Source organism: Chryseolinea lacunae, assembly GCF_016735595.1.
Classification (GTDB): Bacteria; Bacteroidota; Bacteroidia; order Cytophagales; family Cyclobacteriaceae; genus Chryseolinea; species Chryseolinea lacunae.
The window spans coordinates 115,344-173,014 of record NZ_JAERRB010000008.1; the positions used below are offsets into that span (position 1 = coordinate 115,344).

A 57,671-nucleotide genomic window follows, 5' to 3' on the forward strand; every position below is an offset into this window, starting at 1 on the left:
CGGATGCAGAAAAAGAGATGCAACGCGCCCAGAAAGAAGACGTGACACTGGCATTCTTCACGGATAAAAATTATCCATCACGTCTCAAGCAAATCGCCGATGCTCCTTCCCTGCTCTACTGCAAAGGCAACATCAACTTTGAAACATCCAAAACCATAGGCATCGTGGGCACACGCATGGCCACGCCCTATGGAAAGAAACTGGTGGAAGAACTGATGCTTGACCTGGCACCACACGAACCACTCATTGTGAGCGGCCTCGCCTATGGCATCGACATTGTAGCACACCGGCAGGCGCTGAAAAACAATATGGCTACCGTGGGCGTGATGGGAAGCGGCATTGACGTTATGTATCCTGCCTCGCATACCGAAACGTCAACAAAGATGCTGAAGCACGGCGGGCTCGTCACCGAAAATCCGTTTGGCACAAGGCCCGACGCACACAACTTCCCAGCCCGAAACCGCATCATCGCCGGGCTCTCCGACGCGCTCATCGTTATTGAAGCAGCCGAAAAAGGCGGCGCACTCATCACGGCAGAAATCGCCAACAGCTACAACAAAGATGTGTTCGCGTTTCCCGGCAACATCGGCCAGCGCTTCTCCGAGGGCTGCAACGCCTTGATACGATCGAACAAAGCCAACCTGCTCACGTCGGTGAAAGACCTGGAATACATCATGAACTGGAGTGTGGGCACGCAGCCGGAGAAAAAGAAAATGTTCTTCGATGCAGACGCCTATAGCGCCGACGAACAGGAAGTGATAAAAGTATTATTGGAAAACAACCGGCAACTCGCCATCGACGACATTGGCTGGCGAACCGGCATTGCCATTGGCCGTCTGGCGTCTGTGTTGCTGGGGCTGGAATTTAAAAATGTGCTGGCCCCGTTGCCGGGAAAAGTTTATAAGCTGCTGGAGTGATGCGCAACGCTTATTGTCCCTGATCTTTCTGATTACATTTCTCTTTGATCACCTCATAGGCTTTCAAATCGCCAAGCTCGCCGGCTTTGCTCAGATCGAGGCAACCGTTTTTCATGTCGCCGAATTCGATGCGCAGAATTCCCCTCATATAATACGCATCCACATTCCGGGGATTGATCTGTATGATCTTTGAACAATCATTGATGGCGTCTTCATAGGCCTGCAAAAACTGCTTGGCTTTTCCGCGATTGAAATAGGCTTCAATATAATTTTCGTTGATGCCAATGGCCGACGAGAAATCGGCTATGGCGCCATAATAATCCTGCAGTTTCATCTTCACGTTGCCGCGGGCAAAGAAGGCGTCGGCAAACTTGGGGTTCTTCTCGATGGCCGTGTTATAGTCTTTCATGGCGCCGTGGCGATCATCAAAGTTGTCTTTGATGTTGCCGCGGATAAAATAGGCCGGTGCGTAGTTCGGATCTATCTCCAGCGCTTTGTTCAGGTTCAAGAGCGACTCCATGAATTCGTGTTTCTCATAGAGCTCGCGCCCTTTCTGGGTAAGCTCTTTGGCATTCTGAGCCTGCACGAGAACGGAGAAGAACAGCAAGCCGGGAAGAATAAAACCTAAACGCTTCATAATATCGATTTTAAACAAAGTTAACCGATAAACGCGTGCTCGTCGGGTGGAAGTAATATTTTCAGTGCTTTGGAAATATTTCGTCGGCCAGTTGGAGGGCGGCGTTGAATTCGGATGGGCGGATGCCGGTGTCAACGCCTTTTTCATTCAGAAACGCCAGGATGGATTCGGTGGCCAGGTTGCCCACCAGGGCATCGTCGGCCATAGGGCATCCACCAAAACCTTTGATGGCGCCGTCGAAACGGCGACAGCCAGCGTTGTAGGCCGCTTCAATCTTTTCGCGGGCGGTCTGCGGTGTAGCGTGAAGATGCACACCGATCTCGGCATTGGGATAGCGCGCCGACAATGTGGTGAACAAGTCGCGAATGTTTGCCGGCGTTGACACACCAATGGTGTCTGCCAGGCTCACAATGGCAACCCCCAGGGTCATGAGCTTGTCTACAAACGCTGACACATGCGCGGCGTTATAGGGATCGCCATAGGGATTTCCAAACCCCATGCTGATATAGGTCACCAGCGTTTTGCCCGATTGCTTGCAGATGGCATTGATCTCTTCCACCGTCTGCAAGGCTTCGGCGATCGACTTGTTGGTGTTGCGTTGTTGAAAGGTTTCGGACATGGAGAGGGGAAAGCCCATGTAGGTCACCGACGCAAATGTCGAGGCTTCTTCGGCACCGCGGGTGTTGGCCACGATGGTGAGCAGCTTCGATGTTGTGTTGGACATGTCCAATTGGTTCAACACGTCGGCCGTGTCGCGCAGCTGGGGGATGGCTTTGGGCGATACAAAGCTTCCCGCATCGATTGTGTCGAACCCTGCTTTCAGCAACTGGTTAATATACTTAACTTTCATTGCCGTCGGTATGAACGTAGTAAGGCCTTGCATGGCGTCGCGGGGACATTCGATAATCTTCATGGGGAGATTACGTTTTTTTTGTTAACAACTATTTTTTAAACATACAGATTAAAGAAGGTAAACCCGAAACGACGGGAAAAAATTTGCAGTGGCCGAAGGCTAATGCGCTTCGTCCTCATTTTTGATATTTTTACCTGCGGAAAAAGATTAATCGACCTATAGAAACCACTCTACCACTAACACTATGCCATTACTTCCACTAAACGTTGCGCTGGATGTTAAGCGTGCCGCCCATCTTTTGAGAAGAGCAACGTTCGGGGCGACCAAGGATCAGATCGACGTCTTTGCGCAAAAAACACCGGCCGAAGCGGTCGGCTTGCTTTTCCGGCAAGGACTGCCCGACCCATCCCTACCCATCGACCCGAAAACCGGCCAACCCTGGGTGCTCACGCCCGTCACCGAAGCCAACAGCAAAGGATTTGAACTCGAAGAGTATTTCAAGAAATGGGTCATTGGTCAAATGATGAGCGCCGGTGTGGCCGAAAGCGATTCGCTAGCCTACTCTGCCCGCGAAAAACTTGTGCACTTCCTGCATACCCACTTCACCACGATCACCTCTAAAGTAGGCAACTCACGCTCACTCTACTATCAAAATCAACTGTTCCGTCAATTCGCGCTCGACGGCGTGAGCGACCCCGACGTGAACTTCAAAAACCTTACAGCCAGGATCAGCGTCGACAACGCCATGCTCCGGCTGCTCGACGGCAACCTGAACGTGAAAGGCAGCGAAAACGAAAATTACGCCCGCGAACTTCTGGAACTCTACAGCATTGGCCGCGGCCTCGAAGGAACACAACCACCCACCACCACACCGGGCGACTATGGCGTTTACACGGAAGACGATGTGAAAGCCGCCGCCAAAGTTTTGTCGGGCTGGGATGTGGACGACACCTTTGCCAACATCGACCTCACCACCGACCTTCCCCGGGGCAAAGTGAAAGGCTCTCCCACCAACGCTTCATCGCACGACAACTCGGTGAAACAATTCAGCGCGCATTTTGGCAACGCCACGGTGCAACCCGATCCTGCCCGTCTGAACGGCGGCAATCCAACCGAAGACAGCGCATTCGATGAGATTACTCAATGGATTGATCTCATCTATGCAAATGACGAAACCCCCAAGAACATTTGCCGGAAGATCTATCGCTTCTTTGTCTACGCCATGCACACGCCTGAAGAGGCCATTGCCATAGACGACACCATCATTAAAGAGATGGCACTCACCTTTGTTACTGGCGGATACAAAATACAACCGGTGATTGAAGAGCTGCTTTGCAGCATCCATTTCTACGAAGCCGGCGGCGCCGTGACCGACGACAACTTTGGAGGCATCATTAAATCGCCCATCGATCTCGTGGTGGGCACACTGCGCTTCTTTGGCGTAACCATTCCCGACGTTGCCGCTGACACCACTCGCTTCTATGAAGCCACCGGCGAAATTCTGGGCAACGTTACGCTGCAGGCCATGAGTTTCTATGAACCCTACGATGTGGCCGGGTATGATGCCTATCATCAGTTCCCCATCTATCATCGCTATTGGATAACGCCCAACACATTGGCAAACCGCTACAACTTTATCCGCGACCTCTTCAACAGCATGGCCCAAAATTCCATGTTCGACATTGATCTGTATCAGTGGGTTAAAAATAATATCGAAAATGCCAAGGCCGCCGACGCGGGACTTCTGACGATGGAAATCGCTAAATACGTTCTTCCCGTAACCGACAACCTCACCTTCGATGATGCCACGGACGATACGTCGGGCCTGACGGCAAAACGCCTCAACTATTTCAAGGCACGATTCCTCCAGACGTTTGACGAAGCCTACTGGACACAACGCTGGAATGAAAATGCCGCCGATCTGGACGCACAGTTGGAATACCTTTTCAACACCATGCTGCAATCTCCCGAATATCAACTTGCATAACGACAAAGACATGAACAAATCGAGAAGAGATTTTTTAAAGAAGTTCCCGTTGGCCATGAGTATTCCCTTTGCCATCGGTGGCATTCCGATTCGGGTTTTGGGTGAGTCCACATCGCTGGCTCGCATGGCCGCAGCCAGTGGCAACGACCGCGTGCTCATCATTCTGCAGATGCACGGCGGAAACGATGGATTGAATTGTTTGATCCCGGTTGAAAAATATGACGAGTATCACAGCCGTCGCGCCAACATTGCCATCCCCGCCAAAAACAGTTTACGAAAATATATTCCCCTCGACACCACCCTGCCTGCCGACGTGCAAGTTGGACTCCACCCCGACATGCTGGCCATGAAAGGCATGTATGATCAGGGTCGCGTGGCCTTTGTGCAGGGCGTGTCGTATAAGAACAACAACGGCTCGCACTTCCGCGGCCGCGACATCTGGTTTATGGGGGGCTCCGCCGACGACTACTACCAGTCGGGTTGGGTTGGACGCTACTTGGAGAGTGAGTTCGCTCCCAAAAAATATCCCGAAGATTTCCCCAACCCCGAGATGCCCGATCCCCTGGCCATTGAAATGGGCAGTGATGTGTCGCTCATCTTCCACCAGCAGGGGAACATCCCCACATCGATCTCCATCAACGACCCGGAATCATTTGCCAAACTCGTAGGAGAACTGGAAGGTTTTGTAGACGAAGAGGTGGACCCGCGCGGTCTTCCACCCGACTATCTAAAAGGCTCTCCGTATTATAAAGAACTCGACTGGATCTTGAGTCTCGAAGACAAATCAAAAGACTATGCACAACGTCTTGCCGAAGTCTATAAGAAAGGGGGCGCCACCAGTGTTACCTATCCTGAAAACTATCCCTTCAACGCGCCAAAGGGCAGCTTAAAAAATCCGCTGTCGTCGCAGTTGAAAGTGGTGGCGCAGCTTTTGGCCGGTGGTTGTCAGACCAAAGTGTTCCTGGTGAAAATCGGTGGCTTTGATTCGCATGCCGACCAGGTTGAAAAATACGACACCACCATGGGAGGTCACGCGGCATTGATGTATCACATCTCCACGGCGATGAGTGCGTTCCAGGAAGACCTGCGCACACGCGGTATGGAAGAACGCGTGCTCACCGTAACCACGTCGGAGTTTGGCAGAAGAATTCAATCGAACGGCAGCTTTGGCACCGACCACGGCACGGGCGGCCCCATGTTCATCTTTGGTCGCGGCGTGCAGCCCGGCGTAGTGGGCACTGTGCCCGACCTTTCGAAAGGCAACGTAGAGATGCAATACGACTATCGCCTCATCTATGGCAACATCATGAAAGACTGGATGCTGGTGGACGACACACGTCTCAACGAAATCTTCCCCGGCCTCATGACCTCCACTGGCACCACCGACGGCGTTACGTTCCAGACCTTGCCGCTGGCACAGCAAACCATTACGAGCACCGAAAGTTTCATTGGCGATCGCTTCGCGTTGGGCGAGTGTTATCCCAACCCCGCCAAAGACAAAACATCGCTGTGGTTTAAACTGAACAGCACCTACCAGGTGAACGTGGACCTCATGAACGATCAGGGCAAGGTGGTGAAGACGATGGTGAATGGTGTTTATGAACCGGGCGAGCACAAAGTTGAAATCGAGCTAACCGGATTGCCTGTGGGACATTATATTTATCAATTCAAAACCGGCTTCTATAAGGAATCCAAGAAATTAGTGATCATAAAATAATAAAGAACCCTTTACCCTGTGATGAAACGACTCTACTTCGTGCTGCTGTTTTTTTTGATAGTGGCCACTGCTACCGCCCAGGAAAAAAAACGGTCAGGTTCCGAGCGAAAACGAAAAAACAACGCTGCCTATAACAAGAAGAACAAAGAAGACGACAAGTTTTTGCAGAAGCAATGGTGGCTCGGTTTCAAGGCAGGACCAAACCTTTCGAAGGTGTCGGTAGACAAGACCTACTCCATTGTGGTGCCTACCAACTACGAAGCGAGCACCATCGGCAAGAATTATGAAAGCTACAACCTGATGGGCTCACAAGCCACCCTCGAAGTATCGTTCTATTTTAAAGGCTTCACCATCAGTTTTCAACCCACCTATCAACGCAGCCGGTTTGAATACAGCAACCAGTTCACCTGGAGCGACACCGTGGCCACGCACAACGTGGAGTTGAAATACAACCAGGAGCAGAAGTTGAGCTACGCCGTTCTTCCCTTGCTGGTGAAATACGATTTCCTTACCGGCCGTCTTCGTCCCTATGTGCAGATTGGTGTCTACTCGGCACTCCTGCTGGATGCCACCAAGATTGTTACCGTGAGTGGTGTGGATCAGGCCAGCGGTGGAGCCAATGAATTTCAGAACGAATCGGTGATCGTGGGTGCCAAAGACCTCTTTGCCAAATCGCATTGGGGATTGCTGGGGGGGGTAGGCTTGAACTACAACCTCGGCAACAACGTGCGCCTCAACTTCGATGTGGCCTATAAGCATGGCATGAGCAACATCTCGTCCACCAAAAACCGTTTCAGCAGCGACCGGCTTTCGGGCGTGGGCGATGCCCTCGACGACCTGAAGCTCGACAACATTTCGGTTACGCTGGGATGTCTGTTCCCCCTCCGCTTCCTGTCGAGTGGTTTCAAAACTCTGGATAAAAAATGATCGCGGCTATGCTTAGAAAACTTTACTCCCTCCTCTTCACCCTCGCGGGATTGCTCATCATCGCCGGTTGTTCAGAAAAATCGAACCCGGAATATGATATTCAGAACTTCACCTCCGTCTTCGACAACAATAAGTTTGACGCGTCCTATTTCCCCATCGACATGCGCGAGACGCCCGACGGCGGCTACATCATTCTGGGCGGACGACGCCTCAGCGAGAACTCCGAGTTTGCCGGCATCTATCTGTTGAAGGTGGACAAGTTTGGCCAGTTCGAAAAAGAAATCGACGTGCCTAAATCCACGGGCGTGTATCCGGTGGGTAAGCTCATCGAATACCAGACGCGTTACTATTTCTTCTGTATGGACGAACAGACCCTCAACGCACAGATTGCCAGCGTAGATGCGTTGCTGGAGGCGGTGGCCGCGAAGCCTGTACAGGGAACGCTCACCTATCCGGGTGCCGTATCGTTCATCGACAACAACTTCGTGTTGCTTAGTTATGACAACAGCGCCAAGCAATCGGTGATCTCCCTGCTGAACCCTGACGGCGGCATCCTGGCCTCCAAGGGGTATGACATCGGCGTGGGTGCCGACGACCAGATCATTACCGAGAAGTATGTCATTGAACACTACCTGCGCACCGGACGACAATGGCCGTTCGAAGTGGGTAAGATGGCCAACGGCCTCTATTACTTCAATGGATTTTTTAACTACACCTTCTCCCTCGTGTTCTCCGACGTTCAAGCTGACGAGCCCAGAAACGTGGTGCAAGGTCAAAGCGACAAGGGTGGCCTGAGCGCAGTGTCGTATATCGGCGCCAACAAGTTTGCGTTCGCCCGCTTCAGCTATGGCAACAACTACATCCTCCCCAACAAAGACGTGCCCACGGGCAGCCCTTCGAGCTCCGACTTCGGTGGCTACACGCTTCCCGAACTGGTGGCCGACGCGCCCGTTAAAATTCTTCCCGTCACCGTCGACAACAAGACGGCACTGGTCTATGCGAGCAACACGCGCTCGAAACAGATCGGTCTGTACTTCTATGACGAAAACAGCGGCAAATTTATCAGCAGTCGTTACCTGGGCTTCTCAAACCCGTATGAAATAGCCAGCCTGATCCAAACCACCGATGGCGGTCTTGCCATCACGGGCACAACCTATCTCGCCGGGCGCTTCCCCCGCATCTGCGTCTTCAAGATTTCGAAAGAAGAACTCGCGGGGCAGATCAACAAGTAGAAACGCGTAGCCGTCATGGCAATAGCCCAGGGTAAAGCAACTTTGCCCTGGGCTATTTACTTTTTTACTTTTTCATACCTTGCCGACGAAACATTCATCCTTATGAAAGTACAGGAAAACGTTGAGCTTCTTCCCTACAACACGTTTGGGATCAAGGCGAAAGCAAAACATTTCACCACCGTCGGCTCCATTGCCGAAGCACAGGCGTTGCTCACCTCCGATCTTTTCCGGAAAGAAAAACATTTCTTTCTGGGCGGCGGCAGCAACGTGTTGCTGACTAAAGACTATGACGGACTGGTGGTGAAGGTGGAGATGAAAGGAAAAGACATTGTTCGTGAAGACGACGACACGGTGACCTTGAAAGTTGGCGCAGGCGAGAACTGGCATGCGTTGGTGATGCACTGTGTGGCGCAGGGTTGGGGTGGAGTTGAGAACCTTTCGCTCATCCCCGGCACCTCCGGAGCGGCTCCGATGCAAAATATCGGGGCGTATGGAGTAGAAATAAAAAAAAATATTTTTGGGGTCGAAACGCTCGAAATAGGGAGCGGCAATGTCGTCAACTTCAGCAACGAAGCCTGTCAGTTCGGCTATCGCGAAAGCATCTTTAAGCATGACGCCAAAGACAAATTTTTAATTTCAAGTATTACTTTAACTCTCACCAAAAGAAATCATAAATACAACATCAGCTACGGTGCCATCGAAGAAACATTGAAGCAAAATGGTGTCGGCACGTTGTCGGTGAAAGACATCAGCGATGCAGTTATCCACATTCGTCAAACCAAATTACCCGACCCTTCGCGCATTGGCAACGCTGGAAGTTTTTTCAAAAATCCTTCAATACACGCTGATTTACACGATTTTTTGCAGAAGCGTTATCCTTCCATACCATCGTATCCAGCGCCCGATGATCTCATTAAAATTCCCGCGGCATGGTTGATCGAGCAATGTGGATGGAAAGGAAAACGATTCGACAACATCGGCGTTCACGAACATCAACCGCTCGTGTTGGTGAACTATGGTGGTGGTGAAGGTGAAAAAATATGGGAGCTCGCCATGAACATTCAAGCCAGTGTGAAAGAAAAATTCGACATCGTTCTTCATCCTGAAGTGAATGTTTTATGAACGATGAAACATCAAAAGTTGATCGACATACCACCGATGTTTGACATGAAAAAAAACTCGCTTCAAAAAATTTTTCTCGAAAAATTTTTGTGAATAAAAATTTTGTTATAACTTTTCATATCGTTTAACAAAAAAATTAAAACGCTATGGCAAAAACAGCGAAGAAAACAGCTAAAAAAGCAGCCAAGAAAACTGCTAAGAAAGCTGCGAAAAAGAAGAAGTAATTAGGCAAGGCCTAAGGAAACTTTGCGAAGGGAAGTAAATTAGATTTACTTCCCTTTCGTCTTTTATAGGGATACACGAATCAAGCGAACCTCATCCTCCCTCCTTCCTTCATCGCATGATTCGACGTGTTCATCTCATCAACACGTGATCTCCACGAACTTTCACCCCTCTCTATACAGTCAATAACATTCTTCCTCTTGCCGTGTTGATCCTTGAAGAGGCTCATGATGCGCATGATGTCTTAAACTTTTGCTTGAAGGCAGCGCGAACTCATACGGTTGCGGAAAATTTATAAATCAACTGCTTGTCTTCCAGTGAGAACGCGCGTAACTTACTCACACCAAAACACAATTAAACCCATTGGCTATGGCAAAAACTCCTTCGAAAACTCCGGCAAAGACCCCTGCAAAGAAAACTTCTGCGGCTGCAAAACCAAAAGCAGCGCCAAAGGCGGCGGCTACCGTTGCCATCGACAAAGTTTGTGAAGATGCATTGAAGACGTTGAAAGCATTGGGCATCGAAAGCCAACTGCAGTCTGACCTCGAGTGGTGTCTGGGCAGCTACAGTGCCGACAAGAACCCCACGGGATTGTATGAGATGGCCGACCGGGCACTGGTTGTGTTCAATGCCGAGAAGGCAAAGAAAACAAAGGGCGTAACCGCCAAACTCACGGGCGACCTGGAAAAAGCGTTGAAGAGCCGGTAGAACTATCGGCTCTTTTTTTTGATAATCAAATCATGTGGGTGACGTTGGCGAGCTCGCCCTGATAGCGGTCTACCTCCACGCCAAACTTTTTAAGGAAGTCCACCCCTTCATCCGACGCGATGCCTTTGTATTCAGCATACGACTTGAGGTAGATCACCCGTCGAATCCCCATCGAAAAGATGATGCGCGAGCACGCCAGGCAAGGCGACAGCGTTATATAAAGTGTTGCCCCCTCCACCGAAGTCTTATTTTTCACAGCATAGAGAATGGCGTTCTGCTCGGCATGAATCGCCAGCGAGCATCCCCCTTTCGAATCACGGGGACATCCGTTCTCGGCCCACTCTTCGTCGCAGTTGTGTGTGCCCGAGGGTGGACCATTGTAGCCGATGGAGATGATGCGTGTGTCTCTTGCCAGCACCGCGCCGACGTGCCGCTTGATGCAATGCGACCTGCGGGCCAGGTTCACGGCCAACTCCATATATATATCGTCGAATGCGGGGCGGTTCATGGTCGTAAAAATAAGATTCACAGCGCAGAATCCAGCACGGTTTATGCAAAGTAACGTAGGATGTATTCTAAATTACTATCTTTAAAACGCTATGTGGGGTAAAAGATTTTCATTTTTCGCCGCGCTTCTCATCCTCGTGGCCCTTGGTTCAGGTTGGGCGCAGGAAGCCGTGCAAGCCCGGCCCAGCCCGATGGCTGTGGCCGCTATCAAATACAAAGACGCTTACGTGAAGATCACCTATTCGCAGCCGCAGAAACGCGGGCGCGAAATTTTTGGAACGCTGGTGCCCTATGGCCAGGTGTGGCGCCTCGGTGCCAACGAAGCCACCGAAATCACCGTCACCAAAAACATTTCGCTCAGCGGGTTTCTGTTGAAGGCTGGAACCTACTCTATGTTTGCCATTCCGCAGAAAGACAAGTGGACCATCATCATCAACAGCGAGTTAGGGCTATGGGGCGCCTACAACTATAACTATCGCCTCGATGTGCTCCGCTTCGACGTGCCCGTGCAAAACACAACCGGCGCCATCTACGAACCATTCACCCTCCAATTCGACCAGCGAAATGACGCGGCCGACCTTCTTATACTCTGGGATAGGATAAAGCTTTCCATTCCTGTTAAGTTTATAAATTGATGAACATACGTTTTGTTTTCCTGCTGGTCTCCTTTTCGTTTGTCGCCGCCCTGTGCCGAAGCCAGGACACGACAGAACTTGACAAACGCAACGGCTTCAAAGACATTCAACTGGCCACGCCCATCGATTCGGTGACCGGCTATAAGCTCCTGAAAGAATTTAAAGAGAAAGATGAGTTCCCCGCCAAACTCTATGAAGTGATCCATCCCACCTACGAAAAAATCGGCGAGGTGGCCGTTCACAAAGTGGAACTGAAGACCTACAAAGATCTGATCTATGAAATCCGCGTGGTAGCCGACAAGGATCCCCGCTTGATGAAAGCACTGGAGTCGCTCTATGGAAAAGCCGACTACGACATCAAGAACGAAACCTACTTCTGGAAATCGGACAAGCTCATTCTCAAATTCAAATCCGAAAGCAAACACAAACTGGAAATGCTCTATGTCTCCTATGGCGTCCACAAAATGATGAAGGAAGACAAGAGCAAGAAGGTGGAAAACATTGCCAATGATTTTTAATACGCTATAAAAACTATGACCAAGAACATCAAACCCATCGCATTGCTGGCTGCCCTCGCGCTCGTTGGCGGAGTGGCCACGGCCCAGACCAATCCTAAAGCCACACCCGAATCGTCGGAAGTGTGGGAGCCTCAGCCCCGCCTGGTCACACCCGGCGACAAACCAAACGAAGCCCCGTCTGATGCACTCGTGCTCTTCGACGGCAAAAATCTTGACAACTGGGTGAGCATAGACGGCGGTGGTCCGGCCAAGTGGCCTGTGAAAGACGGCGCATTCACCGTGCTGCCCGGCGGCAAAGACATCAAGACAAAAAAAGAGTTCGGCAGTTTCCAACTCCACGTGGAGTGGCACTCCCCTTCCGAAGTAAAAGCCGAACAGACCTCACAAGGCCGTGGCAACAGCGGCATCTTTTTGCAAGACCGTTATGAAGTGCAGGTGCTCGACAACTACAACAACAAGACCTATGCAAACGGGCAGGCCAGCTCTATCTACAAACAACACATGCCCCTGGTGAATGCCAGCAAGAAACCCGGCGAGTGGCAATATTATGATATCTATTTCACGGCCCCCGTGTTCAACAAAGAAGGTCGTATCCTCACGCCTGCCTATGTCACCGTGGTGCATAATGGCGTGCTCAGCCTAAACCATGTGGCCATCTGGGGACCTACAGAATATATCGGCTGGCCCGTTTATAAATCATACGAAACAGGTCCCATCCGTCTGCAGGATCACGGCAACCCCGTGGCCTATCGGAACATCTGGATCCGCGATCTCTGAGAAGATAGATCTTTCACACTAACGGGCCGGTTCGATGGCATGAAAAATGCAGGCAACATTCGAACCGGCCCGTTTGTTATTGCCGTAAAGTTTTATCTTTAATATAGATTGACCCCAATGCCATGAAACGAATATTGATCCTCTCCCTGCTTGCGCTATCACTCTTCCATTGTAAGTCCTCAAAGAATACAGTTCGCCCCGTGGCGCTGGAAAAAACACGCTGGAAACTGTCAGAAATGAACGGCACGCCCGTGATCACTCCCGACAATGGAAAGGACGTCTATTTCCTTTTGGATGATAAAAAAGTGCAGGGCTTTGCCGGCTGCAACACCATCACCGGAAGCTATAGCACGTCGGGTGAAAAAATCACCTTCACCACGGCCTCCACACGCATGATGTGCCCCGAAGACCAAATGGAAATTGAAAATTTCTTTACCTACGCCCTCACACACGCAGCCACCTATAAAATTGATGGCGATGTGCTGGAGCTCTTCGAAGGCGAAACATCGCTTGCCGAATTCCACGCCGTTAAATAAGAGGCTTGCCGGCCTCCACCCGGTTTCGGATGGACAGTCGCACATAGATCGCTGCCACCACCGCGAGAATGATGAGCGCAATCAGCTGAGAATGCGACAGGTATTTATCAATCACAAATCCGCGCGCCAGATCGCCGCGGAAATATTCCAACACAAATCGTCCTGCGGCATACAGCATCAGGTAGACGAGGAATAGCTGACCGTAGAACTTTTTCCTCCCCCGCAGCCACAACAGGATCAACATCACCGCAAAGATGTAGGCCGACTCATACAATTGTGTGGGATGCAGCGGTGTGCCCAACGGGCTGGCCTGGCATTTCGCATCGGTGTAGGTGACGCCGAAAATAGAATCGGTAGACTCACCATAACAGCATCCTGCCAGAAAACAACCGATGCGTCCAAACATGTGCACAAGGCACGTAGTCACCGCCATGATGTCGAGCATGGCAAAGGTGGGCAAGTGTTGCCTTTTAAAAAACCAAAGCATGGTGGGCACAGCGAACAGGAACGATCCATAAAAAACAAAACCACGGCCCGTCAGCAGCTCGCGAGGGTGCTGTATATAAAAGCCGGCGTCTTCCAAAAACAGAAATGCTTTGCCACCAACAAAGGCCGCGATGAAGATGAGCAGGAAAAGTGTATTGGCCTGATCGAACGTCAATCCCACTTCGCGTTTGCCGCGCACGGCCAGGTAGGCCACACCTGCCATCGCGCCAAGTGCAATCATGAACCCGTAGCTATACACCGCGGTGTCTCCGATTTCAAACAGGATGGGATACATACATCTTAATTACTGGTCCAAAAAAAGAAGGGCAAAAGAAAACATGTGTTTCCTTTTGCCCTGCAATATAACGGAGTGACGTTGTTACTTGTATGAAATGCGATAGATCACGTTGGCCTGATCGTCAGACACCAGCATCGATCCATCGGGTAGCAGCAGTACATCTACGGGACGGCCCCACGCCTTTTGTGTGGCATCGTCGAGCCAGCCGCTGGCAAACAACTCGTGACCCGACACTTTGTTGTTATTCGTCACCTTCACAAGGCTCAGGTTGTAGCCGCTTTTTTTGCTGCGATTCCACGAACCATGCTCGGCCACGATCAACTGATTTTTGTAGGACGCGGGAAACATGCTGCCGGTATAGAACTTCAAACCCAGCGGTGCCACGTGTGGCCCAAGTTTGTCGGCGGGTGCCGTAAATTCAGAACAGGGTCTTTTCTCGCCAAACTCCGGATCCTTGATGCCGCCTTCGTGGCAATAGGGATAGCCGAAGTGCATGCCGGGTTTTGCGGCCAGGTTAAGCTCGCACGATGGAACATCGTCGCCCAGCATATCGCGGCCGTTGTCGGTGAACCACAGTTCTTTCGTTACGGGATGCCAGGTGAAGCCCACCGTGTTCCGAACACCTTTGGCAAAAATCTCACGGCCGGAACCATCCTTGTTCAACCGTGTGATGCTGGCGAAGATTTCGTCTTTCGATTCGCAGATGTTGCACGGGGCGCCTACCGGCACATAGAGTTTACCATCGGGACCAAACGCAATGTATTTCCAGCCGTGATGGGTCTCTGTGGGATAATCGTCTTTAATGACCACCGGCGCCGGAGGATTGTCAAGCTTGGACTCAATGGCGGGATACTTGGTGATGCGGCTCACTTCGGCCACATACAGATCGCCGTCGCGAAACGCCACACCGTTCGGCATGTTCAGCCCTGAGGCGATAACCCATTTCTTATCGGCCTTGAAATCGCCGTTGGTGTCTTTGATGGCATAGACCTTATCCTTGTTCCGGTTGCCCACATAAATAACACCGGAGGGACTGATGGCCATGGAGCGGGCATCTTCCACTTCGGCAAACACGTCGATCTTGAAGCCGGCCGGAAGTTTGATTTTCTCCAGGGGCAGCGTGGCGGCATAGTCAGACAGGGCCGGGCTACTGGCATCGCTATCGTTTTCTGGAACGATTTCCGGTGTGCTTGTATTGCTACAGGCCAGCATCATGACCAGCACAGCCGCAGGTATTGTTTTCAGGGTTATCATAGCTTTTTGTTAGGACTTGAAATTAGAGTTTTTCGTTCTCAAAAAACACCGGCCTTCTACGAATGGTTTAGGATGGAGTGGTTACGAAAGTTTAGAAATGAAACGCCCCCAAATACTGCAAAACCTGATTATTTTTGCACCATGATCTCCGTTTCCAATATTTCCTATTTTATCGGCGGCCGGGCACTTTACGAGAACGCCAGCATGTTTATCAAGCCCAAAGACAAAATCGGGCTTATTGGCCTGAACGGACGGGGCAAATCCACATTGCTGAAAATCATCAACGGCGAGCTCACCCTCGACGCGGGCTCCATCAGCAAAAGCGGCGACTGCACCATCGGGTTCCTCAACCAGGACCTGCTCTCCTACCAAACTGAAGACTCCATCCTCACTGTGGCCATGGGCGCCTTCAAGGAAGTGGTGGGCATCGAACGCGAAATAGAACACGTCATCAAGACGCTGGAGACCGAATATTCAGACGCGCTGGTGGAAAAGCTCTCGAAGCTCCAGGAAAAATACGATCACCTCGACGGCTACACCATTCAATCAAAAGCCGAAGAAGTATTGGAAGGTATCGGCTTTGTGACTGCCGACCTGCACCGCCCTCTGAAACAATTTTCGGGAGGCTGGCGCATGCGCGTGATGCTGGCCAAACTGCTCCTCGAAAAACCATCGCTGCTCATGCTCGATGAGCCTACCAACCACTTGGACCTTCCGTCTATTGAATGGGTAGAAAACTATCTGCGCACCTACGAAGGCGCGGTGATGGTGGTGTCGCACGATCGGACGTTCCTCGACAACGTGTCGACCAAGATCGTGGACGTGACCATGCAACAACTGGTGAGCTACGAAGGCAACTACAGTCACTACCTCGAAGAAAAAGAACTCCGCCAGGAAATCCAGCAGGGGGCCTACGAAAATCAGCAACAGAAAATAAAACAGACCGAACGTTTCATCGAACGTTTCCGTGCCAAGGCCACCAAGTCGAAGCAAGTGCAGTCGCGCGTGAAGGCGCTGGAGCGGATGGACATGATTGAAGAAGTGGTGGACGACACCGCCGCGGTGAACTTCAAATTCAAATTCAGTCAGCAACCGGGTCGCTACATCGTTACCCTGAAAGACGTGTCGAAAGCCTATGGTCCGGTTGAAATTCTGAAGCACACGTCCATCTCGATCGAACGCGGCGACAAGATCGCCCTCATCGGTGCCAACGGAAAAGGAAAGTCAACCCTTCTCCGCATCATTTCCGACACCGAACCTGTGGATGGCGAACGCACCATTGGCTTCAACGTTATCCAGGCCTTCTATGCACAGCACCAGTTGGAATCGCTGCACCTCGAAAACGAAATCCTGGAGGAACTGAAGCAAGCGGGCTCCGGCAAAAGCGAACAAGAACTTCGCGGCGTGCTCGGCTGCTTCCTCTTCTCAGACGAAGACGTGTTCAAAAAGGTGAAAGTACTTTCAGGGGGAGAAAAGTCGCGTGTGGCGCTGGCCAAGACTCTAATTTCCGAAGCCAACTTCCTCCTCCTCGATGAGCCCACCAACCACTTGGACTTTATTTCAGAGAACATCCTCATCCAGGCGCTGCAACAATACCTGGGCAGTTTTGTGGTGGTGTCGCACAACCGTCACTTTGTGACACAGATCGCCAACAAGATCTGGTATATCGAAGACAAACAAATCAAGGAATACCCCGGCACATACGATGAGTATGAATACTGGCGCAAAAAGAATGAAGCCGATGGTTTGAAAAAAGTGGAGCCGCCAAAAGCCGAGAAGAAGGTCGAGCAACCCAAGCCAAAGAAAACCAACACGCCCTCCACCGATGCCAAGCTGAAGATGCTGGAAAAGGATCTGAAAAAGGCCGAGGAGCAAATCACTCAACTCGAAGCAAAAAAGGCGTCGATTGAACAAGCCATGGCCACGCCCGAAGTGTTTAACCATGTTGACAAACTGAAGACCACGCAAGCCGACTTTAAGAATGCACAGGAAGCCTTGGCCGTGGCCAACAAGAAATGGGAAACGCTGGCCGAAGAAATCGATCAGCTCAATGCACAGTAGTTTGGTATAACGTTAAGGGCAAGCCGGCAACCTTTTAATGCCAGCCAAAACCGAGCTGAATCACAAACCGCTCCATCTTCTCCTTCACGGAGTAGTGTGGCGGCTCGTAGTAGAAGTCGGTGTAGGAGTAAAACTGGTCGGCATAGGTGAAGTCGTTCTGCTGATAACGATAGCCTCCCGAAATATACATACTGAACTTTTCGGCCGAGAAACGATAGCCAGCTAATGCACTGGTCATCACGCCACCGCCGCCATCAACAAAGCTGTAGCCTCTGTTCTCCGATTGTGTGTAGTGCGCCGGACTGTAGCCTCCCACGCCTTGAACAAAGAACGCGCTGCTCTTCAGTCGCACAACATCCACCGAAGCAGTCGCAAACAACGGCACTACTTTCCACGGGCCGTAGGAATCATATTCAACACCCAGCCCAACCGATAGCCGCTTCACGCGAATGCCGTGTGTGGTCGCAAACGAAAAGGACGTCTTCTCCTGCCCGCTCCCGCCGATGAGCGCGCCCGACAAAAAATTGTTATAATACCGGATCTTTCTGCCCTCACGCTTCGTGCTGTCGCTTTGGGCGACGGCCGGCAAGTGCAGCATTAAAACAAACAGGACAACGAGGGATTTATTGGGCAGGCTCAACATCGATGTGACTTAAAAGCTTGATGTTCGCTTTGTCGGAATAGTCGTATTGAAAAATCCCGTCGGATCCAACCAGCATCAGAATCTTATCAAAAGGAATCACATCATAGCCATTGATGTCCTTGTAGTGGGCCAGCAGGTTTTTGTCGATCGCGGTCACGTCGGTAGCGTCAAAAGCCTTCAGGCCATCGTCGCCATCGCAGACAAATAGTGTATGATCGTCGATGCCCAACCCGTGGGGGTTGGTGAGCGGGTAAATCTTGATGAGCTGAGGTGCCTGGAGGTCGGCAATGTCAATCACTTCCAGCTGGTTGCTGAAACCCTGACAGCTGTTGCCCGAGCGAAGGGTCACGTAGGCATACTTGTCGTCAACCACCACGGGGTCGCAGCTTCTCACGTGTTCGTAGGTGCTCAGGAGTGCAGGTGCTTCGGGCGAGGATACGCTAAAGATATACATACCCGATGTGGAGCCGAGAAAGAGTTTGTCTTTATAAGGAAAGATGGTTTCGATTCCCCAATTCACATTGGTGCGTGTTTTGGCCACGGGGCTTTGTTCGGAGGTGATGTCGATCGATTGCAGGTCTGCACCGTCGAGCATAAACAGGTGGTTGGCGTTGATGGCCATTCTAGCCAAAGAACCGCCCACTCCAGGGCCAGAGCCGGTCCCCGGAGTGATAGCGGCCTTTGTATTGAAAGCGGCGGCCGTTTGCATAGAAACGACTACACCATTATCGTAGAGCATCCCTCCCCACGGCTGAATCACCGCGTCACAATCGGGTTGGGATATGTTAATAACTTTGGTCTGCTTCATGTCCGTCACAACACCGCGAGTGCCGTCAACATAAAAGCCCAGCGCGTTGGTGCTGGTGGTGATCACATTCTTGATGCGGCCCACTTCCTTTACGGCATTCAGGTTGTGAATGTCGAAGGCCACCAGGTCCAGATAGCTGTCGGCGTAGAGCGTGTTTCCCTTCACTGCCATATCGACGTTGCCGGGCACATGCAAAAACTTCAACGCTTTCGGATTGGCCGGGTCATGGTTGTCGATGATGTGGATGCCGTTGCCGGGCTCATTCACAAACAGGATATCGTCCTTAAAATAAATCTTCCCAAGACTTGTCACGGGCTTCGGATCTTCGAGCTTCACGTCAGCGCGAATTTCTTCCATCGTGGTGTAGACCGGTTCATAGTATGCATACTCGCTGGTGACCTGACATTTGTCAGAACAACCTTCGAGCAAAACGCTGATGCCCAAAAGGACAGTCAGAAAAAGCAAAGCGTATAAGGAAACATGTATCCTCCTCTGCAATCTGTGCTCTAGTGTATCCATATAACGGTGCGGGTTTTGGGTTTAGGTGTTAGACACAACCGTCCGTGAAAAGGTTGGATAGCATTAGTGAAAAATGTAGCGGAATCTCAGGCCCACATCAAAAGTGAGTGGTGTCGATTGTATGCCGAGATCAGACTTGTATACAGAGTTGAGCGGATAACGCAATCCCGGATTCAAAGCCAATCGATAGCGCTGACCAAATTTGTAGCTAAACTCCGTTCCCATCAATCCACTAAAATTCACTGAGCGATACGGCGAATCCTCTCCTCTTCCCTGGGTTGTCTGATCTAAACTGCCACCCTCGGGAGTTATTGTATTCTGAAGAAACAAATCTGTCGACACACCGGCGTTCACCTGCAATCCAAACTTCCGGTTCACCACCAGATAGCCAGCCTGCAACGGCACGCTCATGAACCGCACACTGTTGTTCACAGCATACGGAAACGTTGGCGCGATTTTGTCGCCCGTGCGGCTCGAGGCATCGGCCGACTGCTGCGTCACATCACCCCACGAGTTGATCGACTCGGCCTTGAGCGATTGAAAGTTGTCGGAAGCGACCACCGTGTTCGCCGTGTAGTTGGACGATTGCGTGAGGTAGTTCACCCCACCCTGCAACACCCAACGGTTCGATAGCTTCGCCCCAAGGCTCACACCAAACGAGTACGACACACCCGAAGCCTTCGCCTGCTTGTCGGCCACGTTAGAGTTGTCGGCCGCGTTTGAAGACGCCGCCAGACTTGATGAGAATGTTTGAGGGGGCGTCACACTACTATTAATAGAGTTGAATCCACCGGCTGCAAATCCCACGGCAGTCCACAGGCGTTCCGATCGTTTTTTATCGTCCTTCTTATCTTCCTCCGCATAGGCCTTCTCTTCCGCTGCCAATCTAGCCAACAGCAATTGTCCCGGGTCCGGAGTGTTGTCCGGAAACTTCAACACTGGTGTCTTTCCTTTGTAGAAAGGAGGAAGCGCCCGATCGGCAAATGCAACGGTCGTGTTTTCAGTCTTGGCGGATGCCGAGGGATTGATCACACTACCATGGTTAATTATCTGATTATCTGAATTTTTATCAACATTATTTAAAGCAATTGATGACTCCGAATTCGATGCTTTGCTGACAGATGGGGTTGCCTTTACTAAGGTACCGGATGTAATTTTTCCGTCGGCCTCTTTTGCTCCACTCACTTTATTACTTTCATTATGAGCAAGTTGAGTCGATTCAGCTCCGTCACCAGTGAGGGCCGTGGCATTCGACGTTGACTTTACAGGTGAAGCATTCCCTTGTTCGCTATTTCCATTATTGCCATTCAATGCAGCCCTATCTTTATCAGCATAAGCCAATTGGCTCGCTTTGTCACCACCTTCTCTTAAGGAATTGGAAGAAGCAGAATTTGATGTCCTATCCTTCAGCGAAACGAGGTTTGCGTCATCAGCTGTTCCATTCGACTTCTCAACGGATGGGGTATTGCCCCGCGCATAGGCCAACTGCGCCTCATTCGAGCCTTCAACAGATGTAGATCCATTTGATTCTTTTCCATTGATGGCCTGACGCTTATGATCAGCTTCCGGGGTATGGGCCTGCGCAATCAACACATCGATATCGCGCACATCCCCTGTCTTCAAGGCTTCAGAAGTTGCCTCGTCCGACTTAGGATAAGCACCCGTCACGGTCGCATCAGAATTCATTGATGCAGGATTCTCATTATCAGTAGTTTGATAACCTTCACGTAAAGTATTTTCATTAGTTACGCCGTCGTTCGTAGCGGGCGGCGTAGGTTGGTTAAAAGCAATACCCGGTCCAACAGCAGAAGACTGCATGGCATAATAGCCCACGCCTGCCACGGCCATAGCAAAAGCAATGGACGCCGCGGCCAATAGCTTATAGAAGACAATTCGCCGGCGCATCTTGTCTCCATCCGCCTTTTCCAGCTCAAGCTCAAGGTTGGTCCACACGCTTTCGCTGGGATTGGCCTCGGCTCCGGAAAATGCGTCTTTCACGGCATCTTCAAATTTTCGCCTCTCCATATCGTTCATAATACGTTGATTCTTTCAATAGCTTCGCCTGCAGCAAACTCTTGGCGCGGGCAAATTGTGATTTTGATGTTCCCTCCGATATCCCCAGAGACTCCGCAATTTCTTTATGGCTATAGCCTTCAATGGCAAACAGGTTGAACACAATCTGGCAACCCTGCGGCAAGGCCTGTATCATTTCGAGTAGCTGTGTAAAGTGGATTCCGGAGATGCTCATTTCTTCCTCGGGCAGGTTCACCTCCGTCACGTCTACCATCGGGTAGAGATAAAGTTTCTTGCGCTGAACGTTGAGGGCGGTGTTCACCATAATGCGCGTTATCCAGGTTTCCAGTTTTGCTTCCTGGCGGAAATCTTTGATGCCCTGAAACACTTTCACAAATCCCTCCTGGAGAATGTCTTCGGCTTCTGCCGTTGTCTTGGAGTAGCGCAGACACACCACCAGCATTTTTCGGCAATAGCGGTCATACAGAGCTTTTTGAATAGCCCTGTTGCCTTTGCGACATCCCTCAATGAGTTCCGGTTCGCTGAGCATGTACCCTATCGTTCCGCCATTTTGCATCTTAGACACTGGGTCTAACGGAAAAGTTGGAAATGGTTTATCTTTAGCACCAATGAAATACGGTTATTTATTCCTGATGTGCCTGGGTCTGGCGTCGTGCACCCCCATCGCCCAAAGTTCGGTCAATTCCGATAGCAATCCTAAAGTGCTGAGGATGATGGATTTTGCCTACGAACCTCAAATCAAAACAATCATCCTCACCCCGGATGGGGCACCCGACCAACCCGCCGCAACCGCCCTCGGTCAATGGAATCTCATGCTCCAATTCGACGACCTGCGTGCCGAACGCGACACCTACTATGCACGCCTCATTCATTGCAACCACGACTGGACCAAGTCCGATCTGCAAGACCTGGATTTCATGACCCAGTATAACGAGTTCCCCCTCAACAACAGCGAGTTCTCGGTCGACACACACCTTCCCTATGTTCACTACTGGCTCAACCTGCCCGGCGTGAAGCTGCCCGGCAACTATGTGCTGATGGTTTACCGCGGAAGCGATAAAGAAGATATTGTGCTCACCAAACGCTTCCTCGTGTATGACTCGCAGGTGAGTTTCACCAGCAACGGCAACCTCATCGGGGCAGGCTCCATTGCCAACATGAACCAGCAATTGAACTTCACGGTCAACTACCAGAACATCAACATCCTTAACCCGCTGGTAGACGTGCATGTGGCCATCCGACAAAACCAGCGGTGGGACAACATGGCCACCGACGTCAAGCCCAGCTTTGTGCGCGATATCGAGAAGGAGTTGGAGTATCGCTTCTTCGACGAAGCCAAGATGTTCAGGGGTGGAAACGAGTTTCGCTTTTTCGACCTGCGCTCGCTCAACTATCCGGGACGCAACGTGGCCCTGGTCGACAAAAAGCAAAAGCCCTTCGAAGCCTACATCGCCCGCGACAAAACACGAGCAGACGAAGCCTACTCGCAATACAACGATCTGAACGGTGCCTTCGCCATCAGCAACCAGGATTATAAAGAACTGGCGTTCACCAACTATGTGAACGTGAACTTCACGTTATCCAGCCCTCCCGTGAAAGGTGATGTGTATGTGGCCGGCGGCTTCAACTACTGGAATCTGAATTCGGAAAACAAAATGCAATACGACTCGGCCAAGTCGATCTATACGGCCCGGGTGCTGCTGAAGCAAGGCTGGTATGACTACCAATACCTTGTGAAATCGGCGACGTTGCCCCCCTACTACTTTGAGGGCACGCACTTTGAAACCGAAAATTATTATGAAATCCTGGTCTACTACAAGCCGTTTCAACCGCGTGCCGACTTGTTGATCGGCTATCTGCGATTGGATAAAAATGCGCGCTAGGCGTAGTTCAAATCGTGTTGGGGTGTGCGCTGGATGGAGTCGTTGTTGGCGACATCCTGCATGCCGAATCCCTTGTGGGTGAAGTATCCCAAGCCATTTTCGTAAATGAATTGTTGAACTTCTTTCGCGGCGTATAGCGTGAACGGGAACGTGTAGCCACGCACTTCAAACTTCACGTCGTTGTCGTAGAGCGGATAGATGCGGGCGAATTTTTTATGCGACGCCTGGATGCGTTGGATATAGTCGTGGTCGGCCACGATCTGGAATTTATAGAACGATGCCAGTTGCTCGGCCGTATACTTGCCCGTGCTCTCCATTCGCGACAGCGTGGAATCGTAGAGCAAGTCGGAAAACTCGTCGCTTTCGGGCGACACGAATTTCTTGCCGCTCTCGTCGTTGAACGTTGCCGGAATTACCACGATGGGCGAGATGCAGAGAAAGCGCGACTCGTCGGTGATCTTCACCGGCTCCTCCTCTTCTGTTGACTCGGGCACCAGGTGCATGTTGCCCACAATCACTTCCTTCTGCTCGAACAAACGGGCCAGAAAGTAGTCCATGAACGCCTTATCGGGACAGGCAAACACCAGCGTGACTTTGGCAGAAAAATAGTGAAGGCCTTTACGGCTCACTTTCGTCTGACCTTTGAGGCCGGAGAAGTTGTACTGATTGAATTCGATGTAACTCTTTTCGGGGCCGAAAATGAGTAAGCCTTTAATGACCTGCGCGAGCAAGTATTGATGGTGAAATGGAACGTAAGCACCCCTGTTTTTCAGCGAAAAAATAATCCTGGTTCTCAAACCCAAAAAATTTAAATGGGGTTAAAAAATTACCACAGCAAAAAGCCTGCTTAATACTGAATATGAGCAGTTTATAAAACTAATAAAAAAACAGGAAGGTTCTAATGATTTGTAAGGAATCTTTAAACGTTGAATCGAAAATGCATGATATCGCCATCTTCCACCACGTATTCCTTGCCTTCGACCGACATTTTGCCGGCTTCCTTACAGCCTTGCTCGGTCTTATACTTCTGATAATCAGCTAACTTAATGACCTCGGCACGAATAAATCCTTTCTCAAAATCGGTATGGATCACGCCGGCAGCCGCAGGTGCTTTCCAACCGCGTTTTATCGTCCAGGCGCGCACTTCCTTCTCGCCTGCCGTGAAGTAGGTGATCAGGTCGAGCAGCGTATAGGATGCGCGAAGCAGTTTGTTCAATCCGGATTCGGTGAGGCCATATTCCTGCAGAAAAACGGCGCGGTCTTCCATAGATTCCAATTCGGCGATCTGCGACTCGATGGCCGCACTGATCATTACCACCTCTGCATTTTCCAGCTTCACGTGTGCCCTCAAGGCATCCACATGCTTGTTGCCCGTGTGAATGTTGTCCTCTTCCACGTTGGCTACATACACCACAGGCTTGGACGTGAGCAGTTGAAGGTCGGCCACGGCGGTCTTGTCTTCTTCGCTCAATTCGCCCAGCACACGGGCATTTTTACCCGCTAGCAAGGTCTCCCTAAATAACTGAAGAACAGCAAGTTCTTTCTTCATCTTTACATCACCGCTTTTAGCAGCCCGCTCCACCCGCGACATCTTCTTCTCTACCGATTCCAGGTCTTTCAACTGCAATTCTGTGTCGATGATTTCTTTATCAGCCACCGGGTCCACGCGGCCGTCCACGTGCACGATGTTGTCGTTTTCGAAGCAGCGCACCACGTGCACAATGGCGTTCACCTCGCGGATGTTGGCCAGGAACTGGTTGCCCAGGCCCTCGCCTTTGCTGGCGCCTTTCACCAGGCCGGCAATGTCCACAAATTCGATGGTCGTGGGAAGCACGCGTTGGGGGTTTACCAACTCTTCCAGGATCTTAAGCCGTTCGTCGGGAACGGTGATCACGCCTACGTTAGGTTCGATGGTACAAAACGGAAAATTGGCGGCCTCGGCCTTGTTGTTGGAAATGGCATTGAACAAGGTCGATTTTCCAACATTTGGCAATCCCACAATACCGCACTGAAGTCCCATAGTAAGTGTAAGTCAATATTTCAGGCCGCAAATATAGGGCAGATTCTGTACCGAGAATACCCGCGGCGCGATTAAATCCACGGGATTAGCAGAATGGCCTAAAACAAAGAAGCCTCCGATTACTCGGAGGCTCCTTCAGATTTAGATTAGGTAGGTTAGTATCATTCAGTAATGGTTTAGTCCCACTTCAGTTCTGTGTCCACGCCGGGCGTTTTCACGGCCGACACTTCAGTTTCTGCTGTTTCTGCCTCTTCACGTTCGTGAACGTGATCGAACTGGCTGAAATCGACGTTTGGCATCAGTTCATGCTTCACGTGATTAACGGTGCTGTTCAAGGCTTCCATGAACTTATTGAAGTCTTCTTTATATAAGAAAATTTTGTGCTTCTCATACGTAAATCCATCTTCCTTGAAACGCTTCTTACTCTCTGTGATGGTCAGGTAATAGTCGTTGGAACGGGTCGCCTTCACATCAAAAAAGTAGGTCCTCTTGCCGGCTTTTACTTTCGCGGAGTAAATTTCATCCCTGCCGCTTGTCTTATTTTCTTCCACAATCCTTCAAATTTTAAGGTTAGATTTAAGTTTGGTTTAGTCTAAGGTAGTATTTTGAGAAATCATTGCAAACAACCCTTTGCATATTTTAAACAGCCATTGCGCGTTTAACCATGTATTTGACCGTTAACGTACAATAGGGTAAGGAAAACGAATTTCATTTTTTAAATCGATTGTGAAGCTGAATTACCACGATACCACTCCCCATACAAGCCTGGAATTGCTTGCCCGTCAGCTAGTTGAGGGGTTTATTACAGGATTGCACAAGTCGCCCTACCACGGTTTTTCCGTGGAGTTTGCCGAACACCGCCTCTACAACGAAGGCGAAAGCACCCGGCACCTCGACTGGAAAGTTTATGCCCGCACCGACAAACTTTTCACCAAACGCTATGAAGAAGAGACCAATCTGAGGTGTCTTATCGCCATAGACACGTCTGCATCCATGTATTATCCGGTGGCCAACAAGGCCAAAATCAGGTTTGCCAAATATGCGGCGGCAGCCCTGGGCTATTTGCTTCACCGGCAGCGTGATGCGGTGGGGCTTTGTTTGTTTTCGGATGCCGTGCAAACGCTCACCCAGGTGAAGTCGTCGGGCACACACCTCAGCAAACTGCTCACCCTGTTGAACGACGTCGACACCGTACCCTCCACCACGCAACAGAAAACCAACGTGGCCAAAGTGCTGCACGAACTGGCCGAGAAAATTCATAAACGCTCATTGGTGGTGATCTTTAGCGACATGTTCGACAGCAGCGAAGAAGCCGACGACCTGTTCAAGGCCCTTCAGCATTTGAAACACAACAAACATGAAGTGATCGTGTTCCATGTGATGGACAACCAAACGGAACTGCTCTTCAATTTCGAAGACCGGCCCATGGAGTTTATCGATCTGGAGAGCGGCGAAAAACTGAAGCTGAATCCCGGCGACGTGAAGCTGAACTACAAGACCGAAGCCGACCGGTTTCACAAGGCGCTGAAAATGCGCTGCAACCAATACAAGATCGACTTCATTGAAGCCGATGTGCAAAGCGATTTCAACACTATTCTACAGACCTATCTGATCAAGCGCGAAAAAATGCGCTAGCGCGAGAGCATTTTTTGATGGCACAAAAAAAACGCATGGTCCGAAAACCATGCGTTTATCATGTCATCAATCGCGATCTTGTTTGTGAATCAAGATATAAACAACAATGCCGGCAGCACCTCGCTCCTACTCTTGTTCTACTTCCTGGTGCAACCAGGCCTTCTTGGCGAGAAGTTCTTCTTTCACTTCCACCATGTCAGGATCGGGCACGCAGCAGTCCACTGGACACACGGCGGCGCACTGAGGTTCTTCATGAAAGCCGGAACACTCCGTACACTTTCCTGAAACGATATAATAAAATTCGTCGGAGACTGGCGACTGTGCTGTTTTAGCATCCACTGCCGTACCATCTTCGAGTTCTACTGTTTCTAATTTTGTGCCCCCGGCCCAGTTCCATTCCCGGCCGCCTTCATAGATAGCTGTGTTGGGGCATTCCGGCTCACATGCACCGCAGTTGATGCATTCGTCCGTAATCATTATTGCCATGCTTTTTCTATTTTTGACCCGTTTATCTTACAAAAATACACCAAACATTTCTTAAAACGGACTTGCCGTCGCAAAAGTTTACTACATATGAAAGTTGAAGAAAGAATAGTGGCCTTTGGCGAACTCGGTCGGTTTCTGGGAAATCTGGACGAAGAAACGCTTCAATCGTTGGCATTGAGTGCACGAAATGAAAACCCGTGGTTCACGGAAGAGTCTATACGAATGGCCGTTAGCGGAATAACCAAATTTCTTACACCCGAAAGCCTGCGCCAATGGACGTCGGCCTACACACTGGACCACCAACCGTCGCGGCAAATTGCCGTGGTGATGGCCGGCAACATTCCACTCGTGGGCTTTCACGATTTCCTTTGCGTGCTCATCACAGGACATTCCATCCTCATCAAGAAAAGCTCGAAAGACGGTGTGCTCATCTCCTTCCTGGTGAAGCAACTTATTGAAATTGAACCGCGCTTCGAATCACTCATTTCCTATGGCGATATGCTGAAAGGCTTCGATGCCATCATCGCCACGGGCAGCGACAATGCTTCGCGCTACTTCGAATATTACTTCGCGAAATATCCCCACATCATTCGCAAGAACAGAACTTCAGTGGCCGTATTGAGAGGAAATGAATCTGAAGCCGACCTCGCCACGTTAGGCATCGACGTGTTCACCTACTTTGGTTTGGGTTGCCGCAACGTGTCGAAGCTCTTCGTGCCCGAAGGCTATGACCTGGGTCGTATCTATCGTGGATGGGATTCGTTTCGCGAAGTGGTGAATCACCACAAATACGCCAACAACTACGACTATCAAAAATCCATACTCCTGGTTTCACAGACCGCGTTTCTCGACAATGGCTTTGTGATTCTCCAGGAAAATCAAAAGCTGGTCTCTCCTATTTCGGTTATGTACTACGAGTACTATTCATCTCCCGAAGCGTTGGAACAGAAACTGGAAGCATCGAAAGATAAGATCCAATGCACAGTTGATAACATTGAAGGCTCGCCAGTGAAATTTGGAGAAGCGCAGTTTCCGGATGTTCGTGATTATGCTGACCAGGTAGATACGCTGAAATTTCTCACGTCGTTGTCGTGATGTCTTAAATCGCGCACATTCCCGATTTTGAAAGCCACTTAATTTCTTTGAGGCTCCTTTGTTGTTTTTTCTTGAATACTACTAAAACTAAAATTGGTCAGCCCGCTTCCGGATTTGGAAGCTGACTGACCAATTTTAGTTAGTCGGCAGGAGTGATGAATCTCCTAAGGTTTCGCGCCTCTCAGCACTTCAACCCAGCCGGTATAGGTTTCGCCACCTTCAACTTTGAGGCGGTAGAAGTAGATACCATCCGACACGTTTTTAGCGTCCCAGAAATTATCCTTGCTATACGCCGATGACTTATACACTTCATTGCCCCAACGGTTGCTGATGATGAGGTTGTGGCTACCGATGAGCGGCAAGTTCAATACTTCAAACGAATCGTTCAGTCCATCGTCGTTCGGCGTGAAGATGTTCGGCACAAACACACTTGGATCGAGCGAGATCTCAACATCCTGTGTCTTCTCGCAACCGGACGCATCTCTCACCTTGATGCGATAAATGCCCGGCGACAGGAATTCATAGAGCTTGCTGAACTTCTTCTGCGGATTGAGTTTCACTGGCGCGTATTCTGACACCACCACGTTTTCGGCGGGCAAGATCAACGACACTTCATAATACAACTCGTTTGTGCCGGACACAAAGCGTGTTCCGCCAATGATGTTTTCAATCTCGATGCTGCCCGTGCGTTTCGGATCCGGGAAGGAAGGCTTCACGGTGCCCAGCACAATGTCAACCCCCTGACGCACGTCATACACCACGGTGTCGGACACCAGCACGCAGCTTCCGCTAGGTGTGCTTTGTGTCTGCTCCATCACAAACCGGTAGGTGCCTGGCACAGTGAGGAATTGGTGGGTGAGCGGCGCGGTATATATAAACGATACTGAATTCGAAATCGGTATTGACGCTTGTGTGAGCTCGTCGATCTGGAAGAACTTGTCGCTGTTGCTGAACACGCGGATCACAAACGGTTTGTCTTGTTGACCCGTGATGTTGTTCAGCGTGAGGTTCACATTGTCGCAGCTCGAAAGCACTTCGAAGCTATTCAGGGCGGTGACACCATTAATAGTTACGGCATCGGTGCGCGTAGGGCAAACCGTGTTGTTCGATTTCAGGTACACAAAGTAGACGCCACTGCTCAGGTTAGGGAACACCACACTCGGCAAGCTCGGCGAATTGTAGTCCACAAAGTCGGCATCGTCGGGCACGTTCACCTGATCCTGACTCACCGCCACCTTATAGATGCCGGGGTCAGAGATGGTTACTCTGATCGAGCCGCTTGCGCCGTTGTTGCTACAGTTTGCGTCGGTCGCGAACAGGTTCACAGAACCCAGCGGAACCTGACCCGGTGCCTGCACCGCGATCGGCTTGCTTTGCACACAGTCGCCTTCGTCTTTCACGTCGACTCTATAGTTGCCCTGAATGAGATCGCTATACGTTTTCGCACCGGCCACGACGTTCTCGTAGTCTGCCACCACAAGATATCCGGAAGGATCGGTTGTGAACGGCACGGCACGTCTCAGGCGAACCTGGAGCGGAGCGGTAGCCGTGTTACCACCCAAAATGCCACTCACGCTAATGCCACCGTCGGTGCCGTTACAGGTTGTTACACTGGTAGACGCTACAGCAAAGTCGATCTTGGTGAACAAGTTCCTGATGCGAACCATGGCCGTGTCGGGACATGTGAAAGCTGGATTGTCATCCACTTTCAATATGATGAAGTCGGTATCGTCGGCAGGCAAACCTTGGGGAAGCTGAGCACCCGGTGTGAAAGTTTGCGCGACAGACTCAACGCCTTTATACACATACGTGTACCAATATTGCCCGGTCAGTGAGCCGTCTACTGCGAGTACCACATTGCCATCCACACCTCCAAAGCAAGACACATTGTTAACAACCTGCTTGTCCTGGATCTGCACCTGAGTCTTCAGGTCGAGGAAGAAATCAACCGGACCGCAAGCCTTGCCATTGCCTTCGTCGATAATGGTATACTTGTAAAGTCCTGATTTCAGTTGGTTAAAGTTCGTGGTGTTTGATGTGAACTTGGTTTGCGTGTTGCTTCCATACGTCCAGATCACACGGAATGTTGACGGTGTTCCGTCGGCACGCGCGATGTTAAACTGCACGTCGCCGGCATCGCGATCGTTGCACGAAGGAGGTGTGATGATGGTCGGCTGAATCGAGCTGAAGTTCGCGCAATCAGATCCTCCACCGCCGCACGCAGCATCGTTGTTTGCACGAACAATGACTTGCAACGTTTTGCTCACCGGGCTGCAACCTGCAGGAGTGTAAGTAACGTTCACCGTCACTGTTGTTCCGGCAAAGGCCGCAGGGTTAAAGATATTTCCGGTTACGCCTGTGCCACTGAATGTGAACGTTCCGCCAGTAGGTGTTCCGGAAACCAGCAACGCCAGGTTAACCGTTCCACCGCCGGGGCAAACCGTGGTGTTTGTGGTTGTGATGGTTGCTGCAGGAACCACGTCGATGGTGAACTGTTGTTGCGCAGCAGCACATCCTCCGCCAATGGTGTAGTTCACCAGAATGGTTTGTGTACCGGTCACAGCCGAAGGATCAAAGTTGTCGCCGGTGATGCCCGTTGAGCCCGTGAACACGAAGTCACCTCCGCCCGGAACAGCACTCACCAATGTATTGAGATCGATCACGCCGCCGCTCTGACACACGGTGATCGGCGTTGTGGGTACTGTTATTGTCGAATTATTGATGACGTTCAGTGTCAGCGTTCCTGAAGTGGCGGCACAGCTTCCCACAGTATAGCCAATGGAGATGCTGATGGCACCGGTCACGCCCGAAGGATCAAAATTGTTGCCCGTGATGGCCGAATGTCCGGAGAACGTGAATGTTCCACCGGCAGGCGATGCCGTGACAAATGTTCTCAGGTCTACGATACCGCCCGATTCACACACCGAACTGTTGGTGATGGTCAGGGTTGCACCGTTCACAACGCTCACCACCACGGTGGTGGACAAACCTTCGCCGCAAGGATATATCGGCGTGACGAAGTAAGACGTGTTGCCTACTACGGTAACATCCAATTGACCTGCGCCATTTCCTAACACAGGCGTGAAGGTTGCTCCGGTGCCCACGTTGTTGGTAAGGGCTGCGTCGCTATACCAGTTGAATCCAGTTACGTTGGTATCTGTAGACGACGCTGTCAATGTAGGTGCCGTCGCACTGTTCAAACATACCGCTGCAGGAGGCGCGATAGGTGTCGGTGCAGGTGTGAAGTCAAACGATACGCGTGAGTTTGCACCTCTTTCAAAATACTCAATAATCAAATCGTGCGTGCCTGCCGTGAGACAGGTAGTGCCTGTGTATTGTGTATAAGTATGTGCTGCAAACACTCCGGCAATGGGGTTGCCGTCGATCAACAAGCGCACACCATCGTCGCCACCCACGGTGAATGTATACACACCCGCCGCAAATGTTTTTCTCATCTTAAAGCGAACGCTATAATCGTTCAGGAACGATCCGCAGACGTTGGGACCGGCCAGCGGCACATTGTTAGACAAGTTGAGGTTGAAGGCATCGGTAGTGGTGTTATAGGTCGATGCACCCAACAGCGGCACATCGGTTTCGTCGATAAAGCCTTTATACTTCGCCGAAGCAAAATCGATGTTTGAAACGGGGGGCGACGGTGCAGCCGCGTCGGAATACACATATCCGATCCACATTTCATTGCCAAAGGTCACCTGGTCACCCGGAATCGGGGTGAAGTTGATCACCACAACATCCGATACTGCAGGACAAGGACCGGCAGGGTTGTTTGTGGTCAGGGTAAGGGTTACGGTTCCTGATGTGATCTCCGCCGCGCTGGGCGTGTAGGTTGCGTTGAGTGTGGTTGCATTAGGGCTAAACGTTCCCGTTCCACCCGACCAGGTCGCCGATGTGGCCGAGCCACCGATAACACCCGCGAGTGTCACAGAGCTTCCACCGCAGCCGGTTTGTGTAGGTCCTGCATCAACAAGGGCTACAGGATTGATAGTGATAGTCACGTTGTCTGTAACACCCGAGCAAGTGCCCGTAGCCGTTGCTGTGAGTATCACAGAACCTGCCGCGATGTCAGCAGTGCCAGGCGTGTAGATCGCGTTCTCGTCGGTCGCGTCGCTGAACGTGCCGTCGCCGGCTGTCGTCCAGAGCAGACCTGTTGCCGATCCGGTGAAGCTGCCCGCGAGGGTTGCTGTGCCGCCGGAGCAAAGAATCTGATCGGGGCCAGCTGCCACGGTAGCCGCAGGGTTGATGGTGATCACTACAATGTCTGCCACGGAAGCGCAAGGCCCGCCGGTGGTCATGGTGAGTGTTACCGTTCCTGCCGCAAGATCGTTCACACCCGGTGTGTACTCTGCGTTTGTCAAGGTAGCGTCGCTAAAGGTTCCGTCGCCGGCGGTTGTCCAGGTAATTCCTGCCGCGCCGGTGAAGGCTCCTGCCAGCGTGGCTTTGTTGCCCGCGCAGATCGTTTGGTCAGGACCGGCGTTAGCGGTAGCGCCGGAACTGATGGTGATCACGATGGTATCCGTTCCTCCGTTACAAGGACCTGCAGCGTCGGGGTCGTTAGTAGTGAGTGTAAGCGTCACGCTGCCGGCTGTTGCTTCGGCTGCAGATGGCGTGTATACGGCGGTTAATGTATTGGCGTCCGGTGCAAAGGTGCCGGCACCGCCGCTCCAGGTCGCACTGGTGGCCGAACCGCTAAATGAGCCCGCGAGGGTCACTGTGCCGCCGGCGCAAATGATCTGGTCTGCTCCCGCATTGGCAATGGCGGGGGCATTGATCGTGATAATAACATTGTCAGTCACCACCGCACAAGGTCCGGCCGAACTCAACATGAGGGTTACCGTACCCGCCGCCACTTCGCCAACGCTCGGTGTGTAGACCGCGTTGAGCGTGTTCGCATCGGGTGCAAATGTGCCTGCCCCTCCGCTCCATGCTGCTCCCGTAGCAGAACCTCCAAAGGCTCCGGCCAGGGTAACGCTTCCGTCACCGCAGATGGTTTGATCAGGACCGGCATTGACTGTGGCACCGGGGCTGATAGTGATGGTCACGTTGTCGGTCAACACCGTGCACGATCCAATGGTAGTCAGCGTCAGGGTCACAGAACCCGCTCCGATTTCGGCGACACTTGGTGTATAGACTGCACTAAGGTTTAGCGAGTTGGGGTTAAAGGTACCCGTTCCCCCACTCCACACACCGCCCGTTGCCGAACCTCCAACGGTGCCGGCCAGCGTGGCCGATGAACCGGAGCAGATCGTCTGGTCGGGACCAGCATTAACCGTAGGTGCAGAATTAATATTGATGATTACGTCATCTGTCGCTACCGTGCAGCCTCCTGCAGTTGTCAGCGTCAGCGTCACTGTGCCCGCAAGAAGATCGGCGGCGCTTGGTGTATAGGTTGCGTTGAGGGTGTTGGCGTTCGGTGCAAAAGTGCCCGTGCCTCCACTCCATGTACCACTTGTAGCGGAACCTCCAATAGCCCCTGCCAACGTCACGGTGCTGCCGGTACAGATCGTTTGATCAGGACCTGCATTCGCAGTGGCCGGTGGTGTGATGGTGATCACCACGTTGTCCGTCACTACGGCGCAACCGCCGGTTGAGGTCAACGTCAGGGTCACGGTGCCTGCTGTTACTTCGGCCACGCTCGGAGTGTAGATGGCTGATAAGGTAGTGGCGTTAGGATTGAATGTTCCCGTTCCTCCACTCCACACCGCGCCGGTCGAAGAACCTCCAATGGTTCCGGCAAGCGTAACGGTCGAACCGCCGCAGATCGTCTGGTCAGTGCCCGCATTTACTGTGGCCGGTGTGGTGATGGTGATCACCACGTTGTCGGTAAGTGTTGCGCAAGGACCCGTTGTGGTCAAGGTCAGTGTCACCGTGCCTGCTGTTACTTCGGCAGTGCTCGGTGTGTAGACGGCTCCTAGCGTGTTCGCATTGGGTGCGAATGTTCCGGTGCCGCCGCTCCAGGTGCCCCCGGTGGCAGAACCACTCACAGAACCTGCGAGCGTCACCGTGCTTCCGGCACAAATGGTTTGGTCAGGACCGGCATTGACGGTTGCCGCAGGATTGATGGTGATCGTCACGTTGTCGGTGGCGACGGCGCAAGGACCCGACGTGGTCAAAGTCAGTGTCACGGTTCCGGCAGTCACTTCTGCAACGCTCGGTGTATACGTGGCTCCTAAAGTAGTATTGTTTGGTGCAAAGGTGCCGGTGCCGCCGCTCCAGGTCGCCCCGGTTGCTGCTCCACCGATGGTGCCCGCAAGGGTCACGGTGCTGCCGCCACAAATGGTTTGGTCGGGACCAGCATTCACGGTTGCCGCAGGGCTGATAGTAATCACTACGTTATCCGTTTGCACGGCGCAGGGACCTGCGGTAGTAAGCGTCAATGTCACTGTGCCTGCCGTTACTTCGGCTGCACTTGGTGCATACGTTGCTGCCAGTGTGGTATTGCTCGGTGCAAAAGTGCCCGTGCCGCCGCTCCAGGTGCCGGTAGCAGCCGAACCACCAATGGCTCCGGCCAGCGTAACTGTGCTGCCTGCGCAAATGGTTTGATCGGGACCAGCGTTTACTGTAGCTGCCGGGGTAATAGTAAAAGTCACATTGTCTGTCACAGCAGCGCAAGAGCCTGTCGTGGTCAACGTCAGTGTAACTGTGCCCGCGGTAACTTCCGCGGCACTGGGTGTATAGGTTGCTCCTAAGGTTGTGGCATTCGGTGCGAATGTGCCCGTGCCGCCGCTCCAGGTTCCGCCAGTGGCCGAACCGCCAACTGTGCCCGCGAGGGTCGCGTTGGTGCCTGCGCAGATCGATTGATCCGGGCCGGCGTTCACCGTGGCCACAGGGCTGATGGTGATAACTACGTTATCGGTCACTACGGCACAAGGGCCTGTTGTTGTCAACGTCAGCGTAACCGTGCCCGCCGTTACTTCGGCTGCGCTCGGGGTGTAGACCGCTGATAAGGTTGTTGCATTAGGATTGAACGTGCCTGTGCCGCCGCTCCAAACCGCGCCGGTCGAAGAACCTCCAATGGTTCCGGCAAGCGTAACGGTGTTACCCGAACAGATGGTTTGATCGGGACCTGCATTGACAGTGGCCGGTGCGTTGATGGTGATGGTTACATTATCGGTGAGTGCTGCGCAAGGACCTGTGGTGCTCAGCGTCAGCGTCACGGTACCGGCTGTTAATTCTGCCGGGCTTGGTGTATACGTTCCGTTCAAGGCATTGGCATTCGGTGTGAATGTGCCGGAGCCTCCGCTCCACACACCGCCGGTTGCCGAACCGCCCACAGTACCTGCCAGTGTCACGGTGCTGCCCGCGCAAATAGTCTGGTCGGGTCCAGCGTTGACAGTGGCAGCAGGGTTGATGGTGATGGTTACGTTATCAGTTTGCACAGCACAAGGGCCGGTCGTTGTTAACGTGAGGGTTACTGTACCCGCTGTTACTTCGGCCGCGCTTGGCGTGTAGACTGCACTTAAGGTTGTAGCGTTCGGGGCAAAGCTTCCGGTTCCACCACTCCAGGTTCCCCCGGTGGCAGAGCCTCCCACTGTACCCGCAAGGGTCACCGTGTTGCCGCCGCATATGGTCTGATCGGGACCGGCGTTCACCGTGGCCACAGGGCTGATGGTGATGGTCACGTTATCCGTCCGCACTGCGCAAGGACCCGTGGTGGTCAAGGTCAGCGTAACGGTTCCGGCCGTAACTTCGGCTGCACTTGGCGTATAGACAGCCCCTAAAGTAGTAGCATTCGGGTTGAACGTACCCGCTCCCCCACTCCATACTCCACCCGTAGCCGACCCGCCAATAACACCGGCAAGGGTAACTGTGCTTCCCGAGCAGATGGTTTGATCAGGACCTGCATTGACAGTGGCTGCCGGCGTGATGGTGATTGTTACATTATCCGTTTGCACGGCACAAGGGCCAACCGTTGTCAACGTGAGGGTTACTGTACCCGCCGTTACTTCGGCCGCACTGGGTGTGTAGACTGCATTTAAGGTTGTGGCATTCGGGGCAAAGCTTCCGGTTCCGCCACTCCAGGTTCCACTGGTGGCAGAGCCTCCCACAGCACCCGCAAGGGTCGCGGTGTTGCCCGCACATATCGTCTGATCCGGACCGGCATTGACTGTAGCCACGGGTCTGATGGTGATGACAACATTGTCCGTAGCAACCGCACAAGGACCGGTGGTGGTCAGCGTCAGCGTAACGGTTCCAGCCGTAACTTCTGCAGCACTTGGTGTGTAGATAGCATTTAAAGTAGTCGCGTTCGGATTGAACGTGCCCGCTCCTCCACTCCATACTCCACCCGTAGCCGACCCGCCAATAACGCCGGCCAATGTAACCGTGCTGCCCGAACAGATATTCTGATCCGCTCCGGCATTGACAGTAGCTGCTGGTGTGATGGTGATGACGACGTTGTCCGTCAGCGCGGCGCAAGGGCCTGTGGTTGTTAATGTAAGGGTTACGGTGCCCGCTGTTCTTTCAGCTGCACTTGGAGTGTACACCGCATTTAATGTTGTGGCGTTCGGCGCAAATGTTCCGGTGCCGCCGCTCCAGGTGCCGCCGGTGGCAGAACCACCCACTGCGCCTGCAAGGGTCGCGGTGTTGCCGGCACAAATGGTTTGATCAGGACCGGCATTAACGGTAGCCGCAGGGTTGATGGTGATCGTTACGTTGTCGGTCTGCACGGCGCAGGGGCCAACCGTTGTCAAGGTCAGCGTCACCGTGCCAGCGGTTCTTTCCGCCGCACTCGGTGTGTACACAGCGTTTAAGGTATTGGCGTTCGGTGCAAATGTTCCGGTGCCGCCGCTCCAGGTGCCGCCCGTGGCGGAACCACCTACTGCTCCCGCAAGTGTCGCAGTGTTGCCTGCGCAAATGGTTTGATCAGGACCTGCATTGACAGTCGCCACAGGTCTGATAGTGATTCTAACATTATCGTTCACGGTGGCACAAGGCCCCGTGGTGGTCAGTGTCAGCACAACAAAGCCGGCCGTTACTTCGGCTCCGCTCGGTGTGTAGATCGCTGTTAAGGTTGTTGCGTTGGGGTTGAACGTTCCTGTGCCGCCACTCCAGACACCGCCTGTGGCCGAGCCACCAACGGTGCCCGCAAGGGTCACGGTGCTTCCCGAACAAATGCTCTGGTCAGGTCCGGCATTCACCGTGGCTGCCGGCGTGATGGTGATCACCACGTTATCGGTCTGCACCGCGCAAGGGCCAGCCGTGGTCAATGTCAACGTCACGGTGCCTGCTGTAATTTCGGCTGCGCTGGGAATATACGTTGCTGTTAGTGTGTTTGCATTCGGACTGAACGTGCCTGTGCCGCCACTCCAGGTGCCTCCGGTGGCCGAGCCGCCAACAGTGCCGGCAAGGGTCGCCGAGTTGCCCGCGCAGATCGTTTGATCCGGCCCTGCATTGACCGTGGCTACCGGTGTGATGGTGATGGTCATGGCATCGGTCACAAACGAACAAAGCCCCGGAGGGTCGTTGGTTGTTAAGGTGAGCGTTACCGTGCCTGCTGTGATTTCTGCTGCACTGGGTGTGTAGACTGCATTGAGTGTTGTGGCGTTGGGACTAAATGTGCCCGTGCCGCCGCTCCAGGTTGCCGAGGTGGCCGCGCCGCCAATCACGCCCGCAAGCGTCACGGTGGTGCCGGCACACACGGTCCGGTTCACACCGGCGTCTACAGTCGCGAACGGATCCAGGGTAATCACCACGTTGTCCGTTGCCGAAGGGCAAGGGCCGTTCGGATCGTTGGTCGTCAACGTAAGGGTTACTGTTCCGGCTGTTCTTTCTGCTGCGCTTGGTGTGTATACTGCATTTAAGGTCGTGGCATTGGGGGCAAAGGTTCCGGTGCCGCCACTCCAGGTGGCGCTGGTGGCAGAGCCCCCGATCAAGCCGGCCAAAGTAGCCGTGCTGGTACCGCAGATGGTTTGGGCCGGGCCGGCGTCAACTGTAGCCGCCTGGTTAAAGGTGAGGGTCACGACGTCGGTGGCGGGCAAACAAGGACCTGCCGGGTCGTCGGTAGAGATGGTGAGTATAACTGAACCGTTGATCAGGTCATTGGGTCCGGGGGTGAACACCGCCGAAGGATTGGTGATGTTGCTAAAGGTTCCGTCGGATGTGCCGGGTTTGCTCCAGGAAATGCCGGTGGCCGAGCCACCGAATGTGCCCGCGAGGGTAACAGTGCTTCCGGCACAAATGGTCTGATTAGGACCGGCGTCTACCGTTGCCGTGGCGTTGATCGTGATGGTCACGTTGTCGCTCACTGCAGGGCAAGGGCCAAGAGGATCGTTTGTGGTTAGAACTAATACTACCGTTCCGGCTGCGATATCGTTGGGGCCGGGGGTGTAGGTTGCGTTTACAGAGGTGGCGTTCACAAAGGCTCCGTCGCCGGTAGGTGCTGTCCAGGTAACGCTGGTGGCTGCGCCTCCAAATGTGCCGGCAAGCGTGGCGGTTCCTCCATTACATATCGTCTGCGGCGGTCCGGCATCTACTGATGCGGGCGTGCTGCGGGTAATGGTTACGTTAGACGATGTTCCCGTGCAAGTAATAGGCGGAGCATCGGTGATGCGCCACTCAAATACGTTAGCCCCCATGCTGAGGCCTCCCACGGTGGTGTTTTGGGCATTGGCGTTCGCGAAAACACCGGTACCGGAAATAACGGTCCAGGTTCCGATTTCTCCCGTGCCCGGCGCATTACCGGCCAGTGTGGTGTTGTCGGCACAAACCGTTTGGTCTGCTCCGGCATTGGCTTGGGTCACAACGGGAACGGTAGCGTTCAGCACGAACGTACAAAGTTTGCTGTCGGTGACAGTTACGCTATAGGGCCCCGCGTCGATGCCGGAGCGGTCTTGCGACACGGCACCGTCTGACCATAAATACGTATAGGGGGCAGTGCCCCCGGCAGGTTGAATGTCGATAGTACCGTTACCGGATCCCACAGAAGGATCGCAGTCGGGGTCTATATTATTAATGGTGGCCGAAAGGGCGTTGGTCGGTTCGGTGACGGTGAGAAAGGCTGTTTTTCGTTCGCAGACGAAAGACCCCCCGCCACTGGCGATAACGCTCACTCTATATTGACTCAGACCATTGTTGGCCGGGATACCGAACACTTCGGCGCCGGGCTCGGTCAACGTTCCATTGCCTACTCTGAAGACTACATTTTTGGAAGCCGTGTTGGCAATACGTCCCAGGAGGGTTAACCCGCCATCATCATAGTAAAGCTCGTAGGTGTAGTTCGCAACGCCGGTGTTGACGGTGACGGAAATCTGACCATCGTTTCCTCCAAAGCAATTCACACTTTGTGAGGAAGTGCTGATTGTCAAACACTGGCCGTATACCTCCGCCGAAAGGAACGTGAGACAGACAGCGAACGCCAAAAAGAATTTGTGGTAAACTTTCAGCATGTTATCTTATTTACTGTCGGTTAATACAATATCGGCCGTGTGTTTCTTACGGCACAAAAACTCGGTCTCTCGATCGAAGGCTACCTCGACGCGATAAACAACATCGCTCTTCAGGTTTTCGAAAAGGAAGGTTTTGCCTCCCGAGCCCGAAAAATCTTTAACAGTAAATTCCTGGATGCCTTTGAATGCCACAAGCTTGCCGGTGAACGAGCCATGGCTCTCCACCCGTATTTCAATCACACCTAACCCCGAACCGGGAGTGGTTTTGGCCTCGGCGACTTTGACGTTTGACTGGCACTGTGCATAGCTGAGTCTCCCCATGCTCAGGAGAAATAGCAGAAAGAGTAGAGTTCTATTCATTCTAAAGCCAAGATTAAAAAGTAAAGCACTTATAAATAGTTTTCAAAAAAATATTGTAACCAGCATATATAAAGTAAGATAGGCGTGTTACAAAAAGTCAGTTTAAAAAATCAAATCCCTGGAAGTACCTTTTAGGTTGAAAAGCTAAAATTTCCGTTGGAGTATTTCACTCATCACTACAGCCTTCTTGAACCCCTCCGGATCCTGAAAGTCTTTCAGATACTCGGCCATCAGATCACGTTCCTTGGCCAGCTCGAACTCTTTGAACTTGCCGTACTTCACAACTGTATCTTCAACTTTCATGGTTTCTTCCAGCGATGGTCTGAAGAAGGCCTGCTTTTTCGCTTCTTCATACACGTCATACACATTGTCGTGCTTGCGATAGTCGTAGTCAGCATCTTCTAACACGGCGGGTTTCTCCCGCTCTCTCTGGGGCATCGGTTTGGCTACGGGGCGGGGCTGCGGGGCAGTTTCCTTCTGTGAAGTTATTTCGCGAAGCAGTTCTTCAAACGTGAGTGCTTTTTCGGCAGAATTTGGCGTCGGTTGCGGAGCCCGCTGAGGGGTCTGCGACGGCCTGTTTTGGGGAACGGGGTTGGACTGGTCAGGGCGTTTCTTCAGTAACCTGCTGAGCAGGTACACGATCCCTATGATCACATAAAGCCATAACTTAAAATTGTCCATTAGAAACAAATTTAGGAAAAAAAACGAAAAACCTATTTAGGGGTGCTTTTTTGGTGTTTTATGCCCGGTAAGGTTCGTTCGTCGACGGCTTTCCAACAGACTGAAAAAAGCATCGGAAAAGCCACCGGTTTTGGTCCCCAAAAACCGCGAGAAAGTTCGGATTTTGGGCATAAAAGTGCGTTTTCAAGGCCTTTTCGGCCTATAAATTTTTATTTTGAATTGCCCGTGTGAGTGGTTTATCTTTGCCCTCCCCTTTGCACAGAAGGCAGCAGGCACGGCGCATTTTGGATCGCTCAACCCGCTCCGCATCACCGCCTCGTGAACCTGTAGCCTGTCAAACGGCGGAACGTACCAAAAACAACCACTTACAGCATGCAATTAGCGAAACTGGAGATCAAAGGCTTCAAGAGTTTTGCCGACAAAATCGTTATCAATTTTGATGAAGGGATTACGGGGATTGTTGGACCAAACGGATGTGGCAAGTCGAACGTAGTGGATTCCATCCGCTGGGTGTTAGGGGAACAGAAAACCAGTGCCCTACGCTCGGAGAAGATGGAAAATGTGATCTTCAACGGCACCAGTGGACGCAGCGCCCAGCAAATGGCCGAGGTGTCGCTCACCATCAACAACACCAAAAACATTCTGCCCACCGAATATGCGCAGATCACCATCACCCGGCGCCTCTATCGCTCCGGCGAAAGTGAATATCTGCTCAACGGCGTGGTGTGCCGTCTCAAAGACATCACCAACCTTTTCCTCGACACCGGGGTAGCCTCCAACAGCTACGCCATCATCGAGCTGGGCATGGTAGACGATCTTCTGAACGACCGCGACAACAGCCGCCGCACCCTGTTTGAAGAAGCCGCCGGCATCTCGAAATTCAAAAAACGCAAGAAAGAAACCCTCAAGAAACTTGAGGACACCGACACCGACCTCGAACGCGTGGAAGACTTGCTTTTCGAAATCGAGAAGAACATGAAGAGCCTTGAAAAACAGGCCAAGCAAACCGAGAACTACTACAAGATCAAGGAGGAATACAAGGAAAAAAGCATCTTCCTGGCCAAGGTGGTGGTGAACAAACAAAAGGACAAGTTCAGCCACCTCACCAAGCAAGTGGAACTGGAAAACGACCGTAAGCTGGGCCTCACCACCGACATCGCCGAACGCGAAGCGTCTATCGAGAAAGCAAAGGCAGAGCTGATCCTGAAAGAGAAAACACTTTCGTCGCGTCAGAAAGCTATCAACGAGTTTGTTTCGAAGATCCGCCAATACGAAAGCGAGAAGCAGATCAAAAACGAACGTCTCAAATATCTGAACGACCGCGCCACCGGCCTTCGCGACCAGATTGATCAGGATCGCAAAAGCAACGAACGCGCCCGCTTCAGCATTCAAAGCCTGGAAGCCGAAAAGAAAACCGCCGAAGACATCTTCGAAGAGATCAGCCACAAGCTGGAAACCTTGAAGGCCGACTACGAAGCCCAGAAAAATATCACGACCGAATTGCAACAGCAATCCGATTCGATCCGCCGCGTGCAACGCGAGCGGCAGGAAGAAAGCTTCCAGATCAACAAGGGCGTAGAGATCCGCGAAATCCAGGTTTCGTCGCTCAAACAAGAGTTGGAGAAAACGGCATCAGACACCAGCCAGCAAAGCGCCAGCCTTGTTGAGTTCGAAAACAAACTCAAGATTCTGCAGGAAGACCTGAACGTGAAAAACGCCGAGCAGGAACGCTTGAAGAAGGATGAGGAAACCATGCAAGAGCGTATGGTGCACGTCGAGAAAACAATCGACATGATTCGCGAAGAGATGAACGTGACCGGCCGCAAGCTGGACGCGCGCCAGAACGAATACAACCTCACCAAATCGCTGGTCGAAAACCTGGAAGGGTTTCCCGAAGCCATCAAATTTTTAAAGAAGAAGGTGGGCAAGAATGCTCCCCTCCTGTCGGACATCCTCACCACATCAGAAGAATATCGCGTGGCCATCGAGAACTATCTCGAGCCATACCTGAACTACTACATCGTTGAACACGAGTCGGAAGCCTACGAAGCCATCAACATCCTGAGCGACGCGGCCAAAGGCAAAGCACACTTCTTTATCCTGGACGCGTTCGATAAGTTTGAATCGACCACGGGCCGCATATACGACAACGCCTTTCCCGCTACCGAGATCATTGAATACGATCAGAAGTACCGGAAGCTGATGACGTACATCCTCGACAAAGTATACATCTACGAAGGCGACACCAAGACCATCCCGTCGTCTGACGAGAACACGTTCATCACCAAAAACGGCAAGCTCACCAAACGCAAGTTCAGCATCTCCGGCGGATCGGTAGGCCTCTTCGAAGGCAAAAAGATCGGGCGTGCAAAGAACATGGAGAAACTCGAGAAGGAGATCAAAGAACTGACCGCCAAACTCGACGATATCCGCGCCAGCCTGTTGGAAAAACAAGCCGACCTCGAAAAGCTGAAGAACAACAAGATCCGTCACCAGATCGACGAAGTGCAAAATGCCATTCGCCAGGTGAACGACGAGTTTGTTTCCATCCGCACCAAGCGCGAACAGTTTGCACAAATGCTGAGCAGCGCCGATCTGCGTCGCGAAGACATTCTCGAAAAAATAGACACCCTGCTCCGCGAGCTCGACGACCTGAAGCCCAAAGCGCAACGTGCCCTGCACGACCTCGAAGAACAGGAAGAAAAACTCGTAGGCATCACCAACAACCTGGCTTCGAACAGCGAAGTGCTGAGCCAGAAGTCGGCCGCCTACAACGAGCAGAACATCTTCTTCCACCAGCAGGAAAACCGCGTGAAGAGCATCGAACAAGAGACGCGCTTCAAGCAGGAATCGATGGATCAAAGCAGCCAGCGCATCGAAGTGAACGCCGAAGAGCTGAAGAAGAATGAAGATGAAGTGAAACGCATCATCGAAACCACACAATCCAACGACGACGAACTCCTGGGCATGTACGAGGAGAAAGAAGGCATGGAGAAAGGGTTGAGCGAAGCGGAAAAAGAATACTACGAATCACGTGGCCACATTGACCAGGTGGACAAACAACTGCGCGAGATTCAACATCAGCGCCAGAACATCGACACCACGTTGATGGACCTGCAAACACAGCTGAACGAAAGCAAGATGCAACTGAACTCCGTGAAGGAACGCCTCTCGGTGGAGTTCAACATCGACCTCGATGCCGTGATCGGCCAATCGCCCGACCAACAACCGGACGACTTCTCGAAAGCCGACGAAGACAAGATCCGTCACGATGTGCAAAAGATCCGCGACCGCCTCGACAACATGGGCCCCATCAACCCGATGGCCATGGAAGCTTACACGGAGATCAAACAACGCAACGACTTTATCATCACGCAGAAGGAAGACTTGCTGAAAGCCAAAGAATCGCTCTTTAACACCATCGCCGAAATTGAAGGCGTGGCCAGCCAGACGTTTATGGATGCGTTCAACAAAATTAAAGAACACTTCATCCGCGTGTTCCGCTCGCTCTTCACCGAAGGCGACGAGTGCGACCTGCGCCTGGTAGACCCCAACAATCCGCTGGATTCGGAGATCGACATCATTGCCAAACCCAAAGGCAAACGTCCCCTCACCATCAACCAGCTTTCGGGTGGAGAAAAGACATTGACGGCCACGGCCCTTCTCTTTTCGATGTATCTGTTGAAGCCTGCACCGTTCTGTATCTTCGACGAAGTGGATGCGCCGCTTGACGATGCCAACATCGACAAGTTCAACAACATCATCCGCAACTTCAGCAAAGACTCGCAGTTTGTGATCGTGACACACAACAAGCGCACCATGAGCTCTACCGACGTGATCTATGGCATCACCATGGTAGAGAAAGGTATCTCGCGTGTTGTGCCCGTTGACCTTCGCGAACTGGCTTAATTCATTGCCATACACTGTAAAGACCCGTGATACTGTCACGGGTCTTTTGTTTTCAGGCTCCGCCGCCAAAAGGTGAACACTACTTTTTGAGCGCGGCTACCATACGATCGGTTCTGTTCCAAACGTTATCCTTCCCGACATGAAAACCAAAACGCAATTCATCGCCACCCTCCTGCTGTTCCTCCTTTCCACGGCCCTGCTGCACGCCCAGGAATTGAAACCCCGCGTGACGTGGGGAAAAGAATTTGAAGCTCCCCGCCGCTCCTCCCTCAACGACATTGTGGGCTTCGACAAGTCGGGCATCTACGCCATTAAAGAACGCTACGGCTTCACATCATCTACCCGACGCTTCACCCTGGAACACTACGATCCAACGTTTAAACCCACACGCTCCTTCGACCTCGATCTGAAACACGACGGCAAAGACGCGTTGCTGGAAATGGTGCTGCAACTTCACAACAAGCTCTACCTCTTCTCGTCGGTGCGCGACACGCGTGTTGACAAGAACATGCTCTTTGTGCAGGAGATCAACAAAAGCACGCTGGAGCCCATGCCCAACGCACGCCAGATTGCCGAAATAGATTTCACAGGAAAGTCAAGCAGCAACAGCGGCGGCTTCGCCATAAAAGTTTCGCGCGACAGCTCGAAGGTGATGGTATTCTATTCGTTGCCCTACGCAAAGAACGAACCCGAATCGTTTGGCTTCCAGGTGCTGGACGACACCATGACTCCCCTATGGAACAAAGAAGTGAAACTCCCCTATGCCGACGGCCTCTTCACCATTGAAAGCACGCGTGTTGACAACGAAGGCGACGTGTATCTGCTCGCCGTGATCTACAAAGACAAACGCAAGAGCAAACGCCACGGCCTTCCCAACTACACCTACAACGTGTTTGCCTTCCTCAACAAAGGCACCGAAGCCAAAGAATATCCCATCAGCCTTGAAGACCGTTTTCTCACCGACATGCAGATCGAAATCCTGAACAACAAAAACCTGATCTGCGCCGGCTTCTATTCCGAAAAAGGAACCAACAGCATCCGCGGCTCCTACTTCCTCACGGTAGACGCCGCCACCAAAGAAATCAAAACCAAAAGCTTCAAAGAATTCGGCATCGACTTCATCACCCAAAACATGAAAGAAGGCGAAGCCGACCGTGCCCGCCGCAAAGAAAAAAACGGCGACGAAAACGAGATGCTGGAATACGACCTCGACAAATTGTTGGTAGGCAAAGACGGCAGCGCCATGCTGATCGGCGAACAATACTACATGACCACCTCCACCAGCAACATGATGATGAACGGCATGATGCAAAACTACACCACCTACCACTACAACTACAACGACATCATCGTGGTGAAGATCGACCCCGCCGGCCAGATTTCATGGGCCGAGAAGATTGCCAAGCGCCAGCACACCATCGACGACGGTGGCTTTTATTCGTCCTACACTATGTCGATTGTGAAAGGAAGGCTGTGTTTTATTTTTAATGACAACCGGAAGAATGCCACTTACACGGGCACTGGGAAAGTTTATAACTACAGCCCAGCTAGCCGGAATGAGAATTCGATGATTATGCTGGTGAGCATTGACCAGCAGGGCAAGCAGGTGCGTGAGCCGCTGTTTGGAGCATTGGATATGGAGGTGACAACGCGGCCGAAAGTGTGTGAACAGATTTCTTCGACGCAGGTGATTTTGTTTGGGCAAAGGAAGAAGACGCAGCAGTTTGCAAGGGTGGAGTTTGGGGAGTAGGGAAAGCTTCCCTTAGTCCGACTGCCTGGGGCAATGCTTTGCATCCGGTCTGTTAATGGCTGTTGCCAATTGTATGCTGCTATGTATTTCACATAGCTTCGGAAAGTCCAAGTGTCAATATAGAATTTCTGACCAAAACCATCTAGTCGTTCCATGAATGGGGTCGATGAGAATATTATTGCCATATCTCAAGTGAAACAACGGCAAATCCGCTGTCCCATTCTACCCTTAAGCCAACGATATTTCGTCGCCCCAACGAAATATCGTCGGCTAACACCCACCCAAAACCAAACAAAACCCTTCCCCCACCCTCCATTCCCACTTTCTTGCATTGGCCCGCCCTTTGCCAAACCGGGCATGTTACGCGTGTAACGGAAAGGAGGTGTATGCAATATGGAAAATCAGATTTCTCTTGTGATGACGGAGCAGCAGTGGAAAGACGCTGAGGCGGCGGTGTTGACGTTGAAGAACTTGTTTGATGGCAAACTTATTACGCTCACAACCAAGCAGCGACAACAGTTGGCCAAGATGGGCGACGGCTCACTGCCCTTCACCGAAAAAGCGGCTGACTATGCAAAGCGCAATCCTGAATTTCTTCCCAGCTACATTAAACTGGAAGAGTTCGAGACCGACTTGCTGGCGGCACGTCAATTGAATCACATCTATCAGTTGCTGTCGCAGTTGGTAACGCAGATCGACGACAGCATGCTGGCGTCTGGAAGCGAAGCCTACCTGGCAGCGCGCACCTACTATGCGTCTGTGAAGGCGGCGGCTAAAGCCCATGTGGCGGCAGCTAAAGTGGTAGAGGCGGATCTTGCTGAGCGCTTCGCGCGCCTAGGCAAAACCGATAGTGCTAAAGCCGAACCCAAGGATTAATTCCTTTGTGTGCCGGTCTCCGAAAGGAGTTGCTGAGCGGGCAGAACTGTAGTGAGAACTATGGGCTGCCCGTTTTTTTTTGAGGAACGGTACACCCCGCACCACTGGTTAGTCATTGTTCAGGTCGGCTAGCCCAGGCCGTTAACAAACGAACCATCAATTTCCTTTCTAGTTAGATTGATGTCGATCTGAAAATAACACGCCCCTCCATCAAACACAACAACAGGACGAGTCTTCCAATAGTCACCACTAACTTTGCAGAAAACATTGACCCAGGCTTCCTTTTCACCTTCTGAATTAAAAAATGCTACAATTTGTATCCTGTAGTTCCCTTCACCCATGTTAATGCGATAAAGGTCACCGCGATCGTTAGTCAGACTAGCATTATAATCCGCTACATAAGCTTTCATCAGGCTGTCAACAACGGCTAGTTCCGCCTGAGTAATCGTAGCCGAAGCGATTGCCCGGTCGCCAATAACATGTTTCGAACTATCCAGTGCGAGGATCGCCATTGCTGACGTATCGAATTCTAACTTTGTATTAACATACCCTACATTATCTTCCTCAGGCAATGGAATTTTATCAGGCTTTGACCTGCAGGCTGTTAGCACAAAAACAAAAACTGACGATTCTCAAAAAAGTCACCATGGATAAAAGACATTACTAGTGTTCAAAATGGCACATGCCAACTAAAGAAGATTTTATTTATTGGGCCATAAGTTGGTCTTCGTTACGCTTACTGTCCTTGCCCCCAATCGATAATGGCCATGAGTTCCCCCTGCATATTCTGTGAGTAATATTTTAGTACGAGGCAATAAACTCAACATCCGCAGTTTCTGTTCCTCAGTAAGTCTGCGGAAATCGTCCGGAAACTGACTGAAAATCAACTCTTTCAATTTTGTCAAATGTTTCATTTCAGGGGGAAGCTCTGTCAGTTTGTTGTTACCGAGCATTAGTTTCTTCAGGTGGGATAACTTTGAAATGTTAGCTGGTAAAGATTCAATGTGGCAATCCGATAAATTCAAGAACTCTAGTTTCGGAAGCATGGCCAGTTTATCGAATAGGTCAGCTAAATTGATTCTTTGATTGTGACTTAAAGAAATGCTTCTAACATTAATAAGCTTGACCAGGCTTGGGTTTATCTCTACAATGTCATCAGAGTCTAGCCTTAGGCTCTGAACACTAGCAGGGTCTCTCAACGCCGAAACAAGGCTATTAAAAACTCCCTTTTCAAAGTCTTGGGCTACTCCAAAAAAAGGAGTAATTACAAAAATAAAAACGATCATTTTTTTCATCATTCCTTCATCAACAGGCAAATAGTTTATTACTCTTGAGTCGGTTTGTAATTAGCCAACACAGATTCAAAGCTATCAGAATCCCAAAATCTCAAATCATAAGATCATCTGTGTGTTCCTGTCCTTGAAACCTAATTCGATTTACAAATGATTTCTCACGCTTGTACGAGTTGAAGGTCAGCCCGAATGGATAATAGTTTCCCATCTGCAGCTTTAGTAACTCCCCATTTATCTGAGGATTTCGGGCTTTCTTCGGGGCATTTTATAGATTTTATCGAATGAATCGTAATCGGCAGGACATTATAAGACCACCTAAGCCGATAGTTCTTATTCCAGGGAATGGAGTCTTGCTTGGTGCAAGACTCCTGAGAGAAAAGATTAAATGACGTTACAAATACTAAAGCAAATAAAATATACCTTCTCTTCATCATTCTCTCCTATTTGTTTCTTATCTCGAAGCCAACTGAGAGTCCGCCTTTACCTGACATCACATTCCCTGTGCCATAAATAAGTTGCTTAGGGTTTACTCTCTGACTAACCAAAAAGTTATACATCACAGGCAAACTTAACACGACTATCCTCGTCATTCTCCGTGAATTATCTTTACTCAAAATTTGCAGATAAATGCCCGCAAAAAAACGGAAGAATAAAGCTGCAGTTGCTAAAAAGCAAAGCACAAAGAGAGCAGTTCGAAGACTAATAAAAATAGCTATTGATACAAATCCCAATCCCGCAAACATTACGTATACAGGATCAATTTTGATTTTAATTGACTGCCCGTTCTTCATTTTATCCTTTCCTTGTCAGCGGTATCACTTTTTTTCACTTGCAGAAAGATATTTCCCTGGCGCCTATTCTCTTTTGACTACATGCTAACACAACAAGCTGCACAAACAGGATCGGAGATATCTTCATAACACAAACTTAGCCCAATACAATTTGCAAAATATACAGAAAGCCCGAAATGGCCAGCCGAATTCTTCACAACATCGCTTTCCTTACCATCACCCCGAACGGATTTGACAAAGCGCCTAATCAAAAAGATCCGACGTCGGTGTTCCGAACTCCGTGTGTCAGGTTCTGAACAGCAATTTTGTCAGTAGTCGTAGTTAAAAGATGCAATGGCGGATATAAAAGATGCGTCGTTGCATCTTTAACATGCGACGTCGGATCTTTTAGATGCGATGACGCATCTTTTGACTTCGGATTTTGCCCTATTTTTTGGTGCGCTTCCGGAAAAAGATGTAGGGATTGACGTAAACCATGGAACAACGAATCTTTTAACCGCAACGGTGCATAAAAAACTCTCATTTTCCCCGAAAAACCTGACAACGTTGGATATAAAAGATGCAACGATGCATCTTTTATATCCAACGTCGGATCTTTTAGATGCGACGACGCATCTTTTATATCCGATCACGCATCTTTGAACTCCGACGTCGATACTTAGAAATGCAGTGTCGCATCTTTTTACTTCACCGTTCCCATTCTGAATGGCAACCGCGGATTGTAAAGATCGACCGTCCGATAAAAAAGATGCTCGCGCGGGTTTTCGAGATGCACAGTTGCCTTTCGGAGATCTGGCGTTATCCCCTTTCGCCATTGCCAACGCCCTGGCTTTTTATTATTCCTAGCAACGTTGTCTCGCACAGCGCGAATAACGCCAAAACCACGCCGTGTAGCGGCGGGGATGTGCGCGAATGTCTGGGGTTGGTGTGATGGTGATTGTGGGTGGGTGGTGAAGGCAAATCAAAAAAGCGGTCATTAATTATTAAAAATCCCTGCATAAAACTATTATTGCTTGCATAAATAAGCTTTACTGTAGGCCAATGACCATAAAACTAAGCGACGAAGAGCGCATTCGCATCCTAAACTCCGACGACCTGTTTGAGATTATGCGGAAAGTTTTGTTGCGCGAAGAAAAGATAGACCAGGACCGCGAACATTTCTGGGTCATCGGGCTGTCGAACAGCAACAACATTTTGTTTGTGGAACTGATCAGCATGGGCACCGTGAATTCAACGCTGGTGGAACCCATGGAGGTTTATAGTGTGGCGTTGCAGAAGCGGGCGGTCAAGGTCATGCTGGTGCACAACCATCCCAGCGGCAACCTGGAGCCCAGCGAAAACGACAAGATTCTTACCGACCGGCTCATCCAGGTGGGCCTCATCATCCACGTGCCCGTGCTGGACCACCTCATCATCTCGCCCATCGACTACGTCAGTTTTAGCGACATTGGACTACTGGCCGAACTTCAAAAAAGTCTCCGCTTTGTGCCGCGCTATAAGCAAATTGAACAGCTGAAAAAACTTGCCGAAGAGGCGGGAAGATTAGAAGGAAAAATAGAGGGGTTGAAGCAAGGGCTGGTGAAAGGAAAAGAAGAGGGAATAAAAGAAGGCAGTGTTGCCAGAAGCATCCAAATCGCCAGATTGTTGAAGGAGAAAAATATGTCTGACGAAGAGATTGCTGAGATTACGGGATTGCCGTTGGAGGAAGTGAAAAAATTAGGCTAGTAACTATTTAATCTTTCCTTCATTTACCACGCTTTTGTTGATGAAGGGCTGCAATACCCAGACGCCGATCGGAAAGACTAGAAACAAGAAAAGGTATCCCAGCCATTGCACACAGATTCACAACAAGACAGCCAGGTGACACCACCACGTTCTATCACGAATTCGACTGGTCTGACCTTAACACCAACACAAAAACCAATTAGTCTGTATGAGCTTTCTTAAAAACCTGTTCCAAAAGAAAGAAGAACCTGTTGCCAACTATGCCGACTTCTGGGCCTGGTTTGCAAAGCACGAAAAAGATTTTCTGAATGCTGTTCGAAAAGGCTCGTCCATTGAAGAAGATTTTTTCGAGAAGCTTTCTCCCAAACTTGATGAACTGAAAGACGGATTCTTTTACGTGACCGGCATGCTGAACGACGACACCGCAAAGTTGGTGTTCACCGCCGATGGCGCCATTGCCAACATTGTGTTTGTGGAAGAGCTTGTGAACGCCGCTCCCACCCTTGCCGGATGGAAGTTTGTGGCCCTGAAACCCCCGATCGACATCCAGAACGTGGGCATCGCCATGGACGACTACACGTTCGACAAAGACAGCTTGTCGTTCTACTCAAACGACGACCCCGACTATCCGGACGAGATTGACATCACCATTGTTCACCGCGACTATAAGGAAGAAGACAAGGAGTCGATCACTGGAGGCACCTACTTGTTCATCGACAACTTCGTTGGCGAGTTAAATTCGGTAACCACCATAGACAACCTTGTGGTGATCGGGAAAGCCGACGCCAAAAAAGAACTTATACCTATCGAGAAGCTGAAAGACTTTTTGATCTGGCGCGAAAAAGAGTTTATCGAAAAGTATGAAGGTGTGCTGCAAAACACAGACGACGCCGAATTTTCGGTTTTGCAAGCCGACCTTGAGAGCGGAAACATGTTGATTGCCACCATCAACACCAGCATTCTGAGCTGGGAAAACAAGGCGTCGCACCCCTGGCTGGTGTGTCTTGAAATTACGTTCGACGGCCACGAAACCAACGGCATGCCCGACCCCGAAACCGACGAGATCCTCAACCAACTAGAAGACAAACTTCTGGACGACCTGAAGGACCACGAAGGCTACCTATACATCGGCCACCAAACCGCCGACGGCGTGCGCGAGATCTATCTGGCCTGCCGCGATTTCAGAAAACCTTCAAAGGTTCTGCATCAGCTAACACTGGACTATCCGGATCTGGATATTAAATACCAGATTTATAAAGACAAGTATTGGAAGTCGTATGACCGGTTTTTGCCTTAGTCCTTTTGGAGATAGGCCGGACTTCTGTGGCAAAAAAACAAGCATATGAAAATGTTAGCGGCTACTATTTCACTCATGCTCTTTAGCATTTTCGTACAGGGGCAGAACAAAAACTGCGCTCAGAAATCAATGTTATTGGAGAAAGCCTTTCAGCGCAAATCCATCAAACTTCTAACCGTGTTTCTAGACGACTGGCACAACAAATCAATAGCGAGTAAGATGAATGCCAAAAATAGGGACTCTATTTCCAGCATCATCTATTCCATTCATGCTGCGCTATTCGACCCATTCAGTTATAAGAACTTCGGATGGCCTGAATCTGACCGAACCCGGTTTACAGGAGCGAAATACATTGTTATTCAGGATAACATACCCTTCACCTTAAGCAAAGATGTTGACACATTAGACATGGAAGACCACGTTTATACAGACACCTTGTTTCATTTTCGCCCCGACATTAAATTCAAAGGAGTAAAAACACTTTTCATGCTTGACGAGTATAGGTGTGTTGCACAGAATTTTATTCAGGCAAATACTATTGAAAAAGAGATGGAGTTCTATGACAAACTGAATTTTATGAGTCCAGCACTAAAAACATCGATGCGCAAAGATTGGACCGCCATTTTCACCCAACCGGCAATCATTGGCATAACCATTTGCCATGACCGGCTCGCCATCGTAGATTACTACCTGGCCAGTAACGGCATGCGTTCAATGCTCAGATTAGAGAATGGCCGCTGGGAAATTAAGAATACCATTGAGCTTTGGATAGAAGACTAATCGGCGACGCTGCCAATGCCTGAACAACATCAATTTCGCAACGCATGACTAACCTCATCTCAAAATTCAAACTCAATTCAACACAAGGAAGCGCGCGAAACATTTGGCTGCTTACGCTCGCTCTGTTTTTACTTATGGGATTGAATTTCCATGCGATGGTTATGCCCCAATGGATACTAACGTCTCTGGCCGCATGCATCTCTGCATTGCAAATTATTTCGCTGATAGCCTTCGCCTATTGGACATGGAAGCACTGGCGAGCATGGACCGACGATCGGCGATTGACCGGCATGCTGTACTTCGGACTATTGTCGTTAGTTACGATTGTAACGGTTGACCTTTCAATACGATTTATGCGTTAACACAATCGATCACTCCACCTCCACCGCCCTTGTCGGGTCGATCTTCAACCACAACCCCGCACTCACTATCAAACATCCTGCGATGAGAAACAGCGGATAGCTGAAGTTGCCCGTCTGCTGCACGAGGATGCCGAAGATGAGGGTGATAAAAAATCCTCCCAACTGGCCTGCAAAATTCATCGCCCCTACTACCACGCCCGAGTTCTGTCTGCCTATGTCAACACACACGGCAAATGCCACGGGCAGGGCGAGATCTTTTGTCAACACCGACAGGGCCAGCAGATAGCCGGACGACTCTTTGTTGTTCAACACCCCAGCGCCTAAAAACAACAGGGCCGACAATCCCAAGCCTGCAAGAGCCACGGTTCTTCGTCCTGTTTTCAGGCCGAACCTTTTGGTGAGCCAATCGCTTAGAAAACCTCCGGTGAGGCAGCCGATGGCGCCGAGGAAATAGGAAAGGGATACGAAGTTTTTCGATTCGTCTTCTGTCATGCCAAGGCCTTCCTGAAAATAGGTCGACGACCAGTTGGTGAAGAAATAGGAGCCATAGAAAAACAAATGACACATGAGCATGAGCGCCCACAGGTTGCTGTTTTGTGCGATGGCTTTCCAGGGAATGCCATGATGGCCAACACGGAGTTTGCGACCGGCTTCAATTTCTTCAAGCTCCTGTGGAGTGACGGTTTCTTTCTGTCGGGGCTCGTCGCGAAACCAGACATACCATCCAATGGCCCACGCAATGCCCAGCAGTCCCAGCACCCCGAAGGCCATGCGCCATCCGAATGCATGCACCAGGGGCACCACGATGAGGGGCGTTAACGCTCCCCCTATTCTTCCGGCTGCCCAGATGGCCGACTGGGCCCGTGCTGTTTCTGTTTTGGGGAACCAGTGTGCTATGGCAATCGATGCATTGGGATAGGCCCCGGCTTCGCCTGCACCAAAGAGAAAACGAATGATGATGAGAAAGATGAACCCAAACGCCGAACCGGTGAGCATGGTGAACAATGACCACCACACCACCACGCGCGTCAACACACGCCGTGCGCCGATGCGATCGCCCAGTGCTCCCGTGGGGATTTCGAACAGCGCATAGGCCAGCGAGAACGCAGCGAGCACATAGCCAAATTGTTGGTTGTCGAGGCCGAGGTCGGCCTTCACATATTTGGCCACCACGTTCATGCACACCCGGTCGAGGTAGGTGATGACGGAAAGGAGCACGAGTAGCAGCAATACCTGGTAGCGAACTTTCACGGGGTCGTTTTTTCTTTCCCTTCAAGATAGAAAGGATTGTGCAAAACGCCATGGCACGCAAACGTGCTTCCTGGGTTTGCGCTTTCAACGCGTCAACACCTGTGCTGCGTTGGCGCTAAACCCGCATCGTGTCGGGCAGCCACTGTTTGATGGACTGCTTGATCTGGTCGGGTGAAAGTTTTTCGCGGAGGGCGCGTTGGGTGAGGTCTACGAATTCAGCGTCGGAGGCAAAGCGCAGGGCGGCGATTTGATTGAAGGTGAGTTGTTGCTCTACTGCTTCGAAACGTTGTTGAGTGAGAATATAATAGCGCAGGCGCAGTTCGAGGCGCACGGTGCGGTTTTGGTTGATGAGGCCGTAGTGTTGGCGCATCATGAACGAAAGCCAGGAGAGCAGCATAAACTGCCCTCCCAAGGCCAGCCACACCACCACTTCGGAAGGCGGATGAAACATGAAGTAGGTGCACATGCCCGCGCACGTGAGCACAACGGGATAGAAAACAAAATGATGCGGCGCGTAGTAGCGCACATGGTTGGCGTAGTCTTGTTGTTTCATGGGAAGCAATATACTTTCAAACCCCTGTGCGCTCCCAATTGTTTAGACACGCGGCGCATTCATTTTTCAAAAGGTGGAGATGTGCACTTTCTTGCCGCCTTCTTTCAGCATCGTTCCTTTCTTCTTCACTTCGTTATCCTGTTTATATTCGTCGGCAATGATGGTGTCGAGATATTGTTTTGTTTTTTCGTAGGGCACCGTCACGGGTTTGCCGGTGGTGATGGCCTGGGTGGCATAGGCGTTCACCAGGTCGGGATAGTGTTGGGCAAACAGCGCGTGAGTGGCAAACATGTCGCATCCCAGAATGGCGTCGCCTGCCACCACCACCACACCAATCACGTCGGGCTCGTTCACCAGCAGCGGCGTGAAGTGGTCGGTGTATTTTTTCAGCTCTTTGCTGAAGGTGCCCGATTTGGCCAGCGCGGTGAGGGCGCCTGTGCTGGAGTTGGCGTTGTTTTTCGCGGTGGTCTCGGCCACTTTGTCCCACACCTTGCCCTGATCTTTATCAACCGCAGCCGCCTTGCGCACTTCGTTAGACGAGAAGGAATAATATTGTTTGAAGTTCATGGCATCTGCACCCGACTCGCCTTCCTTTGGTTGCCAACGCCCATGCTCCACGCAAAACACAGCAATGTCTTTTTTGCCACTCTTCGGATATAATATAAAGTCCTGGGCAATCACACGATCCTGCTTGCCTCCCTGCACCACTTCACCAGACAACACCATGATGGTGTCTTTCGACACGTTCTCGATGTAGAGCGTGTTCACCTCTCCCCTGTTATATTCCGTGATCACCGCTTTGTTTGTTTTCAATCCTTCCCTCAGCGTCACATATTTCCCGATGTTTTTATGCGACGCCTGAAAGACTGCATTGGCCCGCACCGGATACAGTTGCAGGTATTGATATTTGTAGGGACTGGCCGCAACGGGCTGCTCCAGCTTCAGGTTTATTTTGTTGTATTGCGCGGTGGCCGGAGCCACAACGGTGAGGAGCGCACTAACGAGCAGAATGTTTTTCATGGTAGTTTGTTTTTTTTGTGACGATGTACAACTTTCATTTTGTGCTACTTACTTCCACGTCAGGTTCTTGGTCTTGCCGCGTTCCTTCAGCGCGTTGATCATGGCCACGTCGAGCGATGCGGCTTTGTCTTTTTCGCTGGTGTGGGTGTCGATATATTTCTGGCGTGATGCATTAAGGGTTTGAATTTCCTTCTGAATTTTTGTGCGCTCGTCAGCTTTTTGTTTTACGTAGGCCTGGCGTTGTTCCAAGGTCATGGACTTCATTTCGTCGGGCAGGTCTTCTGTTTTCAGTTCGGTCACCACCTTGGCGTTGCTCTTGGCCGCATCCACCATGTCCCACGACGAGTTTGAATAGGCGTGTGAGCTTTTGGAGATGGTGCGCTCCACCATGTTCTCTTTCCCATAGTGCACGGCGTTTTTATCTTCCTGCACCTGTGCGTCTTTCTTTGACTTTCCGGAGTGGCCGTAGTAGACGTAGGTTTTATTCAGCTCTTCATTCTTGTAGCTGATCTGGTCGTCGTAGGGTGTGGCGATGTAGACCGTGCGGCGGTCTTGCTCAATGCTCATGTAGGTTCCGTTGGCCAGGTCGGCGCCGCGTTTCCAGTCGGTTTGCACACCTTCGATGAAGCTGCCGCAGAAGATGGTGTTCACCACCACGTCTTTTTCTTTGGCCAGCGCGCAGGCTGTGTTGTAGGGAACATTGCCCTGGTTGAAGGGCTCGTTGCCCGCAATGAAGATCATGCGCAGGTCGTTGTTGGCGGCCGACCAGTCGAGTTGTTCCAGCGAGGTGCGAATCACGTAGCCACAAAACTCGGCACCACCGCGTGTGCTGAGGGCGAACAATTTTGCGGAGAGGGCGTCGAGGTCGTTGGTGAGGGGGCTCACCTGGCGGATGTAGCCTTCGTATGACGAGAGGTTGTCGTTGCCGTATTCATAGAGGGCAATGGAAATTTCGGGTGGTGTGCCGTCGGTGCATTTGGCGGCGGCCAGTTCGTTCACAATTTTCCAGAGCTGCGACTTGGCTTGTTCAATGAGGCCGTCCATGCTGTTGCTGGTGTCGAGCAACAGGGCGAGCATGATCTTCTGTCGTTTGGCGGGCGAGGGA

45 protein-coding genes (2 of these 45 cut by a window edge) are annotated in these 57,671 nt (G+C 51.3%); 22 read left to right on the forward strand and 23 right to left on the reverse strand.

From position 1 onward, the window contains the following. Positions 1-917, forward strand: the 3' portion of a protein-coding gene (gene dprA, locus JI741_RS21350; RefSeq protein ID WP_202013269.1) for a DNA-processing protein DprA. Its footprint begins 190 nt before the window's first position; only the last 917 of its 1,107 coding nucleotides appear in the window; the start codon falls outside the window, past its left edge; the stop codon is at positions 915-917. A 10-nt stretch (positions 918-927) separates the two neighbouring features. Here dprA and JI741_RS21355 read toward each other — a convergent pair whose 3' ends face one another. Together JI741_RS21355 and JI741_RS21360 are read right to left on the reverse strand one after the other, a co-directional pair. Next, positions 928-1,554 (reverse strand): tetratricopeptide repeat protein, encoded by a 627-nt coding sequence (locus tag JI741_RS21355; protein WP_202013271.1) that lies wholly within the window; start codon positions 1,552-1,554, stop codon positions 928-930. Between the two features lie 61 nt (positions 1,555-1,615). Beyond that, positions 1,616-2,467 carry a hydroxymethylglutaryl-CoA lyase gene (locus JI741_RS21360; protein ID WP_202013273.1) on the reverse strand — a complete coding sequence of 284 codons (852 nt, stop codon included), beginning with the start codon at positions 2,465-2,467 and terminating at the stop codon, positions 1,616-1,618. Positions 2,468-2,651: 184 nt separating this feature from the next. Between JI741_RS21360 and JI741_RS21365 the strand changes: the two genes are divergently transcribed. The 6 genes from JI741_RS21365 to JI741_RS21390 all read left to right on the forward strand — a co-directional run bounded on the left by JI741_RS21365 (position 2,652) and on the right by JI741_RS21390 (position 10,322). Then, positions 2,652-4,394: a DUF1800 domain-containing protein gene (locus tag JI741_RS21365; protein WP_202013275.1), complete on the forward strand. Its 1,743-nt coding sequence runs from the start codon at positions 2,652-2,654 to the stop codon at positions 4,392-4,394. Positions 4,395-4,404: 10 nt separating this feature from the next. Further along, positions 4,405-6,111 (forward strand): DUF1501 domain-containing protein, encoded by a 1,707-nt coding sequence (locus tag JI741_RS21370; protein ID WP_202013277.1) that lies wholly within the window; start codon positions 4,405-4,407, stop codon positions 6,109-6,111. A 21-nt stretch (positions 6,112-6,132) separates the two neighbouring features. Continuing rightward, positions 6,133-7,038: an outer membrane beta-barrel protein gene (locus JI741_RS21375; RefSeq protein ID WP_202013280.1), complete on the forward strand. Its 906-nt coding sequence runs from the start codon at positions 6,133-6,135 to the stop codon at positions 7,036-7,038. An 8-nt stretch (positions 7,039-7,046) separates the two neighbouring features. Next, on the forward strand, positions 7,047-8,270 hold the full coding sequence (locus JI741_RS21380) for a hypothetical protein (protein ID WP_202013282.1): 1,224 nt from the start codon (positions 7,047-7,049) through the stop codon (positions 8,268-8,270). A gap of 102 nt (positions 8,271-8,372) precedes the next feature. Continuing rightward, positions 8,373-9,392 carry a UDP-N-acetylmuramate dehydrogenase gene (murB, locus tag JI741_RS21385; RefSeq protein WP_202013284.1) on the forward strand — a complete coding sequence of 340 codons (1,020 nt, stop codon included), beginning with the start codon at positions 8,373-8,375 and terminating at the stop codon, positions 9,390-9,392. Between the two features lie 591 nt (positions 9,393-9,983). Next, positions 9,984-10,322, forward strand: a complete 339-nt coding sequence (locus JI741_RS21390; protein ID WP_202013286.1) for a hypothetical protein — start codon at positions 9,984-9,986, stop codon at positions 10,320-10,322. 25 nt (positions 10,323-10,347) lie between these two features. Here the strand turns inward: JI741_RS21390 and JI741_RS21395 are convergent, their stop codons facing one another. Next, complete coding sequence (locus tag JI741_RS21395; RefSeq protein ID WP_202013288.1) at positions 10,348-10,830, reverse strand: deoxycytidylate deaminase; 483 nt, start codon at positions 10,828-10,830, stop codon at positions 10,348-10,350. 91 nt (positions 10,831-10,921) lie between these two features. Here JI741_RS21395 and JI741_RS21400 point away from each other — a divergent pair, with 91 nt between their 5' ends. From JI741_RS21400 to JI741_RS21415, 4 genes are all read left to right on the forward strand, one after another. After that, positions 10,922-11,464, forward strand: coding sequence for a DUF2911 domain-containing protein (locus JI741_RS21400; protein ID WP_202013290.1), 543 nt, complete (start codon positions 10,922-10,924; stop codon positions 11,462-11,464). Continuing rightward, positions 11,464-11,982: a hypothetical protein gene (locus JI741_RS21405; RefSeq protein WP_202013292.1), complete on the forward strand. Its 519-nt coding sequence runs from the start codon at positions 11,464-11,466 to the stop codon at positions 11,980-11,982. The genes JI741_RS21400 and JI741_RS21405 overlap by 1 nt, the downstream gene beginning before the upstream one ends. Positions 11,983-11,997: 15 nt before the next feature. Then, a complete protein-coding gene (locus JI741_RS21410) occupies positions 11,998-12,759 on the forward strand; it encodes a 3-keto-disaccharide hydrolase (RefSeq protein WP_202013294.1) in 762 nt (253 codons plus the stop codon). 122 nt (positions 12,760-12,881) lie between these two features. Beyond that, positions 12,882-13,295: an META domain-containing protein gene (locus tag JI741_RS21415; RefSeq protein ID WP_202013296.1), complete on the forward strand. Its 414-nt coding sequence runs from the start codon at positions 12,882-12,884 to the stop codon at positions 13,293-13,295. On the opposite strand, the gene lgt is transcribed toward JI741_RS21415, so the two are convergent. Beyond that, a complete protein-coding gene (lgt, locus tag JI741_RS21420) occupies positions 13,288-14,076 on the reverse strand; it encodes a prolipoprotein diacylglyceryl transferase (RefSeq protein ID WP_202013299.1) in 789 nt (262 codons plus the stop codon). The two genes, JI741_RS21415 and lgt, sit on opposite strands and share 8 nt — an antisense overlap. Before the next feature lie 84 nt (positions 14,077-14,160). Beyond that, entirely contained in the window at positions 14,161-15,333 is a 1,173-nt protein-coding gene (locus JI741_RS21425) for a PQQ-dependent sugar dehydrogenase (RefSeq protein WP_202013301.1), read from the reverse strand. A gap of 141 nt (positions 15,334-15,474) precedes the next feature. Between JI741_RS21425 and abc-f the strand changes: the two genes are divergently transcribed. Further along, a complete protein-coding gene (abc-f, locus tag JI741_RS21430) occupies positions 15,475-17,394 on the forward strand; it encodes a ribosomal protection-like ABC-F family protein (protein WP_202013303.1) in 1,920 nt (639 codons plus the stop codon). A gap of 34 nt (positions 17,395-17,428) precedes the next feature. Here the strand turns inward: abc-f and JI741_RS21435 are convergent, their stop codons facing one another. The 4 genes from JI741_RS21435 to JI741_RS21450 form a co-directional block, all read right to left on the reverse strand. Continuing rightward, positions 17,429-17,992, reverse strand: coding sequence for a hypothetical protein (locus JI741_RS21435; RefSeq protein WP_202013305.1), 564 nt, complete (start codon positions 17,990-17,992; stop codon positions 17,429-17,431). A gap of 25 nt (positions 17,993-18,017) precedes the next feature. Beyond that, positions 18,018-19,310, reverse strand: coding sequence for an LVIVD repeat-containing protein (locus tag JI741_RS21440; protein ID WP_202013306.1), 1,293 nt, complete (start codon positions 19,308-19,310; stop codon positions 18,018-18,020). Positions 19,311-19,427: 117 nt separating this feature from the next. Beyond that, positions 19,428-21,398 carry an outer membrane beta-barrel protein gene (locus tag JI741_RS21445; protein WP_202013308.1) on the reverse strand — a complete coding sequence of 657 codons (1,971 nt, stop codon included), beginning with the start codon at positions 21,396-21,398 and terminating at the stop codon, positions 19,428-19,430. Further along, positions 21,370-21,927, reverse strand: a complete 558-nt coding sequence (locus tag JI741_RS21450) for an RNA polymerase sigma factor (protein ID WP_202013310.1) — start codon at positions 21,925-21,927, stop codon at positions 21,370-21,372. The genes JI741_RS21445 and JI741_RS21450 overlap by 29 nt, the downstream gene beginning before the upstream one ends. Positions 21,928-22,006: 79 nt before the next feature. Between JI741_RS21450 and JI741_RS21455 the strand changes: the two genes are divergently transcribed. Continuing rightward, positions 22,007-23,281, forward strand: a complete 1,275-nt coding sequence (locus tag JI741_RS21455) for a type IX secretion system plug protein (protein WP_202013312.1) — start codon at positions 22,007-22,009, stop codon at positions 23,279-23,281. On the opposite strand, the gene cas6 is transcribed toward JI741_RS21455, so the two are convergent. The 3 genes from cas6 to JI741_RS21470 all read right to left on the reverse strand — a co-directional run bounded on the left by cas6 (position 23,278) and on the right by JI741_RS21470 (position 25,852). Then, positions 23,278-24,078 (reverse strand): CRISPR-associated endoribonuclease Cas6, encoded by an 801-nt coding sequence (gene cas6 / locus JI741_RS21460; RefSeq protein ID WP_202013314.1) that lies wholly within the window; start codon positions 24,076-24,078, stop codon positions 23,278-23,280. The two genes, JI741_RS21455 and cas6, sit on opposite strands and share 4 nt — an antisense overlap. 122 nt (positions 24,079-24,200) lie before the next feature. Continuing rightward, positions 24,201-25,301 carry a redox-regulated ATPase YchF gene (gene ychF, locus JI741_RS21465; RefSeq protein WP_202013316.1) on the reverse strand — a complete coding sequence of 367 codons (1,101 nt, stop codon included), beginning with the start codon at positions 25,299-25,301 and terminating at the stop codon, positions 24,201-24,203. A 176-nt stretch (positions 25,302-25,477) separates the two neighbouring features. Beyond that, positions 25,478-25,852, reverse strand: a complete 375-nt coding sequence (locus tag JI741_RS21470; RefSeq protein WP_202013318.1) for a DUF3276 family protein — start codon at positions 25,850-25,852, stop codon at positions 25,478-25,480. 175 nt (positions 25,853-26,027) lie between these two features. Here JI741_RS21470 and JI741_RS21475 point away from each other — a divergent pair, with 175 nt between their 5' ends. Then, positions 26,028-26,936 carry a DUF58 domain-containing protein gene (locus JI741_RS21475; RefSeq protein WP_202013320.1) on the forward strand — a complete coding sequence of 303 codons (909 nt, stop codon included), beginning with the start codon at positions 26,028-26,030 and terminating at the stop codon, positions 26,934-26,936. Between the two features lie 126 nt (positions 26,937-27,062). Here the strand turns inward: JI741_RS21475 and JI741_RS21480 are convergent, their stop codons facing one another. Then, positions 27,063-27,422: a 4Fe-4S binding protein gene (locus JI741_RS21480; protein WP_202013322.1), complete on the reverse strand. Its 360-nt coding sequence runs from the start codon at positions 27,420-27,422 to the stop codon at positions 27,063-27,065. 87 nt (positions 27,423-27,509) lie between these two features. Between JI741_RS21480 and JI741_RS21485 the strand changes: the two genes are divergently transcribed. Continuing rightward, the gene (locus JI741_RS21485) at positions 27,510-28,517 is read left to right on the forward strand and encodes an acyl-CoA reductase (RefSeq protein WP_202013324.1); all 1,008 of its coding nucleotides are present in this window, start codon (positions 27,510-27,512) and stop codon (positions 28,515-28,517) included. A gap of 164 nt (positions 28,518-28,681) precedes the next feature. On the opposite strand, the gene JI741_RS21490 is transcribed toward JI741_RS21485, so the two are convergent. The 3 genes from JI741_RS21490 to JI741_RS21500 form a co-directional block, all read right to left on the reverse strand. Further along, positions 28,682-39,919 carry a T9SS type B sorting domain-containing protein gene (locus JI741_RS21490; protein WP_202013326.1) on the reverse strand — a complete coding sequence of 3,746 codons (11,238 nt, stop codon included), beginning with the start codon at positions 39,917-39,919 and terminating at the stop codon, positions 28,682-28,684. Positions 39,920-39,925: 6 nt separating this feature from the next. Then, entirely contained in the window at positions 39,926-40,279 is a 354-nt protein-coding gene (locus tag JI741_RS21495; protein ID WP_202013328.1) for a hypothetical protein, read from the reverse strand. Positions 40,280-40,423: 144 nt separating this feature from the next. Further along, positions 40,424-40,960 carry a hypothetical protein gene (locus tag JI741_RS21500; RefSeq protein ID WP_202013330.1) on the reverse strand — a complete coding sequence of 179 codons (537 nt, stop codon included), beginning with the start codon at positions 40,958-40,960 and terminating at the stop codon, positions 40,424-40,426. 372 nt (positions 40,961-41,332) lie between these two features. On the opposite strand from JI741_RS21500, the gene smc reads away from it, so the two are divergent. The 3 genes from smc (at position 41,333) to JI741_RS21515 (ending at position 47,495) form a co-directional block, all read left to right on the forward strand. Next, the gene (gene smc / locus JI741_RS21505; protein WP_202013338.1) at positions 41,333-44,869 is read left to right on the forward strand and encodes a chromosome segregation protein SMC; all 3,537 of its coding nucleotides are present in this window, start codon (positions 41,333-41,335) and stop codon (positions 44,867-44,869) included. A 139-nt stretch (positions 44,870-45,008) separates the two neighbouring features. After that, the gene (locus JI741_RS21510; RefSeq protein WP_202013340.1) at positions 45,009-46,619 is read left to right on the forward strand and encodes a hypothetical protein; all 1,611 of its coding nucleotides are present in this window, start codon (positions 45,009-45,011) and stop codon (positions 46,617-46,619) included. A gap of 393 nt (positions 46,620-47,012) precedes the next feature. Continuing rightward, entirely contained in the window at positions 47,013-47,495 is a 483-nt protein-coding gene (locus JI741_RS21515; RefSeq protein WP_202013342.1) for a hypothetical protein, read from the forward strand. A 128-nt stretch (positions 47,496-47,623) separates the two neighbouring features. Here the strand turns inward: JI741_RS21515 and JI741_RS21520 are convergent, their stop codons facing one another. The 3 genes from JI741_RS21520 to JI741_RS21530 all read right to left on the reverse strand — a co-directional run bounded on the left by JI741_RS21520 (position 47,624) and on the right by JI741_RS21530 (position 49,578). Next, entirely contained in the window at positions 47,624-48,067 is a 444-nt protein-coding gene (locus tag JI741_RS21520; protein WP_202013344.1) for a hypothetical protein, read from the reverse strand. Between the two features lie 129 nt (positions 48,068-48,196). Continuing rightward, positions 48,197-48,811 (reverse strand): leucine-rich repeat domain-containing protein, encoded by a 615-nt coding sequence (locus JI741_RS21525; RefSeq protein ID WP_202013346.1) that lies wholly within the window; start codon positions 48,809-48,811, stop codon positions 48,197-48,199. A 416-nt stretch (positions 48,812-49,227) separates the two neighbouring features. Then, complete coding sequence (locus JI741_RS21530) at positions 49,228-49,578, reverse strand: hypothetical protein (protein ID WP_202013348.1); 351 nt, start codon at positions 49,576-49,578, stop codon at positions 49,228-49,230. Positions 49,579-49,974: 396 nt separating this feature from the next. On the opposite strand from JI741_RS21530, the gene JI741_RS21535 reads away from it, so the two are divergent. The 4 genes from JI741_RS21535 to JI741_RS21550 all read left to right on the forward strand — a co-directional run bounded on the left by JI741_RS21535 (position 49,975) and on the right by JI741_RS21550 (position 53,380). After that, positions 49,975-50,220 (forward strand): hypothetical protein, encoded by a 246-nt coding sequence (locus JI741_RS21535; protein WP_202013350.1) that lies wholly within the window; start codon positions 49,975-49,977, stop codon positions 50,218-50,220. A gap of 399 nt (positions 50,221-50,619) precedes the next feature. Beyond that, entirely contained in the window at positions 50,620-51,303 is a 684-nt protein-coding gene (locus JI741_RS21540) for a JAB domain-containing protein (RefSeq protein ID WP_202013352.1), read from the forward strand. 208 nt (positions 51,304-51,511) lie between these two features. Further along, positions 51,512-52,600: a DUF695 domain-containing protein gene (locus JI741_RS21545; protein WP_202013354.1), complete on the forward strand. Its 1,089-nt coding sequence runs from the start codon at positions 51,512-51,514 to the stop codon at positions 52,598-52,600. A gap of 45 nt (positions 52,601-52,645) precedes the next feature. Beyond that, the gene (locus JI741_RS21550; RefSeq protein ID WP_202013356.1) at positions 52,646-53,380 is read left to right on the forward strand and encodes a hypothetical protein; all 735 of its coding nucleotides are present in this window, start codon (positions 52,646-52,648) and stop codon (positions 53,378-53,380) included. Between the two features lie 371 nt (positions 53,381-53,751). Here JI741_RS21550 and JI741_RS21555 read toward each other — a convergent pair whose 3' ends face one another. The 4 genes from JI741_RS21555 to JI741_RS21570 form a co-directional block, all read right to left on the reverse strand. Beyond that, entirely contained in the window at positions 53,752-54,993 is a 1,242-nt protein-coding gene (locus JI741_RS21555) for an MFS transporter (protein WP_202013358.1), read from the reverse strand. Between the two features lie 115 nt (positions 54,994-55,108). Beyond that, positions 55,109-55,546 (reverse strand): DUF6526 family protein, encoded by a 438-nt coding sequence (locus JI741_RS21560; protein ID WP_202013360.1) that lies wholly within the window; start codon positions 55,544-55,546, stop codon positions 55,109-55,111. A gap of 66 nt (positions 55,547-55,612) precedes the next feature. Continuing rightward, complete coding sequence (locus JI741_RS21565) at positions 55,613-56,566, reverse strand: ARPP-1 family domain-containing protein (RefSeq protein ID WP_202013362.1); 954 nt, start codon at positions 56,564-56,566, stop codon at positions 55,613-55,615. Positions 56,567-56,614: 48 nt separating this feature from the next. Beyond that, a protein-coding gene (locus tag JI741_RS21570) for a vWA domain-containing protein (RefSeq protein WP_202013364.1) crosses the window boundary here: on the reverse strand, positions 56,615-57,671 show its 3' portion. The gene runs 116 nt beyond the window's last position; the window shows 1,057 of its 1,173 coding nt (coding positions 117-1,173); its start codon lies off the right edge, out of view — the gene reads right to left on this strand; the stop codon is at positions 56,615-56,617.

Excerpts from the sequence above, each read along its gene's own strand:
- lgt (WP_202013299.1), bottom strand. The coding sequence starts at position 14,076 with ATGTATCCCATCCTGTTTGAAATCGGAGACACCGCGGTGTATAGCTAC.
- smc (WP_202013338.1), top strand. The coding sequence starts at position 41,333 with ATGCAATTAGCGAAACTGGAGATCAAAGGCTTCAAGAGTTTTGCCGAC.
- JI741_RS21480 (WP_202013322.1), bottom strand. The coding sequence starts at position 27,422 with ATGGCAATAATGATTACGGACGAATGCATCAACTGCGGTGCATGTGAG.
- JI741_RS21450 (WP_202013310.1), bottom strand. The coding sequence starts at position 21,927 with ATGCTCAGCGAACCGGAACTCATTGAGGGATGTCGCAAAGGCAACAGG.
- JI741_RS21500 (WP_202013330.1), bottom strand. The coding sequence starts at position 40,960 with ATGGACAATTTTAAGTTATGGCTTTATGTGATCATAGGGATCGTGTAC.
- JI741_RS21495 (WP_202013328.1), bottom strand. The coding sequence starts at position 40,279 with ATGAATAGAACTCTACTCTTTCTGCTATTTCTCCTGAGCATGGGGAGA.
- JI741_RS21530 (WP_202013348.1), bottom strand. The coding sequence starts at position 49,578 with ATGAAGAACGGGCAGTCAATTAAAATCAAAATTGATCCTGTATACGTA.
- JI741_RS21540 (WP_202013352.1), top strand. The coding sequence starts at position 50,620 with ATGACCATAAAACTAAGCGACGAAGAGCGCATTCGCATCCTAAACTCC.
- JI741_RS21365 (WP_202013275.1), top strand. The coding sequence starts at position 2,652 with ATGCCATTACTTCCACTAAACGTTGCGCTGGATGTTAAGCGTGCCGCC.
- JI741_RS21355 (WP_202013271.1), bottom strand. The coding sequence starts at position 1,554 with ATGAAGCGTTTAGGTTTTATTCTTCCCGGCTTGCTGTTCTTCTCCGTT.
- JI741_RS21455 (WP_202013312.1), top strand. The coding sequence starts at position 22,007 with ATGAAATACGGTTATTTATTCCTGATGTGCCTGGGTCTGGCGTCGTGC.
- JI741_RS21370 (WP_202013277.1), top strand. The coding sequence starts at position 4,405 with ATGAACAAATCGAGAAGAGATTTTTTAAAGAAGTTCCCGTTGGCCATG.
- JI741_RS21545 (WP_202013354.1), top strand. The coding sequence starts at position 51,512 with ATGAGCTTTCTTAAAAACCTGTTCCAAAAGAAAGAAGAACCTGTTGCC.
- JI741_RS21510 (WP_202013340.1), top strand. The coding sequence starts at position 45,009 with ATGAAAACCAAAACGCAATTCATCGCCACCCTCCTGCTGTTCCTCCTT.
- abc-f (WP_202013303.1), top strand. The coding sequence starts at position 15,475 with ATGATCTCCGTTTCCAATATTTCCTATTTTATCGGCGGCCGGGCACTT.
- JI741_RS21405 (WP_202013292.1), top strand. The coding sequence starts at position 11,464 with ATGAACATACGTTTTGTTTTCCTGCTGGTCTCCTTTTCGTTTGTCGCC.
- JI741_RS21435 (WP_202013305.1), bottom strand. The coding sequence starts at position 17,992 with ATGCTGCACTTGCCGGCCGTCGCCCAAAGCGACAGCACGAAGCGTGAG.
- JI741_RS21485 (WP_202013324.1), top strand. The coding sequence starts at position 27,510 with ATGAAAGTTGAAGAAAGAATAGTGGCCTTTGGCGAACTCGGTCGGTTT.
- JI741_RS21515 (WP_202013342.1), top strand. The coding sequence starts at position 47,013 with ATGGAAAATCAGATTTCTCTTGTGATGACGGAGCAGCAGTGGAAAGAC.
- JI741_RS21550 (WP_202013356.1), top strand. The coding sequence starts at position 52,646 with ATGAAAATGTTAGCGGCTACTATTTCACTCATGCTCTTTAGCATTTTC.
- JI741_RS21375 (WP_202013280.1), top strand. The coding sequence starts at position 6,133 with ATGAAACGACTCTACTTCGTGCTGCTGTTTTTTTTGATAGTGGCCACT.
- JI741_RS21425 (WP_202013301.1), bottom strand. The coding sequence starts at position 15,333 with ATGATAACCCTGAAAACAATACCTGCGGCTGTGCTGGTCATGATGCTG.
- JI741_RS21360 (WP_202013273.1), bottom strand. The coding sequence starts at position 2,467 with ATGAAGATTATCGAATGTCCCCGCGACGCCATGCAAGGCCTTACTACG.
- JI741_RS21410 (WP_202013294.1), top strand. The coding sequence starts at position 11,998 with ATGACCAAGAACATCAAACCCATCGCATTGCTGGCTGCCCTCGCGCTC.
- JI741_RS21395 (WP_202013288.1), bottom strand. The coding sequence starts at position 10,830 with ATGAACCGCCCCGCATTCGACGATATATATATGGAGTTGGCCGTGAAC.
- JI741_RS21565 (WP_202013362.1), bottom strand. The coding sequence starts at position 56,566 with ATGAAAAACATTCTGCTCGTTAGTGCGCTCCTCACCGTTGTGGCTCCG.
- JI741_RS21400 (WP_202013290.1), top strand. The coding sequence starts at position 10,922 with ATGTGGGGTAAAAGATTTTCATTTTTCGCCGCGCTTCTCATCCTCGTG.
- JI741_RS21445 (WP_202013308.1), bottom strand. The coding sequence starts at position 21,398 with ATGAACGATATGGAGAGGCGAAAATTTGAAGATGCCGTGAAAGACGCA.
- JI741_RS21535 (WP_202013350.1), top strand. The coding sequence starts at position 49,975 with ATGACGCATCTTTTGACTTCGGATTTTGCCCTATTTTTTGGTGCGCTT.
- JI741_RS21390 (WP_202013286.1), top strand. The coding sequence starts at position 9,984 with ATGGCAAAAACTCCTTCGAAAACTCCGGCAAAGACCCCTGCAAAGAAA.
- JI741_RS21560 (WP_202013360.1), bottom strand. The coding sequence starts at position 55,546 with ATGAAACAACAAGACTACGCCAACCATGTGCGCTACTACGCGCCGCAT.
- JI741_RS21490 (WP_202013326.1), bottom strand. The coding sequence starts at position 39,919 with ATGCTGAAAGTTTACCACAAATTCTTTTTGGCGTTCGCTGTCTGTCTC.
- ychF (WP_202013316.1), bottom strand. The coding sequence starts at position 25,301 with ATGGGACTTCAGTGCGGTATTGTGGGATTGCCAAATGTTGGAAAATCG.
- JI741_RS21380 (WP_202013282.1), top strand. The coding sequence starts at position 7,047 with ATGCTTAGAAAACTTTACTCCCTCCTCTTCACCCTCGCGGGATTGCTC.
- JI741_RS21415 (WP_202013296.1), top strand. The coding sequence starts at position 12,882 with ATGAAACGAATATTGATCCTCTCCCTGCTTGCGCTATCACTCTTCCAT.
- murB (WP_202013284.1), top strand. The coding sequence starts at position 8,373 with ATGAAAGTACAGGAAAACGTTGAGCTTCTTCCCTACAACACGTTTGGG.